The organism is Herbaspirillum sp., from assembly GCF_035644555.1.
In the GTDB taxonomy this organism is placed as follows: Bacteria; Pseudomonadota; Gammaproteobacteria; order Burkholderiales; family Burkholderiaceae_D; genus Herbaspirillum.
Genome location: NZ_DASQOH010000004.1, coordinates 56,698 through 101,940, shown reverse-complemented (window position 1 = coordinate 101,940; position 45,243 = coordinate 56,698). Strand labels below are relative to the sequence as shown.

The window sequence follows — 45,243 nt, the reverse complement described above, 5'->3', positions numbered from 1 at the left end:
GACGTCTTGTCGAGGAGGGCCTGGCCACTGCCGACGCCGGCCAGGGTATCCACGTGGCGGCCTGGAGCGAGTGGGATATCGAAGAGACCTTCCAGCTGCGCATGTTGCTGGAGCCCTACGCAGCCAGCCTGGCTGCCGAGCGCGGCGACGAGGAAATGCTGAAGATCCTGAAGGACAGCAATGAAAGGATGGCCTCCGCCATCCGTGATGGCGGACCCAATTCAGTCGAAAAGATCCAGGCCGCCAACAGCACCTTCCACCGCACCATCCTCGATTACTCCGCTTCGCCGCGCTTGCGTGCGATGCTGGAGACCATCATCGACATGCCCATCATCGTCCGTTCCTTCCACCTCTATGAACGTGCGCAACTGGAGCAGAGTCTGCATCATCACCAGGACCTGGTCCTGGCAATGGAAGCCAAAGATGGCGAACTGGCGCGCCAGGTCATGCGCCTGCACCTGCGAATGTCCTACCACCGCTTCATGAAGCGACGCAGCGAGTATCAGGGGCTAGGCGCGCCCGCATGATTGCCGCGGACAGATCCGCGGCATGACACCCGGAGGGGTGTCCGCATGGATTGAGGAGGGAGTCTGGGCGATACAGGTAGGGGGCGACGAGAAGGCGCCGGCCCGCAGACGGCCGGCCGCCCTGTCGTTCTTACATCGACGTCGCCGACCGCGCCGCCTGCTCATACAAACCCGACAGCACGCGCAGGAACCGGGCCAGCTCTTCCAGTTCGTAGCTCTCGGTGTTGTCGCCGGTGAGGCTGGAGACCAGCAGCTGTTCCCTGATCTCGTAGTACCGTTTGCAGAGATCCTGCCCGGCCTCGTTGGTCGAATACAGCACTTCCTTGCCGCGCCGCTCGGTGCTCACCAGGCCCAGGGCGTGCAGTTTCTTGAGCGAGTAGTTGACCACGTGCGTGTCCTCGATATTGAGGATGAAGGCGATGTCGGCCAGTTTCTTTTCGCGGGCGCGGTGATTGATATGGTGGAGCACCAGGACGTCGGTGGCCGTCATGTCCTTCATCCCGGCCGCAGAGATGCAGCGGATCATCCACCGGTTGAAGGCATTGCTGGCGATGATCATGCCGAATTCGAATTCGCTCAACTCCTTGCTCCTTCCTGAAGCCAGATGCAGTGACGATACGATCGGCACCTTGCCTGGGGTGTTGGGCTGGGCGAAATTGGCTTTCGGGGTTTTCTTTTCGGTTGGCATAAAGGTCTTTGAAAAGCAGACAAGATCACTGACCGCCACAGGAAATATCGTCGAGAGATTTTTCCCGCCGCCGGCGGTCAGTCGAGAAACCCCGATTTTAAACCCCAATTTCCTCGGCAAGGTGAGCCAGATTGGGCTCTGTTGAATCTGCAGTCTACTTTTCCACCAGCAACTTCCTGCCCTCCGGCGTCCATGCCAATGGCACCCCGGCATGCCCGCCCGACAATTCCCAGTCCGCCGCGCCAGACTCGTGCGTAGCCTGGTCCGCCTGCCCCCCCCGCGTCTTGAAGATCGATACCGCCCGTACCAGCGCCAGCGAGCGGTCATGCATCTGCTGCGCAGCTGCGGCCGCCTGTTCCACCAGGGCCGAGTTCTGCTGAGTCATGTCGTCGATCTGCTCGACCGCCTGGTTGATCTGGCGGATGCCCTCGCTCTGCTCGTCGCTGGCGGCCGATATCTCGATCATGATGTCGGCCACATGCTTCACACTGGTGACGATGTCTTGCATGGTCTGGCCGGCCTGATCCACCAGCACACCACCGGCATCGACCTTCTTCACCGAGCTCTGGATCAGCCCGGCGATCTCCTTGGCAGCAGCGGCGCTACGCTGGGCCAGGGCGCGTACCTCGGCGGCGACCACGGCAAACCCGCGTCCCTGCTCACCGGCACGTGCTGCCTCCACGGCAGCGTTCAACGCCAGGATATTGGTCTGGAACGCGATGCCGTCGATCACGCCGATGATGTCCACGATCTGGCGCGAGCTATCCTTGATTTCCCTCATTGTGCTGACCACCTGGGTCACCACATCGCCACCTTGCGTAGCGACCTGGGAGGCGTTGAGCACCAGGTGGTTGGCCTCGCGGGCGTTCTCGGCGTTCTGGTTGACCGCGTTGGTCAGCTCCAGCATGGAACTGGCGGTTTCTTCCAGCGTGCTGGCCTGCAGTTCGGTGCGCGCCGACAGATTGGCATTGCCTTCGGCGATTTCGCGGGCCGCCACGGAAATCGCATCCGAGCCCTCGCGCACCTGAGTCACTGCGCCCACCAGTCCATCGCGCATGTGCTGCAAGGCGGCCAGCAGCTTGGCCGTTTCGTCCGAACCGGTGGCCTCCACCTGGACTGCCAGATCACCAGCGGCCACGCGTTCGGCGATATTGATGGCGGCATTGAGCGGGCGCGTGATGCTGCGCATGACGGAATAGCCCACCAGCGCGGCCAGCAGCGTGGCGATGCTGGCCATGGCGATCATCAGCATGCTGGCCGAGGTGGCCACCTGTTCGGCGTCGCGCCCACCCTCTTCCATGCGGCTGCCCTGGTAGCCGATCAGGTTGTCGAGGGCCTTGAAGTAGGCGCTCTGGTAGGGGGCGATCTCGGGCAGGATCAGGTCGCGCGCCTGCTCGACCTGGCCATCCTTCACGGCAGCCAGGAAATTGTTCAGTACCGGCGTGTACTGGGCGCGTGCCGCATTGACCGCCTTGAGCATGCGCAGCCCGTCTTCGGAAGTGGTATTGGCGGCAAATTGCTTGAGCGTGCTGTCGATGGTCTTGCCGGCCCGATCGATGGCGTCGAGTTCGCCCTTGATCTCGTCCACCGTGCTCATGAAGAGCAGGTTGCGCATGCTGCGCGCGGTTTCATCCAGCGCACTCTTGACCGAGTTGGCCATCACGGTGCGGGGATAGTAATCCTTGGCGATATTGGCGATGCTGCCATTGATCTGGTTCAGGCGCAGTACGCCGATCGCCGTCAGTGCCAGCATCAGGAAAATCACAATGCCGAAACCTGCGCTCAGGCGTTGTCCGATGTTCAGATTCTTCAACTTCATGTGGATGCTCCTTGCAAGTCGAAATGCGGTAACGACGATGGTGTCAGCCTGCATCTCCTCCGCACCTGGCCGACGACTCCCCTCAAGACATGGAGCCGTCGGCAATCAGGCCCGGCGTCACGCACAGTAAGAAACTGCCTGCCTTAGAAACCTAGGCACTACTTACCTTTTCCCCCTCAAGACTGCATGCGCCGGAAAAAGCCGTTAAAACGTATGGCGGATGCCAAAGTTCCAGGCGCTGTTGCCGGAGCCGGCCTCGATGGAGCTACCCACGGTGTACGGTGCGCCATTCTTGTTGGTGATGTGTGCATACATCGCATACAGGTCGGTACGCTTGGACATGGAGTAGCGATATCCCAGCGCAAACTGGTTGGCGTCCTGGTTGCGGGCAGTCTTGTCGTTCTTGTGGATATACGAAGCCAGCACGGTATGTTGCACACCGAACGGTACGGTCACGCCGATGAGCATGTCGGCGCTGTCGGTGGAAGCGAACACGGGTGCGGTACCGTAGGGATTGACGGTACTGCGCAGCGGCGAGCTGTTGACGCCCTTGTTGATGCCATAGGCGCCGTGCAGCTTGAGTACGCCGAAGTCGTACACCGCGCCCAGCAAGGTGCTGCGTCCGCTGCTGGTTTCGGTGGTGGTGGTGTCGTTGTTACGGCCGTGGAAACCCAGACGCACATTCAACGGACCGTTGGCATACTGCACGGCAGCGCCGATCTGGCTGGCGGCCTTGGTGGAGCCGGCCGTTTCGCCGAAGCCATAGGCCAGTTCACCGGTGAATCCGGCCACCTTGGGCGAGATGTACTTGACGGTGTTGTCCATGCGGCTGGAACCATTGCCGGTGTTGGGCATCAGGTTGGCGGCGTCGCCCGCATACCCGGTACCGAAGGGATCGACCATGGCCAGCGTCATGTACTGAGGCGTGTACTGACGCCCGACCAGCACCGAACCCATGCCGCCATTGAGGCCGACATAGCTCTGGCGACCGAACAGCAGACCGCCCTGGCCCAGTGCACCGGTGTCGTTCTGGAAGCCCGACTCCAGCAGGAACACCGCCGACATACCGCCGCCGAGATCTTCCGACCCCTTGAAGCCGATGCGCGAACCGCCGCTGATGCCGCTGGTCAGCTTGTTCACCTTGCCTGCAGCGCCACCGGTTTCGATAACGTAACCGGTATCGATCAGACCATAGATGGTCACCGACGATTGCGCCGATGCGGGCAGAGCGTAGATACCTGCCGCCGCCATGATCGACGCAGCCAAAATCCTTTGTTTCATTGTGATTCCCCGTAAATGATTTCCAAAAAATCGCGTATCGGCATGATCGTGCGCGCCCTTCCATGCCGATACGCGCCAGCCCGCCGCACCCCGGAAACAATTGGCCTTTTGTTTCCAGCGCTTGGACGGGAACTGCAAAACCACTGCTGTCACGACCCTCTTCGGGGTCCTCATTCACGCCGGAGCGAACACGCCCTGCTCCGGCCTTTCAAATTTTTCCGACAGGAATTCCGTCACGAAGCCGAACGCCGGATTGCAGCGGGCCAGCGGTGCCAGCGCCTCGTCCAGCGCTGCCGGCCGCAACCACGGATAGGGCAGGAAGGACTGCAGCGTCGTCACCAGACCGCCCGCCCGGTCGGGCAGGCTATCCATGCGGTCGATGCGGATATGCATTTCCGAGATGCGCCAGCCTTCACCCTCGGGGACGAATGACCAGCGATAGCTGCCGCGTCCGATGCGCAGCTTGGCCTGGACCTTGTCGCGCATGATGACCAGCCACGGCAGGTGATCGATCTGCGCACCCGCGTCCTCCGGCACGTCGGCCAGGTAATAGGTCCGGCATTGAGAGAACTGGCGACCGAAATCGGTCACCAGCGTCTGCGCGATCCCTTCGCTGCCCACCACCAGCGGCGGAAACGCAATGGCGTCATCGCACACGGCAATAGTCAACATGGCGTTGGGCGCGAAGATGTCGTGGATCAGCCCGGGACTGCCTTTGTCTTTTGCATGGACGTACGCTTCCAGCAGGGATTTATGCGTCAACATAAAAGTCCTTGGTTCATGACGGCCGCAGCCGTCGCTCGCGATGCGGAGGGCAGCGGCGTCCCGGAAACGGGACGCCGGATCGGTCCCGGTGGGCTACTCGTTCAGGCGCTCTGTCACGGCTTTCCTCTCGGGCAGGGGGCGGGTCTGCATGTCACAGGCCGCCCAGATAGGCCTTCTTGATGTCTTCGTTGTGCAGCAGTTCGTCGCCGCTGCCCTCCATCACGATGCGCCCGGTCTGGATGACGTAACCGTAGTGAGCGATGTCCAGGGCCTTGTGCAGGTTCTGCTCCACCAGCAGGATGGACACGCCCTTGGCGTTGATCTGCTGGATGGTGTCCAACACCTTGGTCACGAACTTGGGTGCGATGCCCCAGGACGGTTCGTCCAGCAGCAGCAGCCTGGGCTTGGCCATCAGGCCGCGACCGATGGCCAGCATCTGCTGTTCGCCGCCGCTCATGGTGCCGGCCAGCTGATGGCGCCGTTCCTTGAGGATGGGGAAGGTGGCATACATCTCGTCCAGGGAAGCCGCCACTTCATCACTGTCGGTACGGGTGTACGCGCCCAGCTCCAGATTGCGTTCCACCGTCAGGCGCGGGAACAGGCGCCGGCCTTCCGGCACCAGCGACAGGCCCAGCTTGACGCGGTCGAAGGAAGGGATCTTGCCGATGTCCTGGCGCTCGAAGCTGATCTGGCCGGCATCCGGCTTGTTCAGGCCGGCGATGGCGCGCAAGGTGGTGGACTTGCCATTGCCGTTGCCGCCGACCAGGGCCACGATGCTGCCGGCCTTGACCTCCAGATCGACCTTGGACAGGGCCAGCACGCCGTCGTAGCTGGCACGCAGATTGGTTACTTGCAACATCATTCATCTCCCAGGTAGGCGGCGATCACTTGCGGGTCGTTGGAGACCTCTTGCGGAGTACCGTCCGCGATCTTCTTGCCGTAGTCCAGCACCACGATCTGGTTGGCGATGGGCATGATGCCTTCCAGCACGTGCTCGACGATCAGGCAGGAAATGCCCTGGTCGCGGATCTTCAGCACCACCTCCACGGTTTCCTTCACCTCGGTGGGATTCAGACCGGCCATCACCTCGTCCATCAGCAGCAGCTTGGGCTTGACCGCCAGGGCGCGGGCCACTGCCAGGCGACGTTGTTCGCTGATGGTCATGCTGCCGGCCGGCTTGTCGGCGAAGCGTCCGAGGTTGACGAACTCCAGCAGCTGGCGCGCCGTGTCCCGCACCCTGGACACACTATGCTCGTTGAGGAAGGCGCCCACCATGACGTTTTCCAGCGCGGTCATGCTGGTGAAGGTGCGCGCCACCTGGAAGGTACGGCCGATACCGATGCGTGCGCACTGCTCGGGATTCATGCCGGAGATCTTGATGTCTTCCAGCCAGATGTCCCCGGTGGTCGGCGGCGAATAGCCGGCGATGCAGTTGAACATGGTGGTCTTGCCGGCGCCGTTGGGGCCGATCAGGCCGACGATCTCACCGAGCTGGACATTGAAGGAGATATCCTGGTTGGCGGTCAGGCCGCCGAATTTCTTGTAGACGTTCTCGACGCGAAGCAGGCTCATTTGCTGCCCTCCTGATGTTGCTTGTTGGCTTTGCGGCGGGCGAAATAGGTCCGCACGTAACCGACGATGCCGTTCGGGTAATAGACTGCGATGGCGATGATCAGCGCGGCGTAGATGATCAGGTCGGTACCGCGACCGGTGCCGCCGAAGAGGGTGCGCGTGCCTTCCTCGATGGCCGTCAGCAGGCCGGCGCCGACGATGGGGCCGAACAGGGTGCCGATGCCGCCGAGGATGGAGACCAGCGCCATCTTGATCGAGATGCCGGTACCGAGCACCGAGGCGGGATCGATATAGAGTTCCTTCTGGGCATACAGGCTGCCGCCCAGGGCGGTGAAGAAGCTGCTCACGGCAAAGGCGATCTGCTTGTACTTGGACAGGCTCACCCCGAGGCTGCGCGCGGCATCTGGCTCGTCCTTGATGGCCCGGAAGTAGTAGCCGAGATAGCTGCGCTCGATCCAGAAGTTGGCCAGCAGGGTCACCAGCAAGAGGCCCAGGGCGATGTAGTAGTAGGGCTCCTTGCCGCTGAAGATCATCTTTGACCAGCCTTCATCGCCCATGGGAATGGTCAGGCCCACGGCCGCGCCGGCGAAGTCCCAGTTGGTGAAGATGATCTGGATGATCTCGGCCACGGCGATGGTGGCCATCGCGAAGTAGTGGCCCTTGAGGCGGAAGCAGGACCAGCCGATCACCAGACTCATGGCGGCGGCGATCAGTCCGCCGGCCAGCATGGCGATCCAGGGACTGATGCCCCAGATCGAGAACATGATGGCCGAGGTATAGGCGCCGATGCCGTAGAAGGCGACGTGGCCCAGCGAGACCTGGCCGGCATAGCCACCGACGATATTCCAGGACACGCCGATCTGCGCCGCCATCAGGATCAGGATCGCCAGGTTGAGGTGGGTGGGAGAGGTGACGAACGTGGGCAGTGCCACGGCGATCACCAGCAGCAATGCCAGCACCACGCGCATCTTGTTGGCGAGCGCGCCGGATGGCGGCGCGGTGATGATCAGGCCGGAGGTATTCTTGGACATGGATTTTCCTTCTTGACTGTATCGTTGGCGTACTCAGGCTTTGCCCATCAGGCCCTGCGGACGGAACATCAGCATCCCCAGGAACAAGGCCAGCACGATCAGCATCTTGTATTGCGGTCCCAGGAGGAAGCCGCCCATCACTTCGATCAGGCCCACCAGCACGCCGGCAATCAGGGCACCGACCACGCTGCCGAAGCCACCCAGGTTGACCACCACGAAGGCGATCAGGATGAAGTTGGCACCCACTTCCGGGAAGATCGGGAAGAAGGTCGACAGCAGCACGCCGGCCACGCCCGCGCAGGCCGCGCCGATACCCCAGGCCAAGGCAAACATCTTCTGCGAATCGATACCCATCAGCTGGGCCGCTTCCTTGTCGGCGGCAGTCGCTTCCAGGGCCGCGCCCAGACGGGTACGGGTGAGGAAGGTATAGATCACGCCGGTGACGATGATGGCGCCCAGGCCTGCGGTCAGCTGGGGCGTGCCGATCTGGATGCCGGCGATGGATACCTGGCCGCTGACCATCGAGTTTTCGATAGTGCGGAAGTCGGCCTTCCAGAAGAACTGGGCGATACCACGGAACAGGATCATCAGACCGAAGGTCGTAAAGATCTGCGACACCATCGGTGCATTGGTGATCTTGCGGATGACCAGCTTGTAGAGCAGCGCACCCAGCGCAAAGAGGAACAATGCCGTCAGCGGCAGGGTGAAGATAGGGTCGAGCGCGAACAGGGCGAACAACCAGAAACTCGAATACATCCCGAACATCAGGAATTCGCCATGCGAGAAGTTGACGATATCCATAACGCCAAAGATCAGGGTCAGGCCGATGGCAACGAGCGCGTAGATCAGTCCGATCAGCAAACCGGACGCAAGGGTCTGCGCCAAAATATCCCAAGACATAATTTTTCCCTCCAACGAACTATTCACGCACCGTCTTATCAGCCGCCTGCGATGAAGATTTTTCCGCGGGGAGGCTGGCGCAGCCAATGTCGCCGGCCCACCTCCCCGTGGCACCATGAGTGCTATCGCATGCTTACTTGCGTTGATCCCACTTCGGCATCGGCCACACGACGTCGCGGGTAGCCATGTCGAACGGCCACACGGTGTAGTACTTACCGTTGATGATCTGCAGCAGGATGCCCGAGCTCAGGGTGTTCTGGCCGTGCTCGTCGAACTTGATGCCCTTCCACGGCATGATCAGCTTGTCGCCCGGGATGTTGGTCTCGGCCAGTGCCTTGCGGATGGCTTCGGCATCGGTCGAGCCGGCGCGGTTGATGGCATCGGCCAGGGTCATCAGGCCGGTGAAGGTGCGCGAGGAGTTGCCGGTGAAGTTGATCTTGTAGCGGTTGTAGAACAGATCGTTGACCTGCTTGATCAGGGGGTTCTTGGCAGCCAGGTCAAGCGACCAGACATCGCGGGTGATGATGTAGTCGGCATCCTTGCCCAGGGTCTTGATGAACTCGGTGTCGATGAAGCCGGCGTCATTGGCCAGGATCATGTCGGGGTTGAAGCCCAGTTCCTTGTAGGTCTTCATCGACAGGATGGCGTCACCCAGGTAGGACGACTGCAGCACCACCTGCGGTGCGGCCGCCTTGAGCTGCTGCACTTCCGAGGTCAGCTGGGTGCTCTTGGCCGGGTAGACCACGGTCTTGACGAGGTCGAAGCCACGCTCCTTGGACAGCTTGGTTTCCAGCTTGGTGGTCTCGTTGCCCCACAGGGTGTTCTCGTTGAAGGCGCCGAGCTTGTTGACCTTGATGCCCTTCTTGGCTTCCAGCTCCTTGAAGAACTCATAGAAGTTGGTCACGAACAGGTCATCGTGGGCGGTGGTGCGGAAGAACCACTTGAAGCCGCGCTGGGTCAGCGATGCCGAGGACGATTCCGGGTTCAGGTAAGGCACCTTGTAGCGTTCTGCCACCTGGCTGGTGGTGGCGGTGACGTTGCTGAAATAGCTGCCGACCAGGGCCACGACCTTCTCCTGGCTGATCAGGCGTTCGGCTTCGGTAGCACCGACCTGCGGGTTGCCCTGGGAATCGGCGAACACCAGCTTGATCTTGGCGCCCTTCAGGTTGGGCAGGCCGCCACCGGCCGAAAACGGCAGGTTGGGTGCGCCCTTGGCGCCGTTGTTGATGATGTCGGCAGCCAGTTCCAGCGCGTCCTTCATCTCGGCGCCGCTAGAGGCGGCAGCACCGCTCAGAGGATAGATGACACCGATCTTGATTTCTTGCTGCTGCGCGTGTGCCGCAAACGCGACCAGGGAAAACGAGACCGCTACCCCTGCCGTGCGGACCGCTTTGACGCTGTTGGAGATGAGACCTAGCATGATGAGACGCTCCTTGTTGTATTGAATGACACCCAAAATCCCCCACCGCATGAAGCCTTTAGCGGGAGCTACCCCAAATAACCGGCGCACATTGCAAGCTCTTGCCTGAAGAAGCTTGCACGGCGCCCTCCTCGCCGGCGGACCGGCAAGGCTTACTGCCATCTTCGGAACCTGCGCGACATGGCTGCCCTGGCGGAACAGCCCGGCCATCGCGGCTCGGTAATGCGCTTCTTACTGTTGACTATCGACGACGGATTCGGACTGCGGGAATGTCGCTGTGCTGGTTGACAGGACCCCCGTCAACAAAGCGTCACACCCCAAATGGCGACGTGCATTGATGCCACGTCCTTATTGCTTTGCTTCTTTTTCCATTTTTTGTCTCTGCTTGTTTTTTTTGTTGAATCCTATATTTTTCATCGATAATATGTCAATAAATTATTTTCAAATAAAAAACTAAATACCGACAAATTTACAGTCGTGTTATTAGCAAAGCTTGTGCCAGATTTTGCGTTCGAGTGGAGACAAGGTGGGAAACGCAGGCGCATCAAGACTTCCAGGCCTGTTTTTAATTTTCGGTCGGGTGTTGGTCGGCACGGGAAGCCGCATTTAGCCGCACGGTTTAAGTGCACTATCTCAATAATTCATCAATAAACTGCACTAATAAAGTTAATTCAGAAAGGTTAGACGTCCATGGAACAAGGTCAGAATTTGTTGGGGGAGCAGCGTTGGCAGTTTTGGATCGACCGTGGCGGCACCTTCACGGACATCGTCGCGCGCAAGCCGGACGGCACGCTGCTGACGCACAAGCTGCTGTCGGAAAATCCCGAGCAATACAAGGATGCGGCCGTGGCCGGCATCAAGCGTCTGCTGGGACTGAAACCTGGTGAGGCAATTTCGCCACAGGTGGTCGAAGCGGTGAAGATGGGAACCACCGTGGCCACCAATGCCCTGCTGGAACGCAAGGGTGATCCGACTGTGCTGCTGATCACACGCGGTTTCCGCGATGCCTTGCGCATCGCCTACCAGAACCGCCCGCGCCTGTTCGATCGCCACATCGTGCTGCCTGAACTGCTGTTTGAAAAAGTGGTGGAGGTCGACGAACGCCTGGGTGCCCATGGCGAAGTGATCACGCCCCTGGACACAACCTCAGTGCGCCAGCAACTGGCGGCGCTGCACCAGGAGGGTTATCGCGCCGTGGCCATCGTGCTGATGCACGGTTATCGCTTCACCGAACACGAAAAGAAGCTGGCCGACATCGCCACCGAACTGGGGTATACCCAGGTCTCGGTCTCCCACGAAGTGAGCCCCATGATGAAGCTGGTCTCACGCGGCGATACCACCGTGGTCGATGCCTATCTGTCCCCCATCCTGCGTCGCTACGTGGACCAGGTCGCCAGCGAGATGGATGGTGTTCGCCTGCTGTTCATGCAGAGCAATGGTGGCCTGACCGACGCCCACCGCTTCCAGGGCAAGGACTCCATCCTCTCCGGCCCGGCCGGCGGCATCGTCGGCATGGTGCGTACCGCCGAGACGGCCGGCTTCAACAAGATCATCGGCTTCGACATGGGCGGCACCTCCACCGACGTGTCGCACTACGCCGGTGAATTCGAGCGCGAGTTCGAGACCCAGGTTGCCGGCGTGCGCATGCGCGCCCCGATGATGAGCATCCACACCGTGGCTGCCGGCGGCGGCTCCATCCTGCATTTCGACGGCACCCGTTATCGCGTCGGCCCGGACAGCGCCGGTGCCAACCCCGGCCCGACCAGCTATCGCCGTGGCGGCCAGCTGGCGGTGACCGACTGCAACGTCATGCTGGGCAAGATCCAGCCGGCCTACTTCCCCAAGGTCTTCGGTCCCGCCGCCGACGAAGCCCTGGATCGCGACGCCGTCGTCGCCAAGTTCAGCGAACTGGCCGAACAGATCTATCAACAGACCGGCAATCGCCGCACACCGGAAGAAGTGGCCGAAGGCTTCATCGAGATCGCCGTCGGCAACATGGCCAACGCCATCAAGTTCATCTCGGTGCAGCGCGGACACGATGTCACCGACTACACCCTCACCACCTTCGGCGGCGCCGGTGGCCAGCACGCCTGCCTGGTGGCCGATGCGCTGGGCATGACACGCGTCTTCGCCCATCCATTCGCCGGTGTGCTGTCGGCCTACGGCATGGGGCTGGCCGACCAGACCGCCATGCGCGAACAGGCCATGGAACTGCCTCTGTCCGCACAGTCGCTGGCCCAACTCGACGCCGAACTCGGCAAGCTTGCACAAGAGGCGAGCAACGACCTCCTCAGCCAGGGCGTGGCGGAGCAGCAGATCAACGTCATCAAGCGCGCCCACCTGCGCTATGACGGCACCGATTCGGTGATCGTGGTCAACTTCGGCGACCTGGCCGGCATGGTCGAGCAGTTCGAGTCCGCCTACAAGAAGCGCTATTCCTTCCTGATGCCGGAAAAGACCATGATCGTCGAGGCCATCTCGGTGGAAGCCATCGGCATCTCCACCGACCGCGAAGAAAAGCCCGAACACCTGCCCCCGCGCCAGGGACCGTTGGCCGTCACCGAAACGGTGCGTCTGTTCTCCGGCGGCCAGTGGCACGACACCGCCCTGTACCGCCGCGAAGACATGCGGCCGGGCGACATCGTCCACGGCCCGGCCATCGTGGCCGAGAAGAACGCGACCAACATCGTCGAGCCCGGCTGGCTGGCCGAGGTTACGCCGCTGAACCATCTGATGATGCAACGCTACCAGGCGCGCCCGCAACGCAAGGCCATCGGCACCGATGCCGACCCGGTCATGCTGGAAGTGTTCAACAACCTCTTCATGAGCATTGCGGAACAGATGGGCCTGCGTCTGCAGAACACCGCCTTCTCGGTCAACATCAAGGAACGCCTGGACTTCTCCTGCGCCCTCTTCGATGCCCAGGGCAACCTCATCGCCAATGCGCCGCACATCCCGGTACACCTCGGTTCCATGGGCGAGAGCATCCGCACCATCATCCGCGAGAACGCCGGCAAGATGCGGCCGGGCGATGTATTCATGCTCAACGACCCCTACCATGGCGGCACCCACCTGCCTGACATCACCGTGATCACGCCTGCCTTCGACAAGGACGGGCGCGAGATCCTGTTCTATGTCGGCTCGCGCGGCCACCACTCCGACATCGGTGGCATCACCCCCGGCTCCATGCCCGCCAACAGCACCGTGGTGGAAGAAGAAGGCATCCTCATCAACAACTTCCAGCTGGTGCGCGGCGGCCGCTTCCTGGAACAGGAAACCGTGGCCCTGCTCGGCTCCGGCCCCTATCCGGCGCGCAACATCGCCCAGAACCTGGCCGACCTGCAAGCCCAGATCGCGGCCAACCAGAAGGGCGTGGAAGAACTGCTGAAGATGGTGGATCACTTCGGCCTGGACGTGGTGAAGGCCTACATGGATCACGTCCAGAACAATGCGGAAGAAGCGGTGCGACGTGTCATCACCCTGCTGAAGGACGGCAGCTACGACTATCCGCTGGACAATGGCGCCGTGATCAAGGTCGCCATCCGTGTGAACCACGAACAGCGTACCGCCGACATCGATTTCACCGGTACCTCGCCGCAGCTGAACAACAACTTCAACGCGCCCAGCGCCATCTGCATGGCGGCGGTGCTGTATGTCTTCCGCACGCTGGTGGATGACGAGATTCCGCTCAATGCCGGTTGCCTGAAGCCCCTGAACGTCATCATCCCGGAAGGCTCGATGCTCAATCCGCGCTATCCCGCAGCCGTGGTCTCGGGCAACGTGGAAACCTCCAGCTGCATCACCAATGCCCTGTACGGCGCACTTGGCGTGCTGGCGTCGGCACCGGGCACGATGAACAACTTCACCTTCGGCAACGGCCGTTACCAGTATTACGAAACCATTTCCGGCGGTTCAGGTGCCGGCAAGGGTTTCAACGGTACCGACGTGGTACAGACCCACATGACCAATTCACGCCTGACCGATCCGGAAATCCTGGAATGGCGTTATCCGGTCCGTCTGGAGAGCTACGAAATCCGCGAGGGTTCCGGCGGCGCAGGCGCCTGGCACGGCGGCAACGGCGGCATCCGCAAGATCCGCTTCCTGGAGCCGATGACGGCGTCGATTCTCTCCAACAACCGCATCGTTCCGCCCTTCGGCGCCGATGGCGGCGAGCCGGGCAAATGCGGGCGCAACTATGTGATCCGCAACGATGGTCGGCAAGAGGACGTCGGCTTTGTCGCCAGCACCGAGATGCAGGCCGGCGAAGTGTTTGTCATCGAGACGCCGGGTGGCGGCGGTTATGGAAAGCCCGTCTGAGACTGCCTCGGGCGAGGAGAAGTAGAGAGTAGTGGGTTGTAAGTGCAGTAGCAGTACCGAGTAGTACCGAGCAGTACCGTGTAGTGCCGTAGCAAGTAGTACTTCTGGTGGTAGTGTGTCTCTTTGCGGCGTCCTCTTCGGTCAACGAAGACGACGCCGCTTTTTTCTGCTACCGTCAGGTGCCGGCATGACGACCGCTTGCGAGCGAGCGCGCCGCACACCTGCCCAGCCGCTGTCAGCTGTTCTTGTGGCTCTGCTGACCGGCCTTCACGTGCTGTTCGTGCGAGCCGCCGCGCGAGGAGTCACCTTGCTGCTGACCCGAGCCGCTGCTGCTCTGGTTCTGCTGGTCGTTCTTGTGGCTTTGCTGGCCGGCCTGCACATGCTGTTCGTGGGAACCGCCGCGCGTACTGCCGCCCTGTTGCTGCCCCGACTGGTTGCTGCTCTGGTTCTGCTGGTCGTTCTTGTGACTCTGCTGACCGGCCTGCACATGCTGTTCGTGGGAACCGCCGCGGGTTCCGCCTTGATTCTGGTTCGACATGTCTTCGCTCCTGGTTGGATGCTGCGCTCATGCGCAGTTCTTGCATCATCGGCCCATGCGCGGCGCCCAAGTATCAGCGGAGTGCCTGTGCTGGTGTAGGTCCTCGCTGTCGGAGACGTCATCGAAATCGGCCACTGCGGCCAGCCCGGCTAGGCCGTGCCGCGCGGCAGGCGGAGCGTGAAGGTGGTGCCCTGCGCCGCCGACGAGCTGACCTGCGCCGAACCGCCGTGTGCGATGGCCACCTCGCGCACGATGTACAGTCCCAGCCCCATGCTGCCGGTCTGGTGGGATGCGGAGTCCCGGTCGGCCACCAGCCGCACCAGCGGTTCGAAAATGGCCTGCAGCTTTTCTTCGGGGATCACCGGCCCCTGGTTATTGATGGCCAGCACCACTTCGCTGCCAGTGGCGTCGATGCTGACCCCGATGGGCGCCCCGGGCAGCCCGTGCTGCACGGCATTGCCAAGCAGGTTGGACATGGCCTGGGCGACACGCCCCTGGTCCCACCGGCCCTCCAGCGGTCCTGTGCTCTGCAATACGATGTCCCGGTCCGGATGGGCGCTGCCGATCTCATCGATCACGCGTCGCGCGATCTCGCCGAAGTTGGCCGGCCGGATATCCAGCGGCAGGCCGCGGCCCAGATGGCTACGTGTGTAGTCGAGCAGGTCGCTGACGAGCTTGCTCATGCGATGACTACTGTTGTAGATGCGGGCGGCGATCCTGCGGTGCTGGTCGCCGATGTCTTCGGCCAGCAGCAGGATCTGCGCCCCCTGGATGGACGCTCCCAGCGGATTGCGCAGATCGTGGCCCAATATCGCCAGGAACAGGTTGCGCGACTGTTCGAGCAAGAGGGTATAGCGTGCCAGCGACTCGGCCAGGGCCTGGTCGATGGCCTCGTTGAAGCGCGTGATGTCATCCACGTTGGTTTCATTGCCTTCTTTCCACTCCTTGGCCCACAGCCGCAGGACACTGGCACGCAAAGCCCGGTATTCGGAAGCCAGTTGCTGGACGTCGAAGCCCGACAGGAGACGGGCGATGGCATGGGTTTCGGCGGCCGTATCGGTATCGGGCCGTGGTCCGCGCCCTTCGGATTTCCTGATCCCTTCCGCTTCCGTCTGGCCGCGCTCCAGGTCCTCGGCGATGGTACGCAACATCAGGGAGGCATGATTCCTGAGCGCCTTGGAATCCATGCTCAGGGCAGGTGGTTCGATGGTCTTGGCGAACTGCTCCCAGGCCTGCAGGATCAATTCCATACGTGAGCGGATAAAGTCGGACAGGCGCAGAACGGGTGGGGTGGACATTGTTATTTTTCCTCCGGGTCGGACGGAACTGGCGGGCGGGTTCAGTGCATTGAGAGCGCGGACTCTGCGTTATTGTTCCGGTCACCCGGCCGTCGCAAGCGTGGTCACCGATGAGCTGGCCCGCGCTCGTGACGCGGCCACACCCTCTCCAGCGCCGCCTACTGTACAGCTTCGATGGTGGAAAGCAGGAGCTTGAAGGCGCAGGGTTTGGTCAGCAGCGCGGCAAACATCTTGCGCGCCTGCCAGGAATTGGTCATCGGGGTGGCACTCAACAGTACCACGGGGATGGCGGAGAGCCGGCTGTCGGCCTTCAGGTGGGCGGCCAGCTGCAGGCCATCCATCACCGGCATGCGCAGGTCGGTCAGCACGACGTGCACACGCTGGTCGGCTTGGCGCAGAAGGGCATAAGCTTCGGCGCCGTTACCGGCTTCGAGGACTTGATAGCCTTCGGTTCGCAGCACTTCGCAAAAAAGTGCACGAACTTCAGTGTTGTCTTCCACCACCAGAATGGTGCGGGCAATGGCCGTTCGTTGCATGGGTGAGTCCGCTCTCGAGTGCAGCGCCCGAGGGGGGCGTCATCCGTGATTATGGATTCGCCTGCGCGCGGCGAATATCAGGCAACGCCTCAAAAATCGCAAAAAATCGCCTACGGCCCTGTCGGAGGACTCCCACAAGACCGGCAACAGCCGGGTCGGCGCATCGCCTGCCCGGCCCCTACATCAGAAACGCCAGTTGGCGGAAACCGCTGCGGTCAGCTCGGCATCGCCGCCGCGCCAGAACGTGCCGGACAAGGAAGCCTCCAGCGCCAGGTCCTGCCGGACCCGATAGGAAGCACCGGCCTGCAGGTCCAGGCTGTCACGCTGGATCAGTTCGCTGGTGGCGGCAAAGGCACTGCCGGCATAACCAGCGAAGCGCGCCGCCTGCGTGTTCATGCGGTCGAGCATCTCGCGATTCCAGCTGGCCTTCAGACGGGTCCGCACCTGGCGGCCCGAGGCCAGGCTCAGGTCACTGCGCCATTCTCCGCCCAGGCGTGCGCGCAGCGAACGGAAGGAATTGCCGTCCAGCTGCAGACCGGGGCCATCCGAATTGTTTTCGGTGACGGCCGGCCGTGTCAGCAGCGTGTAGTCGAGGCTGGCCAACGGTCCGACACTGCTGCCTTCGGCCATCCGCCAGCGCCATCCGGCGCCCAGCGTGGCGCCACCCGTCGTACCGGTCCAGGTGCCGCGCGGCGCCGCCTGATAGCCGTTGATGCCGATCTTGCGCTCCAGTCGCCCCTCCTCCACTCCCAAGCGGGCCTGGGCGAAGGCATGCGGGCCGGCCAGCGGATCGGCGGCATAGGCCAGATGCGCACCGACATCCAGCGCCGAGGTCTCGCCCGAGGCCGGGGTGAGGCCATCGACCCGGGTCGACTGACCGCTGACCGCACCGTGCAGACCGAGGGTCCAGCCATCCATGGCCAGGCCGCTGCGTTCGACCCCCAGCGCCACGCCATAGGTATTGCCGTTGGCGCCGACGGCGCGCTCGGAACGCGTGCGCCAGTAGGCGCTACCGAAGGGAATGGCAAAAGCGGTCCACTCACTGCCGGCCTGCAGCTGTCCGTCCGGCGTCGTTGCCCCCGGCGCGCGGGCAGCCACCAGGTCGCCGATATGTCGCTCGCGCAGCAGCGCACCCGACAACATCTCGCCATAGGCCACCGGCGAGAGCTGCCGCAATGCCGGAGCAATGGCGCTGCCGTCGGCCGCCGAAAAGTCCAGTGCGGCCACCAGCGAACGCATGTCGCCACGTGCATTGCCGGCCACGCCATCGAGCGAACGCGCAACCTGGCGCGTCAGGTCATCGCTGGCGTAGCGCGAATAGGCCGCATCGCGGCGCTGCACCGAGACCGTATAGCTCAGGCCGCCGTCGGCGGTGACCGCGGCCACCAGCGTCGGTGAGGCCAGCAGTGCGCTGGCCGACGCAAACCCGCCGCTGATGCTGCCGGCCTGCAGCCACTGGTCACTGGTGAGGGTGAAACGATTGGCATACCAGCTGCGCTGTGGAGCGATGGTGAGGCTCCCGTCCAGCGCCGCATTGCCACTGACGACCAGGGAACTGAGGTTGCCGCTACCGTCCACGCTGGTGAGCAGCCTGCCGTCGGCGGCCTGGTCGTAATTGCCGACCACCTTGATGCTGCTACCCAGCGTGGGCGCCAGCGTGCCATGGTTGGTGAACCGGCCGGCGCTATTGAGGGTATAGCGGCTGCTGCCACCCAGGAGCGCAGGCTGGGCGATATTGACCTGGTAGACCTGATGGTCGCCGGTGAGGATGGTGGTGCCGCCCTCGAAGGCCAGCGAAAGATTGTCGATGCCCACGATGTTGCCGTCATAACGCAATGCGAATCCCGAATCGGCCGAGGTGGTCGCATGACCATCGGCGTCCGGCAGGTAGCCGAAGCTCAGGGTGGTCAGGCGCGGCGCAGTGCCGTCCAGTTCGGCATAGTCGGAACGGATATCGCCCTGCAGAGCCGCACCGCGCATGACGTTGATCTGGCCCACATAGGCATTGCTGGAGATATAGATGGCGGCACTGCGGCCGGCCAGGCGCCCGGTCAGATCGAAACGGCTGACCAGCGGGCCATCCAGCTCCGCCAGCAGGGAGCCAGTGGTCTTCGATCCCCGGTAGATGTAGGAGCCACGGTAGTCGCTGTCATTGCCCAGGATATTGTTGCCGAAGTCGAAGCTCGCTGCGATGCCGTCCTCACCCAGGGCCTGCACGTCACCGCGCTGGGTGAAGGTGTGGTCCTTGCCGTAGGTGAACATCACCCCGCGCCCATAGGGGCCATCGGCATAGACCCGGGTACCGGGCAGGATGACGATATGGTTGCCGGCACCGTCGATGCGCATGCCCGCGCCACCTGCGCCGGCCGAGAGCAGGTCGGCGCGCTGGTAGATGGTATTGTTGCTGCCGTAGACATGCAGGCCCAGGCCCAGCGTGGCCAGGTTATATGTATTGGGCAGGTAGGCGCTACCCTCTGCGTTGCGCTGGAAAAAACCGTCGTCGTTGAGGATCACCTGGCCGTCGGCGTAGACGGAACGCCCGAAGAAATTGCGACGGTCGATGTCATAGCCCAGGTCCTGCAGGATCGCCAGTTCGGCTTCCATGAAGGTGGTGTAGTTGCGGTAGCTCTGATGGCTCATCAGGCTGTTCTTGAGTTCCAGGTGCGACATGAATGGCGGATCGGAAACGGTCTCGGTGCCGGTGCTGAGCGGTATGCCGCGCATGCCGGAGCCGGCCAGCACCTGCGCCACATTCGGGCCAATGAAATACCCCGAGTTCTTGCTGACGTCGAACACATCGGCACCGCTCACCTTGCTGCATGTCATGCACCAGATCACCTGGCCGGGCTGGGCCGCCTTGCCGTTGTCGTCGCGCAGGTAGGAGGTCCACTGGTTGATCCTGTCGCTGAAGCGATACACGGAAGGGCCGGAGGGCTGCTCGGTTTCTTTAATGGTAGAGCCAATCCCCAGTGCATGTCCGATCTCGTGAAAGGCGACCGCCGGCAGATCCCAGCCTGTGACATTGCGCGGCAGTTGGGAAGGAATGTAGTCGTTGGTACTCACCGGCAAGTTGCCAATACCCACGAAGCCATGCGCACCCAGCGTCAACTTGCCGGCCTGCAGATTCTGCAGCGCTGCCTGCACCTGGGTCGGCGCGGTGCGCAGGCCGGGCACCAACGGACTTTCGGCATGGGCGTTGTCGTCGCTATCCTCGCTACCGATATTGATCACCGCCGGGGACGTACCGGGGATCACCTTGATATAGTTGGCCCACTGTCGAAGCCCCGCCAGGGTCTGCTGCTTGAACATGTCCGAGAGCGCAAACGGCGAGGATTGGAACGTGTCGCCCTCTTTCTGAAAGTCACCGTCAGCAGGCCCGTAGAAGCGGGCCTCGAAGATCGGCACCTGATTGCTGTCCAGAATCGTGTGTGATTCATAGGTCTGCGCCTGTGTCTGCGCGCAGGCCAACATCGCCGCAGCGGCGACGGCCTTCAATACCATTCCCTTCATGCTTTCCCCTGATGATCGCCGGCCGTTTCGGTCCTCGGCGCGTTTCTTGACATGTTCCGTATTTTTGTTAAGGCGCCACCGTACAGCAGCAGGCGAAGGGGTAAAGCCAGTAAATAAGACGGTTTTCCCTCCTTGATCGCGCGGTTCGCCAACCGCCTTGCCTGCAGCACGATTGCTCGGCCGGATGCGGTGACTGATGAGCATCATTTCTGCGACAGCCGCGCCGTCCTGGCGCGCGGTGGAAATGACGACGTCCAGGGGCTGATCAATGGCATCCAAGAAGGATGAACATCTGGTGTAAAGGCAGCGTTCGCCCCGTCGCTGTCACAGAACGATCGGCAAGGAGGGCTTCAATCAACTGGAAAAGCGCCTCATCGCCAATCTGGCGCAGCAGAATGTCTCGAAACTGGTACAGGAGTTCAATTTCAAGGCACGCGTGATCATCGACATCGTGGTGCGCAACCTGTTCGAGCGGACCGCCGATGTCGGCTTCCTGGCCATGGACGAGGCCATCCGCCAGTTCATCCTGGCCGGCCCCCAGGGCGACCGCCACGCCATCGTCGCGCTGCTCGACGCCTATCGACAGAAATACACCGTCTACGACGAGATCTTCATTCTCGATCCCCAGGGCCGGGTGCTGGCCAATCTCGATCCCGCCCATCCCATCGGGCAATCGCATGATCCACTGGTGGCACGGACCCTGGCGGCCACCGGCGCCGAGATCGACGTCGCCGCCAGTGCCGGCAAGGTCCGTGAATTCGCCACCGTCCTGATCGACGATGCGCTTTTTGCGCTACCGGCCGGCAACGTGATCGAAGCCATCGAAGCCTCACGCATGCTCTCCACCTCTACCTTCAAGCCGGTATTGGCGGGGGCGCTGGACTATCACGAAGGCGGTGCGGCAGCTTCGGTGTTCGTCCCGGTGGTGGATATGCGTCTGCTGCTGCTGGCCGGTGGTACCGCCGCGGCGCCGACGGCGACCCAGGCCCGGGAGATTGTGATCGTGCGTCACGCGGGCAGTCTGGTGGGACTGCTGGTCGATGGCCTGCATGACGTGCTGGAATTTGGCGAAAGCCATATCGATGCGCCCCTGCTCATGTTCGGTGGTGGCGCCAACTACATTGGCAACCTGATCCGCACCGCCAGGCCGGGCGACACCATCCAGGTAGTGGACGTGGAACGCATCGTGATGAACTTCTTCGGACCGCGCAAGCAGGCCTACCTGGTGGCATCCTGACCGGGTAGACTGCGATGGTCGCCAGCGTCTGGCGCCGCCGCCGAGGATGTCCGGTCCGCCGCGTTGCGGACCGCCGTCATCTGCGCCAAGATGGAAACGGCGATCTCGGCGGGCGTATGGCTGTCGATCGGCAGGCCGATGGGGGCATGCAGGCGGGCGATCTGCGCCGCGTCGAGATCGAACAGGGCCAGCCGTTCACGGCGGCGCCGGCTGTTGGCATGCGACCCCAGCGCACCGACATAGAAGGCCGGTGAGGCCAGCGCTTCCAGCAAGGCCATGTCGTCCAGCCGCGGATCATGGGTCAGGGCCACGATGGCGGTATGCGCGTCGGCCTGCATGGCCAATACCACGTCATCGGGCATGCCGCTCAGCAAGCGACTGCCGGCCACCTCCCAGCCGGCCGCGTATTCCTCGCGCGGATCGCACACCAGGACGTCGTAGTCGAGCATCAGCGCCATCCTGGCCAGCACCTGTGACAACTGCCCTGCACCGATCATCAGCAGGCGCCAGCGCGGTCCGTAGCAGACCGTGAAGCGGTCCTGCTCCAGCTGCGGCCGGGGTAGTGCACCACCGGCATCCGGCAGCGCTCGGCAGCACACGGTGCCGTCGCGCAGGTCCAGCTGGCGGCGGATGCGGCCCTGCGCGGCGGTCGCCTCCAGCACCGTGTCCAGCCAGCCGGCGTGCGGCAGGGCCTCGCGCACCAGCACCAGAGTACCGCCGCAGGGCAGCCCGAAGCGCTCGGCCTGTTCGCGCGTGAGTCCATATTCCAGCAGTTCGGGCCGGGCCAGCGCGGCGCCCTCCTGCCGCACCCGCTCGATGAGATCATCCTCGACGCAGCCCCCCGACACCGAACCGACCACCCGCCCATCGTCGCGGATGGCGACCATCGCTCCCGGGCCGCGCGGGGCACTGCCCCAGGTGCGCGCTACCGTGAACAGCTGCGCCGCATGGCCTTGCTGCCGCCAATGACGGGCCGTACGCAAGACCTCCAGATCCAGGCTCTCCATCTGCTCCTCCGGCCGGTGTCAGGCCTTGGCCAGGCGAAATACGTCCATCGACAGCCGGACCGCCCCGGCCTGCTCCACCAGCGAGGCCGAGGAGGCGGCCGCCTGCTCCACCAGTGCCGCGTTCTGCTGGGTGATGCGATCCAGCGAAGAGAGCGCCGCAGCCACCTGATGCACCCCCTCGCGCTGCTCCACGCTGGCGCGCGACATGTCGTCGATGAGACTGCTCACTCCGCCGATGGAAGAAACCACCTCCGTGATCGTCTGGGCCGACGCCTTGACCAGTGTCTCCCCTTGCCGCACGCTGGCCAGCGAGGCCGCAATCAGCTCCGCGATTTCGCGCGCTGCCGTGGTGCTGCGCTGGGCCAGTGTGCGTACCTCGGTGGCCACCACGGCGAAGCCGCGACCGTTCTCGCCGGCACGCGCCGCTTCCACTGCGGCATTGAGTGCCAGGATATTGGTCTGGAAGGCGATGCCCTCAACCACCTTGACGATCTGCGCGATACGCGCGGCATCGGCGGCCATGCCCTGCATGGTCTGCACGATGCGATCGAAGGCCTGCCCGCCGCGCTGCGCCACGTCGGCTGCGGCCACCGCATTGGCCGCAGCCGACACGGCGTGGTCGGCATTGTTCTGGATGGTGGCCGCCAGTTCTTCCATGCTGGAGGCAATTTCCTGCAACGATGAGGCCTGGCTCTCCGTGCGCTGCGACAGGTCCATGTTGCCGGCGGCGATATCCGAGCAGGCGCGGGTGACACCGCCGACGTCGCGACCGACTTCGCCGATCAGGTTGACCAGACTGCTTCTCATGAGCAATAGTGCGCGCACCAGATCGGCGGCATGCGGCTGACGTGTCTGTTCCAGCGGCGCATCCAGGTCGCCGGCGGCCATGCGATAGGCGAAATCGGTGGCCTGCTCCAGTGGCTGCATCAGTTGCCGTCGCTGCCACAGGCTGCTCGACACCAGCAGTGCAAGCGCAGCGGCCAGCATGCCCAGTGCCGCCAGCGGAGATGCGTTTGCCCACAAGAGACCGGCGGCGAGCGCGGTAACCAGCTGCATGGCCTGCCATGCCATGATGCGCTTGAGCAGGCCTGGCCGCCACAGGCGTTGCGCCAGGCCGGGCAGGCCGGTGCGCAGGAACTGTCCGCCGCGCACCGTCCAGCCGCGTGCACGGCCTTGCCTGAATCGTCGCAGCATGGTGGCGGCAAAGCTGACCTGCTCCGCAGGCGCATGGGTGCGCACCGAGGTCGAGCCGACCACGCGGCCTCCCTCGCGTACCAGCGACACATTGGTCATGGCCCAGATGCGCTGGCCGTCACTGCCGCGAATGCAGGTCAGGCCGGCCCAGCGGCGCCCTTGTTCGATGGTGGTATGGCGCATGTCCTTGACCGCCTCGGCCGGCACTTCCGGATCGAGCAGACGCGTATAGGGCATGCCGACCAACTGCTGCATGGGAATGCCCACTTCGTCGGCGAACGCCTGGTTGGCATAGGTGATGATCCCCTCCGAGCTGGTCCGGCTGATCAGATACTGTCCCGGCCGCAGTGCGCGACCGTCCTCTTGCTGCTGGCTCACCATCCCCCCCTCCCGCCATCCGCCCACCCCATCGGAGGCCGTAGTTTCCCGCGATTAATAACGAACATCATTCTGTTATTTCCCATCATTGCATGTCAAGGGTTTTCCTTTTTCCACGCCTGCCCGGGGTCGAGCAAGAGAATCTCCGTCGCATACGTTCCGGTGTCCTGTGCCGCCAGCGTCGCCGCGCTACAACGTCGCGCAGGATTGCGACAGGATAGCGAGCCTTCCATCGCATCGGGCCGCGAGCCTCACCCGACGGGCCTTGGATGAGGCATTCCCGGAAAATTCGCACCAAAAATGCGAATAAGAACGGCCAGCCTGCATTTTTAAGTGCATGGGACGACGGTGCTGCACCATTTGTTTCCGTCGCTCCGCCGACGCCGACCGCGCGACCAGGACAGCGTATCCAAAAACTTCGCATCAGGACCACAATAACGATTGACATTCATTTTATTGAGATTAAATAATGTCATTCATTATTTGACCAAGATCAAAGCAGGCGCCACGCCGCCCACTCATTCAGATCCATTGCAGTCCGATTCATCCGAAGGCTCCACCGCCCGGTGGTTTTCCACGCTGTCTTGATTGTTCAACCTGAAGGGGAAATAAAAGTGAAGAAACGTCTGTTAGCCGCCGTCTCCGCCGGCCTGTGCCTGGGGGGGCTGGGTACCGAAGCGATGGCCCAGAGCAGTGTCACCATCTACGGCATCATCGACACCGGTGTCGAATATCTCAATCACACCAATGCGGCCGGCCAGGGCAAGTTACGCACGCTGCCGCTGACCGGACTGCTGCCCTCGCGCATCGGTTTCAAGGGCGTGGAAGACCTGGGTGGCGGACTGCGCGCCTTCTTCAACCTGGAAAGCGGCTTCGTGCCGACCACCGGCGGCATGGGCCAGGGCAACCGGCTGTTCGGACGCCAGTCCAACGTCGGCCTGATGGACCCGACCTGGGGTACCTTCACGCTGGGTCGCCAGTACAACATGACGGCCATCTCGTTGATCGCGGCCGACATCATGGGACCGGCCAACCACGGCCTGTCCAACATGGACTCCTACCTGCCCAACACCCGCAGCGACAATGCCCTGGGCTACATGAACAAGATCGGCAACACCACCGTGGGCGCCACCTATAGCTTCGGTCGCGACACCTCCAGCGCCGGCGGCCCGGCGGCCACCAACTGTGCCGGTGAAAATGCTGCCGATGCCCAGGCCTGCCGCCAATGGACGGCGCTGATCAAGTACGATACCGCCACCTGGGGCGTGGCCACGGCCTACGACACCCTGCGCGGAGGTGCTGGCGCCGGCAACCTGCTCACCAGCAGCAACTACAAGGACAATCGCGCCTCCTTCAATGGCTGGTTCAAGCTGGGCGATCTCAAGATCGGTGGTGGCCTGATCGCCCGCCACCTGCAGCGCGCGGTCGACATCAACTACAACCTCTGGTATCTGGGCGCGAGCTATCCGCTGTCGCCGCAATGGCAGCTGGAGGGCCAGGTGGCGCATCTGGATACCCGCAACTCTCCCGATGACAGTACCCTGGGAACGGCGCGTGCGATCTATATGCTGTCCAAGCGCACCAGTCTCTACGCGTCGTATGCGTATATCAAGAACCGCGGCAATGCCGCCATCGCCGTCAGCTCCGGCAGCACGGTCGGCGTGGGCCAGAACCAGTCCAGCGTCATGGCCGGTATTCGTCATACCTTCTGAAGTCGCTTCACTCCTGAGGATCCCTTTGTAGGACTTGACGGAACGCACAGACGCGTTCCGTTTTTTTTTCGTCCGGTGCTTCCGGCGGCGGCGAAAAAAAAGGCACCGTCAAGACGGTGCCCTGCACTGGCCTGCGCCCGGTGTCAGAACGGGCGCAGGTGCACCTCTCCCTGCCGCGTCTCGGGATGATGCAAGACGTCCAGCACATGCGCCGGCGTGAACGGCTGGCGCCAGACACCCTGCCCCAGCGTACGCAGCGCATCGTTGACCGCGCACCAGATGGCACCGATGGCCCCCACCGTGCCGGCCTCGCCCACGCCCTTGGCACCGAGGCTGGTTTCGCGCTCCGGGGTGGTGACGTGACCGACATGGATCTGCGGCATCTCCGATGCCATGGGGATCAGATAATCGGCCAGCGAGGCATTGCTCATCTGGCCGTTGTCGGAATAGAGGCACTGCTCGAACAGCGCAGCCCCGATCCCCTGCACGACACCGCCACGGATCTGCTCATCGGTCAACAGGGGATTGACGATGCGCCCGCAGTCTTCCACCACCCAGACATCGAGTACGCGGATCAGTCCGGTCTCCACATCAACCTCCACCTGCGCAGCCTGCACCCCGTTGGCGGCGAAGTAGGGCTTGCCGGTGGGCGCATAGCTGCGTTCCACACTCAGTTCCGGAATCAGCTCCAGCTTGATCGCGGTCGAGTCGTAGTGGGCCTTGAGCGCCAACTCCTCCAGACTCATCAGGGCCGCACCATCACGCCCGGTGATGATGCCGGCGACGATGTCCAGGCCTTCGGCCGGCAGACCGGCCAGCGCCGCCGCAATGCCCAGGATATTGGTGCGCAGCTGCGCACCGGCCAGCAGCGCCGCTTCGCCCGCCAGCGAAATACCACGCGAGGCCCAGGCGCCACCGCCCAGCGGATCACGCGCGGTATCACCAGCGCTCACCGCTACCGCCTCCAGCGGACAACCCATGACCTGCGCCACGATCTGCGTCAGGCCGGTACGCGTGCCCTGGCCCTGGTCGGTGGCGCTGGTGCGGCACAGGATATGGCCGGAGGGCAGCAGGCTGAGGCGTACCCCCTCCTTGCCGGCCACCCGCACCTGGTTGGGCCCGTACAGACCGGCGCCCACGCCGGTCAGCTCGACGAAGGTACACAGTCCGATGCCCCGATAGACGCCACGCTGGCGCAGCGCTTCCTGGTCGGCGCGCAACTGGCGGTAGTCCATGTTCTCCAGCAGCTGGTCCATGCAAGCATCCAGCGACAGCGGTCCCAACGGAATGCCGCCGGTCGCCGGCAGCAATGGTGCCTCCGCCGGGCGGGCCGGAAGATGGTTGCGGCGACGCATGGTCACCGGGTCCATCCCGATAGCCGCCGCAGCATCGTCAATCAGCTGTTCGATGATGGCACAGGCGATCGGCTGGCCGACAGCGCGGTAGGCGCCGGTCGGTACCTTGTTGACGAAGGCGCCGCGCACGCGTCCGCGGAAGGCCTCAATGCGATAGGCCGAACCGCACAGGTCCAGCGCCTGCAGGGCCTCGCCGATGCTGGAACGCGGATAGGCCGATACCGCGCCGAAGCAGAACAGCAGATCGACGTCCAGTCCCAGCAACCGTCCCTCTCCATCCACCGCCAGCTGTGCCTCGACGCTGGCGTCACGGGCATGGACATCGGAGACGAAGGACTCCAGGCGATCGGCCTGGAACTTGACCGGCCGGCCCAGCAGCACCGCGATGGCGGCCACCGCGATCTCGTCAGCATAGGCGTGCAGCTTGATGCCGAAGGCCCCGCCCACGTCCGGGCTGGCGACGCGTACCCGCTCCAGCGGCAGCTTGAGCAGACTGGCGAAGATCTCCTGCATCTGGAACGGCGCCTGATGCGACTGCTGGACCTCCAGCTCGCCGGTGCGCCGGTCATAGCTCGCCAGGATGCCGCGCGGCTCCAGCGGCACGCCAGTCTGGCGTCCGAAGCTGAAGCGCCGGCGCACCACCTGGGCGGCGCTGGCGAAGGCGGCCGCCACGTCCCCGCTGCCGATGTGCCGCTCCAGCGCCAGGTTATGTTCGATGGCCGGATGGCAGGGTGGGCAGCCGGGCTTCAGGGCCGCCTGCGGATCGACCACCGGTTCGCCTTCTTCCCAGTCGATCTCGATCCGTTCCAGCGCATCCTCGGCCTGCGCGCGCGTGTCCGCCACCACCGCCACCACCGCTTCGCCCTGCCAGAACACTTCATCGATGGCCAGCGGATTCTGCGGGGCCGAGACGTGCGTGGGCCACATGGCGAAGCGGGTGGTCCAGTCGGTGCATACCATGGCCAGGTCGGCGCCGGTGATGACCGCGCTCACGCCCGGCATGGCGGCGGCAGCCTCGACCTTGATCGAATGAAAGCGGGCGCGGGCAAACGGACTGCGATAGAACACCACATGCTGCATGCCGGCCAGTACCAGGTCATCCAGATAGCGGCCGCGCCCGGCCACGAAACGTTCGGCATCGGGGCGTGTGACGCTGCTGCCGATCCATCCGCCGGCGCCCGGGGCCACGGCGCTCATGCGCACTCTCCAGCAGCCGTCTCGATGGCGTCGACGATGGCCTGATAACCGGTGCAGCGGCAATAGTTGCCGGAGATGGCATCGCGGATCTCGGCGCGGCTCGGACAGGGCGTGACCTGCAGCAGTTCATTGGCGGTCATCAGCATGCCCGGGGTGCAAAAACCGCACTGCATGGCGTTACGCGCCACGAAGGCGCGTTGCAGGCCGGCGATCTCGCCGCTGTCGGCCAGGCCCTCCAGGGTATCCACGCTCAGGCCATCGACCTGCACCGCCAGCATCAGGCAGCCGCGTACCACCGCGCCGTCGACCCGGACATTGCAGGCACCGCAGACACCTACCTCGCAGCCGACGTGGGCTGCCGTGAGCCCCATGTCCTGGCGCAGGAAGTCCACCAGGTTGCGGCGCACCGGCACCAGACAATCGACGGCCTTGCCGTTGAGGGTAAATTGGATGCGCGCGTGTTCCACGCAGCTGACGGTCAGGTCATCCATGGCGGGCTCCGGAAGGAAGGAAGGAATCGGCTGGCGCGCCGAAGGTGGCGGTGAGCACGCGACGGATCAGGGCACGTGCCTGCAGGCGCTTGACCTCGGGGCTGCCGAAATGATTGTGATCGGGTTCGAGTTCGGCCACGGCGGCCGCGGCGATGGCTTCTCCCAGCGGCTCCGACCAGGGTTGTCCCTCGGCCAGCCCGGCAGCGGCAGCCGACAGGATGGGCATGGGATCGGTGCCGAAGGTGGTCAGGCGCAGATCGCTGATGAGCCCCTGGGCATGACGGGCACGCAGGGCCACACCGACCATGGCGAAGTCGCCATGGCGACGCGCCAGTTCGTCGAAACCGAACACCTCGTCCGGCTGGCAGGCCGGGTAGAGCGCTTCGATCAGGATCTCGTCATCCTGGCGGGCCGTCTCGTAGAGACCGAAGAAATAATCCACCGCCGGTACCTCGCGCACGCCGCCATCGCGGCTTTGCAGCACCAGCAGGGCATCCAGGGTGATGGCGCAGGCCGGCATCTCGGCCGACGGATCGGCCAGTGCCAGACTGCCGCAGGTGGTACCGCGATTACGCACTGCCGGATGGGCCACATGGCGCATGGCCATGTGCAGCAAGGGCAGATGTTGTTCCACCAGCGGTGAGCTGGCGGTCTCGGCATGACGCACCAGGGCGCCGATGCGCACATGGCTGGCATCCTCGGCCAGCACGATGCCCTTAAGTTCCTCGATGCGATTGATGTCGATGAGCAGGCTCGGCGCCGACAGGCGCAGATTGAGGGTGGCGAACATGCTCTGGCCGCCGGCCAGGATGCGCGCATCGCTGCCGTGTTCAGCCAGCAGCGCGCACGCCTCTTCCAGCGAGCTCGGGCGGGCGTATTGGAAACCTGATGCCTTCATGCAATATCCGATAAGTTGTGACAGGCCGGGTGGGCGCAGCCGGGATGCACACGCTCACACACCCATGTAACGATGCACCAGGGACGGGTCCTGCTGCAACTGCTGTGAGCTTCCACTCCAGGCGATACGTCCCTTCTCGACCACATAATGGCGGTCAGCCAGTCCCATGAGCGACTGGATGTTCTTGTCGATGACGATCATCGACAGCCCTTCCTTCTTCAGTTCGTGCAGGGCGCGCCAGATATCGGCACGCGCCACCGGCGCCAGGCCTTCGGTGGCCTCGTCCAGCACCAGCAGGGAAGGATTGGTCATCAGCGCACGCGAGATGGCCAGCATCTGCTGCTCGCCGCCGGACAACTGCGAGCCCATGTTCTGACGCCGCTCCGCCAGTCGTGGAAAGAATTCATAGGCGCGTCGCAAGGTCCAGGGCCGACTGTCGGCCTGCCCTGCGCGTGCCGGGCGGGCGGTGGCGATCAGGTTTTCTTCCACGGTCAGGTCGGCGAAGATCTGGCGCCCTTCGGGCACCAGCCCCAGGCCACGGCGCGCCACTTCGTGACAAGGCAGGGTGTCGATGCGCTGGCCACCAAAGCTGATGCTGCCGGCACTCGGACGCAGCAGACCGAACAGGCATTTGACGGTAGTGGATCGGCCCATGCCATTGCGACCGAGCAAGGTGATCACCTCGCCGCGCTGCAGGTTCAGCGAGATGTCGAACAGGGCCTGCGCCCGACCGTAGGAGGCCTGCAGCCCGCGGATGGATAACTGTTCAGCCATGAGCGGCTCCGGAAAAAGTCCCTGCCTCATCACCCAGGTAGATGGCGCGGACCTCGGGATGATTGCGAATTTCATCGGGCGTGCCACAGAAGGCGGCACGACCCGACACCAGCACCGTGATGCGATCGGCCAGGGCGAAGACCGCATCCATGTCGTGTTCGATGAGCAGCATCGAGTAACGGCCCTTGAGGGATTGCAAGAGTTGTACCACCGATGCCGATTCCTCGATGCTCATGCCGGCCATGGGCTCGTCGAGCAACAGCAGCCGCGGCTGCGCGGCCAATGCCATGGCCAGCTCGAGCTGGCGTCGCTCGCCATAGCCCAGTTCTCCTGCCAGCGTATCGCGACGGGCTTCCAGGCGGGTGGCAAGCAGTGCCTGCTGTGCGTCCTGGCAGGCCTGCTCACGGGCCATCATGGGACGCCAGAAACCGTAGCCGCCAGTCGCGCCGACCGCCGCCAGCACGGCGTTTTCCATCACGGTGAACTCTTCGAAGATGGAGGTGATCTGGTAGGAGCGCAACAAGCCCCGGCAGGCGCGCTGATGCAGCGGCAGCGTGGTCACCTCCTCATCGCCGAACCAGACCTGGCCGCTGTCGGGCCGCAGCTCTCCGGACAGCTGGTTGATCAGGGTGGTCTTGCCGGCGCCATTGGGGCCGATGATGGCGTGCAGTTCGCCGGGACGGATGTCCAGGCTGACGTCATCGGTCACCAGCAGGCCGCCGAAGCGCTTGGTCAATCCCCGGGTACGCAGGCCGTTCATTGCTTGGCTCCATTGGCGACGATGGCGGGCGCATCGATATGGCCGGACGCGCCGCGTTGGCAGCACCGCACATCCAGCCAGTGCAAGGCACCCATGAGTCCGTCACGACCGGTGAGCGCAATGAGGATGATCATCGGCCCGAAGATGAGCATCCAGTGCTCGGTATAGGACTTCATCACCTCCTCCAGGCAGATAAACGCCAGTGCGCCCAGCAGCGGACCGAACACGCTGCCCATGCCGCCCAGCACGACCATGACGATCAGCTCGCCGGACACCTGCCAGCTCATCAGCCCTGGCGAGGCATAGGCATTCAGATTGGCCAGCAGGAAACCGGCCAGGCCGCAGAGGATGGCGGAGAGCACATAGGCGATCAGTTGCAGACGGCGCGCCGGAAAGCCCAGTGCGCTGATGCGCGCGAGGTTCTGGCGCGAGCCGCGCAGGGCCATGCCGAAGGGCGCGTGCCGCAACCGGTGCATCCACAGCAGGGTCACCGCCAGCACGATCCAGGCAGCATAGAACAAGGGCAGCACCGAGCCGAGGTCGATCCCCGCACCCAGCCGGCTGGTGGCGATGATGGACATGCCATCGTCACCCCCATACTGCTTGAGGCTGACGAAGACGAAATAGCCCATCTGGGAAAACGCCAGGGTGATCATGATGAAGCCGATGCCACGGGTGCGCAGGCTGATGGCACCGGTGAGCGCCCCGATACAGCCGCACGAAACCAGCACCAGCAGCAGCTGCGGCCACGCCGATTCCAGCCCGGCCAGCGAGGACAGGGAGACGCAATACGCCCCCAGGCCAATGAAGAGTGCATGTCCGAAGCCGATCAGGCCGGCATAGCCCAGCACCAGGTTGAGCGCACTGGCGGCCAGCGCATAGATCAGCACACGCGCCAGAAAGCCCACGTAGAACTGCGCACCCAGTGCAGCGGCCACCGGTGGCACGGCCAGCAGCGCCAGCAACAGCAGCAGGGGAATGCCCAGGCTGGGACGGAACAGGGAGGAAGTCGTCTTCATCGTCTTGCCACGAAAAGGCCTTGCGGACGCAGCGCTAGGACGGCCGCCATCAGCAGGTAGATCAATAGGGAAGCCAGCGCCGGACCAGCCGCATCGGCCAGCTGGCGGCTGACCATCTCACGCAACAGCATGGGCAGGAAGGCCCGTCCCATGGTATCGACGACACCGACGATCAGGGCCGAATAGAACGCGCCCTTGACCGAACCGATGCCGCCGATGACGATCACCACGAAGGTGGCGATCAGAACCGGCTCACCCATGCCGGCCTGGACCGAGAGGATGGGGCCGGCCACGGCACCCGCCAGTCCGGCCAGGGCGGCACCGACGGCAAACAGCAGGGCATTGAGGAAGCGGATGTTGATCCCCAGCGCGCCCACCATGGCCGCATTGTTGGCGCCGGCACGGATGAGCATGCCCAGGCGGGTGCGGTGGATCATCCAGTAGCATCCGACGGCCACGGCCAGACCGACCACGATGACCGCGAAGCGATACAGCGGATAGGGCAGGCCGAACAGGTTGATCACGCCGTCCAGCATCGGCGGCACCGAGACGAACAGCGGCTGCTTGCCCCACAACATCGAGGCCAGTTCGTTGAAGAACATGATCATGCCAAACGTGGCCAGTACGTGATTGAGGTGGTTCTTGTCGTACAGCCGCGCCACCGCCACCCGCTCCAGCAGCACACCGATGGCCAGGCAACCCAGCAGCGCGGCCAGCAGCCCCAGCAGGAAGCTGCCGGTGGCGTTGGCCACCGAGGCCGCGATGTAGGCGCCCATCATGTACAGCGAACCGTGCGCCAGGTTGACGAAGCTCATGATGCCGAACACCAGGGTCAGGCCGGCCGCCAGCAGGAACAGCAGCACCCCGTACTGGAGACCGTTGAGCAGTTGCGCAAACAGTAGCATGTTGGCCTCGCTTACTTCAGGGGACAGGCCGCCACATAGGCGTCCTTGTGATCCACCAGAGGAGTAGCCACCAGCTTGCCCTTGATCTGGTCGCCTTCCTTGACGATCTCGAAGGCATAGTAGTTCTGGATCGGCATGTTGTTGGTGTTGAAGCGGAAGGGGCCGCGCACCGACTTGAACTCCGCACCGGCGGCCTTGACCGCGGCGGCGAAGGCGGCCTTGTTGGAGGTATCGCCCTTGAGCTTGCGCACCGCTGTATCGAGCAGGAAGGCCGCGTCATAGGCATTGGCGGCATAGGTACTCGGAACGCGCTTGTAGCGGGATTCGAAGGCTTTGACGAACTTCTGGTTTTCCGGATTCTCCAGCGCCGGGTTCCAGGTATTGCCGCTGATCACGCCCACCGCGGCCTCGCGCAGGGCCGGCAGATTGGTGCCATCGACGGTGAAGGTGGAATACACCGGCACCTTGCCGATCACCCCGGCCTGCTTGAGCTGCTTGGTGAAGTTCACGCCCATGCTGCCGGGGTAGAACATGAAGACCGCATCCATCTTGCTCAGCTGCAGCTGGGTGATCTCGGCGGAATAGTCGGTCTGGTTGATCTGGGTATAGACCTCGGCGGCCACGCCGCCCTTGTACCAGCGCTTGAAGCCGGCCAGCATGTCCTTGCCGGCCTGGTAGTTGGGCGCCATCAGATAGACGTTCTTGTAGCCCTTGTCCTGCACCAGCTTGCCGATGGCTTCGCCGGAGCCATCGTTGGGGTAGGCGATGGAAAACACATTGGCACCACACTCCGCACCGGCCATCGGCGAGGGGCCGCCGGCCACGGCGATGGAAACCACACCGGATTCCTTGAGTCGTCGCAGATTGGCCATGATGATGTTGGAGTAGCCCAGGCCGACGATGGCATCGACCTTGTCCAGCTCGATGAACTTGCGCATGACCTGCGAGCCCACATCCGGCTTCATCTGGTCATCACCCTGCAGCACCTGCACCTTCTGCCCGCCGAGCTGGTTGCCGAGCTGCTCCAGGGCCAGGCCGAAGCCATCGATGTACTCCTGTCCATCGGCGGCCATTGGTCCGGAAAAGGGACCGGACAGGCCGATCTTGATATCGGCCAGGGCCTGCTGCGACACCGTCAGCGTCAGCGCCCCCAGGGCGATCAATAGCGACTTCACTACCGCAGATTTTTTCATTTTCATTCCTGTTCGTGGCTAGGGTTGAACTGCGAATGCTGCTTGCTGCGTGCGGAAAAACTGAAAATGGGCAGCCCGGCGCCTAGGACTGGCGCGCCACGCGCGACCACATGCTGCGCAGGGCACCGCGCCGGGGTTCGTCAGGCTGTGCCGGGTCGCCCTCTGCGGCAGCGGGATCGGCCGGCTCGAACAGCTTGACGAAGCGCGCAAAGAAATCATCGGCCATCTTGCGTGCCGAACTGTCGATGAGGCGGGCGCCGAGCTGGGCCAGCTTGCCGCCGACCTGCGCCTTCACCTCGTATTGCAACAGCGTGCCCTCGCCCTCCTGCGGCGCCACCAGCCGCACCGAGGCACTCCCCTTGGCGAAGCCGGCCATACCGCCCTGTCCTTCGAAGGTGATGGCATAGGAGTCCGGTGCCTGGATGTCGGTGAGGCTCATGCGGCCCTTGAACTTGGCGGCCACGGGACCGATCTTGATGGCCATCCCGACCTCGTAGTCGTGCTCGCCGACCTGCTCCAGACGGTCACAGCCGGCGATGCAGTCACGCAGGCTGGCGGGGTCGTTGAGCGCTTCCCAGACTTGCTGCCGGGAGGCCGGTACCAGACGTTCGCTGATCATTTCCATGCTTGAATCGCTCCTCTTTCAATTGCCTGTGATTGGAATAGTCCGCACTGCCCGCCGGTATGCCGCGTTGTCCGCGGCCGTCAATGCGCCAGCAGCAGGGACTGTATCGTTGCCGCATCCGGCTGCGGCGACTGCGCCAGGATCAGCATGAGCAGAATGCGTAGCTTGGGCGGCGCCAGGTCTCCCCCGGCCAGCACGCCATCGCGCTGCAGGAAGGCCTGTGGTGGTACCACGCCGCGCGCGGCCCGGGCCGCCTGTACCACCACCACCCCGCGTGCCACGGCGCGCTGCAAGGCTGCCCGTTCGGCGTTGGCGGGACGTCCGGGCGCCAGGCCGATGCTGATGATGCCGCGCGCCCCCGCAGCCAGCAGGCCATCGATGGCGGCGCCGTCGGCGCCAGCGTAGGACACCACCATGTCCACCCGTGGCAACGGCGTGGCACCGGAAATGTCGAGCGCCGGCAGCATGCGCGACGACGCTGGTGAAGTCACGCGGCGACGCAGCACCACACTGCCATCGGCATCGACCCGGCCGAGTGGGCCGAAGGGGCTGGCCTCGAAGGCATGCAGTTCGAAGCTGGCAGCCTTGGTGACATCGCGTGCCGCAAAAACCATGCCATCCATCACCACCAGTACGCCCATGCCCTGCGCCTGCGGTGCCGCCGCTACCGCGAGGGCGGCGCGCAGGTTGGCCATGGCATCGCTGCCCGAGGTATTCAGTGGACGCTGGGCACCGGTCAGCACCACCGGCTGACTGATGTCGGTGACCAGTTGCAGGAACCAGGCGGTCTCTTCCATCGTCGCTGTGCCATGAGTGACCACGATGCCGCTCAGATCGGGGTCCTCGCGCACCGTGCGCCGGATCAGTTCGGCCAGTTCCATCCAGTCCTGCGGTGTAATACCGGTGCTGCCGATCATGCGGAAGGAGCGCGGCAGGATCGCGATGTTCAGGTCGATCCGGTCCAGCTGCTCGACCAGGTCATCGATGGGATGCACCACCCCGCTCTCGCCGTACTCGACCCAGTCGAAGGCATGCCGCGCATGCATGGCGAAGGTGCCGCCGGTGCCGATGACGGCGACCCGTGCCGGCCGGGATACAACGGCCGTGGCGCTCATGCGGCCACCAGACGCAGGCGCAGCACCCCGTCCTCCAGGCTCACCTCGTGACTGCGCACATCGCGCGTCAGCGGTGCGCTCAGGGCCTTGCCGGAACGGATGTCGAACAGACCGGCATGCAGGGGACATTCGACTTCGAAACCGTCGAGTTCACCTTCCGACAGGCGCGCATTGCCATGACTGCAGATATCGTCGATGGCATAGACGGCGCCATCGACCAGGAACAGGCCGACCTGCGCCCCGTCCAGCCTGAGCGAGCGACAGGCGCGGCTACCGAACACCTCGGCCAGCGGCCCCAGTGTCATCCAGCCCTGGGCGTCGGGCTGCGGTGCGTCGACCTGGCGGTCGGCCGCTACGATGGGCAGGATTTGGTTCACAGGCCGGCCCTCGATTCCAGCATCTTGGCTTCGTGGACCTTCATCGCCCCCACCAGATCGCGGATGCGCGTGACACCGCGACGCATGCAGTAGGCCTGGAGATCGTCGATGATGCGCGGCATGACGCCGGTACTGATGAAATTGGCGGTCCCCACCTGCACCGCAGTGCAACCCGCCAGCAGATATTCGATGGCATCCTCGGCAGTGGCGATGCCGCCGCATCCGATCACCGGAATGCTGACCGCCTGGGCCGCCTGGTAGGCCATGCGCAACAGGATGGGCTTGGTGGCGCTGCCGGTGATGCCGCCCATCAGGTTGGCGACCTTGGGCTGGTGACTTTCGATGTCGATCGCCATGGCCAGGATGGCGTTGGAGCTGACCAGTGCGTCCGCGCCACCCTGTTCGGCGGCGCGCGCAATGACGGCGATGCTGCCCACGTTGGGCGAAAGCTTGGCCCACACCTGCAGGTCGGTATTGCGCTTCATCGCCTTGATCACCGCCTCGGTGGCCTGCGGATCCATGCCGAAGGCCTGGCCATCCTTCTTCAGATTGGGGCAGGAGATGTTGGCCTCGATGGCAGTCACACCCGCGACGCTCAGGCGTGCCGCCAGTTCACCGAACTCTTCCACGGTGTTGGCCGAGATGCTGGCCACCAGCGGCGGCGTATAGTTGCGGTAGAACGGCACCAGTTCTTCCAGGTAATGCTCGGGCCCCTTGCTGGGGATACCGATGGAGAACAGGGTGGAATTGCGCAGCTCGGCCACCCGCGGCGGGGTATTGCCTTCGCGCAGGTCGCTGGTGATGGTCTTGGTGACGATGGCACCCAGGCGGTTCAGGTCGATCACCTTGGCCATGCCCTCGGCAAAGGTGCCGGAACCCGGCATGACCGGATTCTGTAAGGTCAGCTTACCGATCGATACGCTCATGTCTACCATGTCACCGTCTCCTGGGCGTCGAACACCGGGCCATCCCAGCACACGCGTCTGTAACTCATCGTCTCCGAACCGGCACTCTTGCGGAACGGCCGCACACAGGCAAAACACATGCCCAGCGCGCATCCCATCAACTGCTCCAGCGCCACCTGGGCCGGCACGTCCAGCTCCTGCCCCAGGCGCTGCAGCGCCAGCAGGAAGCGATTCGAACCACAGGTGGTCAACAGGTCGAAGGGCAATTGCGCATGCCGTTCGCGGACCAGCTTTTCGATGTGGGCGATGTCGCTGCTGCCGTCCTGGTCATGGACCACGATCACATCCGCACCCACCGAGCGCAAGTATTGCTCCGACATCACCAGGGCCGGGGAGCGCGCCGAGAGGATCGCGGTTACCCGCGCACCGCGCTGTACGGCGTGCTGCGCCAGCGGTGCCATGGTGGCCAGGCCGACCCCGCGCGCCAGCACCAGGACATGACGCGCCTGGGATGGCAGGGTAAAGCCCTGCCCGACCGGACCGAAGGCGTCCAGGGTCGCGCCCGGCTCCAGCGAGGCCAGGCCGCGCGTGCCGGCGCCCTGCACCTTGTAGAGGAACTCGATGGTGCCGGCCTCGGGCGAAACCCGGTACAGGCTCATCGGCCGCCGCAGGTAAGGCACGTCGTTGCCGGAGGGCGGGCAATTGAGGTGGAAGAACTGGCCCGGCAATACCGCCAGCGCAATCGGCGTTGCCTTCAGGATCAGGTGCTTGTATTCGGCGTTGACCCACTCGTTGCTCAGCACCTGGCACAGGTTCTCGGCAATGGTGAAGTCCGCGCAGTGGCCGCCGCAGGACGGGGCCGTGGTTGCCGGCACCGGTTGCGATGGGATAGGGACGCTATTGGTCATGATCTCTAGGGATGGGTGGAAGAGGATGCACGCTGGGCGGCATCGGTAATCTGCTCGAAGGAGGTCACCAGCGGGAAGCTTCCGGCATCCACCGGCAGCATCTGGGTCTGCTCGAAACGCATGCGCGAACACAGCCACTGACCCTGCCGGTCGCGCGCATATTCCTCGTAGGTCAGCGCACCCAGCAGCACCGCCTTCTTGGTCTGTTCGCGCAAGGCGATCTGCCACAGCCGCCAGCGCGCCGAGGCGACGTCCCCTTCGATGCTGATCTCCGGACTGCCGTAGTAGTGCAGCGCGTAGCACCACGGCGAGCGCGTGAACCATTGCGCCAGTGCGCTGCGGCCGACCAGGCTGGCGCCGAATTCGGCACCACCTTCCCAGACCGCATCTTCGGTAAAGCAGGCAGCCTGGGCCTGGGCGATCTTTTCCATGCGCAGGGCCGGTTGCCGCTGGTAATGCGCGGTGTATTTCTGGTCGGCCAGGCTGGCATAGCGCGCCTTGAGCTGACGGATCGCCTCGGCCGCTTCCAGCGCGGCCACGCGTTGTTCCAGGGTGGTCATGTGCGCACCAGTTCCTTGAGCGAGACCGAGGGATCGCGCAGCAGCGCGACATCGATGGTGGCGCCGCGTCGCACCAGTTCTTCCAGCTGCCGGCGTTCGCGCCCGCAGTCGACCAGCATGCCGCCGGCCACCTTGCCCTGGTGCAGCCACAGCAGGACTCCGGCCTGGTCGCCCGGCGGGATGCGCGAGATCACCGGATCACCGGCGGTATAGACACCTACGACCTGGATGTTGCGTCCCAGCTGGTCGGTCCACATCCACGGCACTTCCACATAGGGTTCTGGACGACCGACGATGGCCGCCGACACGGCGCGCGCCTGGTTTTCGGCATTGCGCCAGGTCTCCTGGCGCAGGGCACGTCCGTACAGGGGGCTGAAACTATTGGCCACGTCACCCACGGCATAGCACCAGGGCGCGGCGGGATTGCGGCACCAGGCGTCGGTGAGCACACCATTGTCCAGCAGCACCGGACTACCTTCGAGGAAGGCGGTATTGGGAGCGATGCCCACCGCCACCAGCACCAGGTCGGCATCCAGCGCCAGCTCGCGGCCGTCGTGCTGCGCGCTGATGCGCAAGCCGCCGGGCGTCCTGGTGATGGCCGATACGCTGACCCCGGTGCGCACCTGGATGCCGCGTTGTTCGTGCAGTGCCTGCAGCCATTGCGATCCTTCCGGCGGCAGGCAGCGCGCCATCACGCGGGGACCGCCTTCGACCACCGTCACCTGCATGCCCAGCGCGGCCGCCGAAGAGGCCGCTTCCATACCGATCACGCCACCGCCGATCACCACCAGACTGCGCTGTTCGGCCATGGCCGGGCGCAGCGCCAGGCAATCGTCGATGGTGCGCAGGATCCTCACTTCAGGCAGGTCGGCGCCGGGGATGGGCAGACTGCGCGCCCGGCCGCCGGAGGCCACGACCAGAATGTCGAAGGGAATGACCTCGCCATTTTCCAGATAGGCCTGGCGGGTACCGTCGATACGCGCCACCACCCCTTGCCGGTGCACGACCATGTCCGGATCCACCCAGAAACTGCGCGGCCCCAGCATCAATTCGTCCACCGTCTTGGTGCCCAGCAACAATTCCTTGGACAGCGCCGGGCGTTCATAGGGAGTATGCGGTTCCTCCCCCAAGAGCGTGACGCGACCGCCGAAGCCGTCCGAACGCAGGGCCTGCGCTACCCGTCCGCCGGCATGACCGGCGCCCACGATCAGCACATGCCGGTCCTGCGCAGGGGCCTGCGTGGCGATGGCTTGGCCATTCATGGCGCGCTCTCCTCGGCAGGCGGCGGATTGTCCAGCCGCGTGATGACGCGGTATAGCGCACCGCGCTCGCTGTGGCAGGTCCAGCGCCGCGGCTCGCGCGGCGGAATGATGATGCCCTCGCCGGGCGACAGTTCGTAGCGTTCGCCGGCAGCCTCGACCAGAAACACGCCTTCCAGCACGGTGGCCACTTCCTCGCCCTGCGGCTCGGCCGTGGCCTCGCTGTGCTGATCGCGCTGGAAGACACCGATGCCGATGCACAGATGCTCGCCCTGCACTTCATGCATGGTGGGCACCGCCTGGGGATTCTGCCAGTCGATATCCAGCGGCAGACAATGCGCCGTGGACGAAGTGGTCGGATTGGACATCTCAGTTGCTCCTGTTCTTGAGCGGGTAGTACGGAGTCGAGTCCTCGGGACCGTATTCCTTGCGCGCCGGGGTCACCACATTGAGCCGCAGTGACACGCCCTCGGTACCGAAGCGGTTGCTGCCATAGTGCAGCACCCCGGCCGGGATGATCAGGGCGTCGCCGCTTTCCATCCTCGATTCCAGATCGGTCTGCTCGCTGTCGCTGCTCTCGAATACCGAGCAGGCACCCACCAGCTGCAGGGAGGCTTCCTCACCGTGGCTGTGCGATTTGGCCGGAAGATCACGGCCCTGGGCAGCCACGAACTTGACCACCGCCACGCTGATGGTGGCGCCAAACATGTGCTTGCCATACAAGCCATCGGCCACGATTTCCTTGAGGTTATCGTCGATGGCGAACACTCTGCATTTGGCCATGAAAACTCCTGTTGGGATAAAGGGCCGGCTCAGATCGGCGGGCGCATGACGAATTTCTCGTCGGCCACGAAGCGCGAAAACTCGTAGCCATCGATCACGCCCGGTTGCTGGTAGGCCTCGACGGCCGGTGCCACTTCGGCCAGCGACAGCAGCATGTGCATCAGCGCCGCCTCAGGGGCGGGCATGGCATCCAGTTCGAAACCGTTGAGATAGGCGACGATGGCATCGACGTCGACCAGCATGGCGTCCTTGAAGGCCACGATCTCGGCGAACTCGCTGGTGTTGCGCATGCGGGTGCGCTCGGTCTCGGTGGCCAGGCTCCAGTGGCTGAAAGGCATCAGGTGCGCAAACCGCTCCGGGAGGGTGACGGCAGCTTGCGGTCTTGCTTGTTGCGGCGAATTCATGGCGAAGGGCTCCTCAGACCTTGGTTTCTTCATTGACGATGCGGTCGACCACGTGGGCGCCGTGACGCACCAGCAGTTCATAGTCCTGCAGGATCATTTCCTTCTTCACGCCGGTCTGCACCGCCGTCTGGGTGCGCTCCAGCGTGCTCAGGTCTTCCAGCAGGACGTCGCGCAGGGCCACCTTCATGTATTCCAGGTAGAAACGGCCGCCGGCGGTCTTCATTTCCGGGTAGTACACACGCGCCTCCAGCAAGGTCTTGCCCTGGGAGATCGGCCGGAAGTTGTAGGCCTGGAAGTAGTTCGGCCGCAGCGACAGGTAGAAGTCCGGGAACACCACGTTGATATCGAAGAGCCAGTTGGCATGGCCGGTCCAGTTCATGCCCTTGGGCAGGTCTTCCTTGCGGAAGTGATAGCTGGCCGCCCCCATGCCGGCGCGCAGCGCGGCGGCGGCGATCGGCTTGCGGGCAGCGGAGTCGGCGATGGCCTGCCGGGCCTGTTCGCCGCCGGCGGTCACGGCGTTGGGATTGCCATACACCGACTTGGGATTGCCGGCGATGGACAGGCGCCGGTGGAATTGTCCGCATTGGGCATCCAGCGGCGGCATGGCACCGTCCTCGGCGGTATCGATGGCGTCGGCAATCGAATGACCATGCACATAGGCCACGTGATAGGCCTCCTGGAACGCGTCCAGCGCCAGCTTCCAGTTGCAGTTCACCACGGTGGTCCACTGGAAGCCGGTAGTGATCTTGTCGAAGGGATAGCCCTCGATATCGGCGAACATGGGCTGCAGGAACTCGGCCAGCGACATCTCGGGCTGGGGGTCCAGGTTGATGAAGATGAAGCCTTGCCACACTTCGCACGCCACCCGCGACAGGCCGTGCTCGCACTTGTCCAGATCGAAGAAGGAACCCTCTTCCGGGACCCCGGTCAGGTTGCCCTGCAGATCGTAGGCCCAGCCGTGGAACTTGCAGAAGAACTTGCGGGCCTGGCCGCGCTTTTCATAGACGATCTGGTTCATGCGGTGCGAGCAGACGTTATGCATCGCATTGATACCGCCCTTTTTGTCGCGCACCATGATGATGGAGGCTTCGCAGGCGTCCAGGTCCTTGACGAAGTAATCGCCGGCCTCCGGGATTTCTTCCACCCGTCCCACGTGCAGCCAGGTCTTCTTGAAGATCTTCGCCTGCTCCTTGTCGTAGTAGGCGGTGGAAATGTATGGCTCGACGGAAACGGGACCCTTGCCCAGCTCCGGATAGCGATCGTGCAGATGCAGCTTGATGACCTTGTTCATGAGCTCCCTCACTCGTGGATGGCAGGCCCGCTCGGAGCGGGCCAAGGAACAGATGCGTCCTAATAACGAATGTCATTCTGTATTCGCCAAAAATGAATGTCAAGCGTTTTTGATCGATTTCAAGGACAGGTAAAAAAGGGCTCCCAAGCCAGCCTCGGCGTGCTGCACCACAACATGACAAAGGCCCGCCACACCCCCCGGCGTTACGGGCGATTCGCACCAATACCGTGCTCAAAAGCGAATATGGTTTATACGATTCACCGTTTGGGGGAAACGGCAAGACGGCGCTGGGGGACGGCAGGAAAGAGCTTGCGTGCTAGAATCCACGCCATTCATTACCAGCACGCAAGAGGAATCGTGGCGCAAATCAAGAAGAGCGGAATGCGCGAGGCCATCCTGGAATCGGCCTTCGACCTGTTTTCCCGCAAGGGCTACACGCCGACCACCATGGCCGAGATCGCGCGGGCATCGAACATGACCGTGGCCAATCTCTACGTGTATTTCGATTCCAAGCTGGCCATCCTCTACGAGATCTACCAGCCCTGGCTGGAGCAGCAGCTGCAGTCGCTGGCCGAATCGGTGCGCAAGTTCCGTACGCCGCGCTCACGGCTGCGACGCGTATTCACCGGCATCTGGGGCGACATCCCGGCCAGTGACCACTCCTTTGCCAATGCCTTGATCGAGGCCCTGGCCGTGTCGCCCCAGGGCATGACCAAGCCCAATACCCTGCTGATGGATGTGGAAACCTTCCTCACCGGCCTCATCGGAGAATCGCTGCCGCCGGAGCGCGCTCATCTGGTGCGCAATGACCTGCTGGCGCACGTGATCTGGATGGCCTTCGATGGCTTCACCATCAACCAGCACCTGGGCGACGTGCGCGACGTCGGTGCCATCGCCGACATCATGACCAATCTGCTGCTGGGCGAAGCCGGTGCCACCGGCGAGGCAACGCCGGTCACCAAGCGGACACAAAAAAAGGCGGGCTGACCCGGTCAGCCCGCCCGCGCGGAGTGGTGGCCGGCATGCCCGGCCGCCAGCCCCCCGACGCTCCCCCCTTAAGCCACCAGCACCACCTTGCGACATTCCTCGCGCTTCTCGTTGAAGATGCGGTAGCCTTGTGCCGCCTCTTCCAGCGGCAGGCGGTGCGTGATCAAGGCTTCCGGGCGCAGCCAGCCGTCCTCGATGCTCGCCAGCAGTTCGGGCATGTAGTGCTGGACATGGGTCTGCCCGGTCTTGACGGTAACGCCTTTCTCGAAGATGTCGCCGAACATGAAGCCATGGATGAACCCGGCATAGACCCCCGGTACGCTGAGGGTGCCGCCACGCCTGACCGAGGCGATGCAGTGACGCAGCGCCTGGCCGCTGCTGCCTTCGAGCTTGAGGGTGGTCAGCGCGGTTTCCAGGGCGCTGCCCTTGGCTTCGAAGCCCACTGCGTCGATCACTGCATCCACGCCGCGACCGGCGGTATTGGCAATGATGTACTCGCCCGGATCGACCTGATCGAAGTTCACGGGCAAGGCGCCATACTGTTCCACGGCGAAGCGCAGCCGGTAGTCGTGGTGATCGACCATGAAGATCTTTTCCGCGCCCATCATGCGCGCGCAGGCGGCTGCCATCTGCCCGACCGGACCGGCGCCGTAGATAGCCACACTGCTGCCTTCGCGCACGCCGGCATTCTTCACCGCCTGGTAACCAGTGGGCAGGATATCGCTCAGGAACAGCACCTGTTCATCGGCCAGCGCCGAGTCGATGCGGATGGGGCCGACGTCGGCCTTGGGGACGCGCACGTATTCTGCCTGTCCGCCCGGCATGCCGCCGTACAGATGGCTGTAGCCGAACATGGCGGCCCCCGGGCGGATGCCCTTGCCATTCATGATGGCCCCCCGGTCCGGGTTGGTGGTTTCGCAGGCGGCATAGAGATGCTGGTCGCAGAAGAAGCACTGGCCGCAGGCGATGACGAAGGGCACCACCACACGATCGCCCTTCTTGAGGCGTTTCACGCCGGGGCCGGCCTCCACCACCACGCCCATGAATTCATGGCCGAGGATGTCGCCCGACTTCATGGCCGGGATTTTGCCCCGGTAGAGGTGCAGGTCCGAGCCGCAAATGGCGGTGGCGGTGACCTTGAGGATGATGTCGTCGGCCTCCTGCAGGATCGGGTCGGCGACGGTTTCGACCCGCACATCGTGGGCCGCATGGTAGAGCAAGGCGCGCATGGGTTCTCCTCCGGTGGTGGCTCAGCGCGGTGCGCGGGCATCGTCCTGCACGATATCGAACTCGGGCTTGGCGATTTCCTTGTTGGCATGGTCGGTGCTGGTTTCGCGATTTTCGATGTGATCGCCACGTGCCGGCTGTGCTGTCGCCTGTCGGCTGGACTGCGCGGGACTGGGATTGGCACGGGTAGGCAAGCTGGATTCGATGGACATTGGGGTCTCCTTGCTCCGGGAAATGAACAGCTGCAGCGACTGCTTCAGCTACAGAACGAAACCCCAGACTAGTGGCGCCACCGTCCGCCGGCCATCAGTGCGCCCCGCCAAGGCGTGTGGGCAGCGGCTGTCGGACACGTCAGCCAGGCTTGATGAGCGCGGTAGCCCAGGCTGCCCCCTCCGCGATTCCCGCAAGGATGTCGGCGCCGTGCGCGCCGGCTCGCGGCAACGGCCGACATACGCCAGGCCTCCGCCCTGCTAGCCTGAT

The 45,243-nt window shown here is 63.8% G+C and carries 41 protein-coding genes; 5 read left to right on the top strand and 36 right to left on the bottom strand.

Annotated elements, in window-relative coordinates:
- A partial coding sequence (locus tag VE092_RS01175) for a GntR family transcriptional regulator (RefSeq protein WP_324872994.1) occupies window positions 1–527 on the top strand: 527 nt, incomplete at its 5' end.
- A gap of 130 nt (window positions 528–657) precedes the next feature.
- Here VE092_RS01175 and VE092_RS01170 read toward each other — a convergent pair.
- From VE092_RS01170 to VE092_RS01130, 9 genes are all read right to left on the bottom strand, one after another.
- Entirely contained in the window at window positions 658–1,215 is a 558-nt protein-coding gene (locus tag VE092_RS01170) for a winged helix DNA-binding protein (protein ID WP_039874196.1), read from the bottom strand.
- A gap of 154 nt (window positions 1,216–1,369) precedes the next feature.
- Entirely contained in the window at window positions 1,370–3,034 is a 1,665-nt protein-coding gene (locus tag VE092_RS01165) for a methyl-accepting chemotaxis protein (protein ID WP_324872992.1), read from the bottom strand.
- A 204-nt stretch (window positions 3,035–3,238) separates the two neighbouring features.
- On the bottom strand, window positions 3,239–4,315 hold the full coding sequence (locus VE092_RS01160) for a porin (RefSeq protein WP_324872990.1): 1,077 nt from the start codon (window positions 4,313–4,315) through the stop codon (window positions 3,239–3,241).
- 174 nt (window positions 4,316–4,489) lie between these two features.
- Entirely contained in the window at window positions 4,490–5,080 is a 591-nt protein-coding gene (locus VE092_RS01155; RefSeq protein ID WP_324872988.1) for a nuclear transport factor 2 family protein, read from the bottom strand.
- Window positions 5,081–5,231: 151 nt separating this feature from the next.
- On the bottom strand, window positions 5,232–5,939 hold the full coding sequence (locus VE092_RS01150) for an ABC transporter ATP-binding protein (RefSeq protein WP_324872996.1): 708 nt from the start codon (window positions 5,937–5,939) through the stop codon (window positions 5,232–5,234).
- Window positions 5,939–6,652: an ABC transporter ATP-binding protein gene (locus VE092_RS01145; protein WP_324872986.1), complete on the bottom strand. Its 714-nt coding sequence runs from the start codon at window positions 6,650–6,652 to the stop codon at window positions 5,939–5,941. Before VE092_RS01145 ends, VE092_RS01150 begins: the two co-directional genes overlap by 1 nt.
- A complete protein-coding gene (locus tag VE092_RS01140; protein WP_324872985.1) occupies window positions 6,649–7,683 on the bottom strand; it encodes a branched-chain amino acid ABC transporter permease in 1,035 nt (344 codons plus the stop codon). The genes VE092_RS01145 and VE092_RS01140 overlap by 4 nt, the downstream gene beginning before the upstream one ends.
- A gap of 33 nt (window positions 7,684–7,716) precedes the next feature.
- Window positions 7,717–8,583 carry a branched-chain amino acid ABC transporter permease gene (locus tag VE092_RS01135; RefSeq protein ID WP_006461845.1) on the bottom strand — a complete coding sequence of 289 codons (867 nt, stop codon included), beginning with the start codon at window positions 8,581–8,583 and terminating at the stop codon, window positions 7,717–7,719.
- Between the two features lie 133 nt (window positions 8,584–8,716).
- Complete coding sequence (locus VE092_RS01130) at window positions 8,717–10,003, bottom strand: ABC transporter substrate-binding protein (protein ID WP_324872982.1); 1,287 nt, start codon at window positions 10,001–10,003, stop codon at window positions 8,717–8,719.
- Between the two features lie 690 nt (window positions 10,004–10,693).
- Here VE092_RS01130 and VE092_RS01125 point away from each other — a divergent pair.
- The gene (locus VE092_RS01125; protein WP_324872980.1) at window positions 10,694–14,320 is read left to right on the top strand and encodes a hydantoinase B/oxoprolinase family protein; all 3,627 of its coding nucleotides are present in this window, start codon (window positions 10,694–10,696) and stop codon (window positions 14,318–14,320) included.
- A gap of 235 nt (window positions 14,321–14,555) precedes the next feature.
- Here VE092_RS01125 and VE092_RS01120 read toward each other — a convergent pair whose 3' ends face one another.
- The 4 genes from VE092_RS01120 to VE092_RS01105 form a co-directional block, all read right to left on the bottom strand.
- The gene (locus VE092_RS01120) at window positions 14,556–14,858 is read right to left on the bottom strand and encodes a hypothetical protein (RefSeq protein ID WP_324872978.1); all 303 of its coding nucleotides are present in this window, start codon (window positions 14,856–14,858) and stop codon (window positions 14,556–14,558) included.
- 149 nt (window positions 14,859–15,007) lie between these two features.
- Window positions 15,008–16,156 (bottom strand): HAMP domain-containing sensor histidine kinase, encoded by a 1,149-nt coding sequence (locus VE092_RS01115; RefSeq protein WP_324872976.1) that lies wholly within the window; start codon window positions 16,154–16,156, stop codon window positions 15,008–15,010.
- A gap of 158 nt (window positions 16,157–16,314) precedes the next feature.
- Window positions 16,315–16,692: a response regulator gene (locus tag VE092_RS01110; protein ID WP_324872974.1), complete on the bottom strand. Its 378-nt coding sequence runs from the start codon at window positions 16,690–16,692 to the stop codon at window positions 16,315–16,317.
- Between the two features lie 183 nt (window positions 16,693–16,875).
- The gene (locus VE092_RS01105; protein WP_324872972.1) at window positions 16,876–20,202 is read right to left on the bottom strand and encodes an autotransporter outer membrane beta-barrel domain-containing protein; all 3,327 of its coding nucleotides are present in this window, start codon (window positions 20,200–20,202) and stop codon (window positions 16,876–16,878) included.
- A 436-nt stretch (window positions 20,203–20,638) separates the two neighbouring features.
- Here VE092_RS01105 and VE092_RS01100 point away from each other — a divergent pair, with 436 nt between their 5' ends.
- Window positions 20,639–21,439, top strand: coding sequence for a chemotaxis protein CheW (locus VE092_RS01100; protein WP_324872970.1), 801 nt, complete (start codon window positions 20,639–20,641; stop codon window positions 21,437–21,439).
- Here VE092_RS01100 and VE092_RS01095 read toward each other — a convergent pair.
- Both VE092_RS01095 and VE092_RS01090 read right to left on the bottom strand, forming a co-directional pair.
- The gene (locus tag VE092_RS01095; RefSeq protein WP_324872968.1) at window positions 21,421–22,446 is read right to left on the bottom strand and encodes an XdhC family protein; all 1,026 of its coding nucleotides are present in this window, start codon (window positions 22,444–22,446) and stop codon (window positions 21,421–21,423) included. The two genes, VE092_RS01100 and VE092_RS01095, sit on opposite strands and share 19 nt — an antisense overlap.
- An 18-nt stretch (window positions 22,447–22,464) precedes the next feature.
- A complete protein-coding gene (locus VE092_RS01090) occupies window positions 22,465–24,018 on the bottom strand; it encodes a methyl-accepting chemotaxis protein (RefSeq protein ID WP_324872966.1) in 1,554 nt (517 codons plus the stop codon).
- A 614-nt stretch (window positions 24,019–24,632) separates the two neighbouring features.
- On the opposite strand from VE092_RS01090, the gene VE092_RS01085 reads away from it, so the two are divergent.
- Window positions 24,633–25,730, top strand: coding sequence for a porin (locus VE092_RS01085; RefSeq protein ID WP_324872964.1), 1,098 nt, complete (start codon window positions 24,633–24,635; stop codon window positions 25,728–25,730).
- Window positions 25,731–25,873: 143 nt separating this feature from the next.
- On the opposite strand, the gene VE092_RS01080 is transcribed toward VE092_RS01085, so the two are convergent.
- From VE092_RS01080 to VE092_RS00990, 19 genes are all read right to left on the bottom strand, one after another.
- A complete protein-coding gene (locus VE092_RS01080; RefSeq protein WP_324872963.1) occupies window positions 25,874–28,282 on the bottom strand; it encodes a xanthine dehydrogenase family protein molybdopterin-binding subunit in 2,409 nt (802 codons plus the stop codon).
- The gene (locus tag VE092_RS01075) at window positions 28,279–28,773 is read right to left on the bottom strand and encodes a (2Fe-2S)-binding protein (RefSeq protein ID WP_324872961.1); all 495 of its coding nucleotides are present in this window, start codon (window positions 28,771–28,773) and stop codon (window positions 28,279–28,281) included. The genes VE092_RS01080 and VE092_RS01075 overlap by 4 nt, the downstream gene beginning before the upstream one ends.
- Entirely contained in the window at window positions 28,766–29,671 is a 906-nt protein-coding gene (locus VE092_RS01070) for a xanthine dehydrogenase family protein subunit M (protein WP_324872959.1), read from the bottom strand. Before VE092_RS01070 ends, VE092_RS01075 begins: the two co-directional genes overlap by 8 nt.
- Before the next feature lie 54 nt (window positions 29,672–29,725).
- Window positions 29,726–30,445, bottom strand: coding sequence for an ABC transporter ATP-binding protein (locus VE092_RS01065; protein WP_324872957.1), 720 nt, complete (start codon window positions 30,443–30,445; stop codon window positions 29,726–29,728).
- Window positions 30,438–31,205, bottom strand: coding sequence for an ABC transporter ATP-binding protein (locus VE092_RS01060; protein WP_324872955.1), 768 nt, complete (start codon window positions 31,203–31,205; stop codon window positions 30,438–30,440). Before VE092_RS01060 ends, VE092_RS01065 begins: the two co-directional genes overlap by 8 nt.
- Entirely contained in the window at window positions 31,202–32,224 is a 1,023-nt protein-coding gene (locus VE092_RS01055) for a branched-chain amino acid ABC transporter permease (protein ID WP_324872953.1), read from the bottom strand. The genes VE092_RS01060 and VE092_RS01055 overlap by 4 nt, the downstream gene beginning before the upstream one ends.
- Window positions 32,221–33,129, bottom strand: a complete 909-nt coding sequence (locus VE092_RS01050; protein WP_077236967.1) for a branched-chain amino acid ABC transporter permease — start codon at window positions 33,127–33,129, stop codon at window positions 32,221–32,223. Before VE092_RS01050 ends, VE092_RS01055 begins: the two co-directional genes overlap by 4 nt.
- A gap of 11 nt (window positions 33,130–33,140) precedes the next feature.
- Complete coding sequence (locus tag VE092_RS01045; RefSeq protein WP_324872949.1) at window positions 33,141–34,322, bottom strand: ABC transporter substrate-binding protein; 1,182 nt, start codon at window positions 34,320–34,322, stop codon at window positions 33,141–33,143.
- 82 nt (window positions 34,323–34,404) lie between these two features.
- Window positions 34,405–34,947 (bottom strand): carbon monoxide dehydrogenase subunit G, encoded by a 543-nt coding sequence (locus VE092_RS01040; protein WP_324872947.1) that lies wholly within the window; start codon window positions 34,945–34,947, stop codon window positions 34,405–34,407.
- A gap of 80 nt (window positions 34,948–35,027) precedes the next feature.
- Window positions 35,028–36,062 carry an asparaginase gene (locus VE092_RS01035; RefSeq protein ID WP_324872945.1) on the bottom strand — a complete coding sequence of 345 codons (1,035 nt, stop codon included), beginning with the start codon at window positions 36,060–36,062 and terminating at the stop codon, window positions 35,028–35,030.
- Complete coding sequence (locus tag VE092_RS01030; protein ID WP_324872943.1) at window positions 36,059–36,439, bottom strand: non-heme iron oxygenase ferredoxin subunit; 381 nt, start codon at window positions 36,437–36,439, stop codon at window positions 36,059–36,061. Before VE092_RS01030 ends, VE092_RS01035 begins: the two co-directional genes overlap by 4 nt.
- Window positions 36,436–37,374, bottom strand: coding sequence for a dihydroorotate dehydrogenase (locus VE092_RS01025; RefSeq protein ID WP_324872941.1), 939 nt, complete (start codon window positions 37,372–37,374; stop codon window positions 36,436–36,438). The genes VE092_RS01030 and VE092_RS01025 overlap by 4 nt, the downstream gene beginning before the upstream one ends.
- Window positions 37,368–38,252, bottom strand: coding sequence for a dihydroorotate dehydrogenase electron transfer subunit (locus VE092_RS01020; protein ID WP_324872939.1), 885 nt, complete (start codon window positions 38,250–38,252; stop codon window positions 37,368–37,370). Before VE092_RS01020 ends, VE092_RS01025 begins: the two co-directional genes overlap by 7 nt.
- A 5-nt stretch (window positions 38,253–38,257) precedes the next feature.
- Window positions 38,258–38,812 (bottom strand): nuclear transport factor 2 family protein, encoded by a 555-nt coding sequence (locus VE092_RS01015; RefSeq protein WP_324872937.1) that lies wholly within the window; start codon window positions 38,810–38,812, stop codon window positions 38,258–38,260.
- Window positions 38,809–40,074 carry an NAD(P)/FAD-dependent oxidoreductase gene (locus tag VE092_RS01010; protein WP_324872935.1) on the bottom strand — a complete coding sequence of 422 codons (1,266 nt, stop codon included), beginning with the start codon at window positions 40,072–40,074 and terminating at the stop codon, window positions 38,809–38,811. Before VE092_RS01010 ends, VE092_RS01015 begins: the two co-directional genes overlap by 4 nt.
- Window positions 40,071–40,439, bottom strand: a complete 369-nt coding sequence (locus VE092_RS01005; protein ID WP_324872933.1) for a cupin domain-containing protein — start codon at window positions 40,437–40,439, stop codon at window positions 40,071–40,073. The genes VE092_RS01010 and VE092_RS01005 overlap by 4 nt, the downstream gene beginning before the upstream one ends.
- Before the next feature lies 1 nt (window position 40,440).
- Window positions 40,441–40,854 carry a cupin gene (locus VE092_RS01000; RefSeq protein ID WP_324872931.1) on the bottom strand — a complete coding sequence of 138 codons (414 nt, stop codon included), beginning with the start codon at window positions 40,852–40,854 and terminating at the stop codon, window positions 40,441–40,443.
- A gap of 29 nt (window positions 40,855–40,883) precedes the next feature.
- On the bottom strand, window positions 40,884–41,258 hold the full coding sequence (locus VE092_RS00995; RefSeq protein WP_324872929.1) for a hypothetical protein: 375 nt from the start codon (window positions 41,256–41,258) through the stop codon (window positions 40,884–40,886).
- Window positions 41,259–41,271: 13 nt separating this feature from the next.
- Window positions 41,272–42,549 (bottom strand): aromatic ring-hydroxylating dioxygenase subunit alpha, encoded by a 1,278-nt coding sequence (locus tag VE092_RS00990; RefSeq protein WP_324872927.1) that lies wholly within the window; start codon window positions 42,547–42,549, stop codon window positions 41,272–41,274.
- A gap of 357 nt (window positions 42,550–42,906) precedes the next feature.
- Between VE092_RS00990 and VE092_RS00985 the strand changes: the two genes are divergently transcribed.
- The gene (locus tag VE092_RS00985; RefSeq protein ID WP_324872926.1) at window positions 42,907–43,536 is read left to right on the top strand and encodes a TetR/AcrR family transcriptional regulator; all 630 of its coding nucleotides are present in this window, start codon (window positions 42,907–42,909) and stop codon (window positions 43,534–43,536) included.
- Between the two features lie 68 nt (window positions 43,537–43,604).
- Here VE092_RS00985 and VE092_RS00980 read toward each other — a convergent pair whose 3' ends face one another.
- Both VE092_RS00980 and VE092_RS00975 read right to left on the bottom strand, forming a co-directional pair.
- Entirely contained in the window at window positions 43,605–44,765 is a 1,161-nt protein-coding gene (locus VE092_RS00980) for a zinc-dependent alcohol dehydrogenase (RefSeq protein ID WP_324872924.1), read from the bottom strand.
- A gap of 21 nt (window positions 44,766–44,786) precedes the next feature.
- Entirely contained in the window at window positions 44,787–44,975 is a 189-nt protein-coding gene (locus tag VE092_RS00975) for a hypothetical protein (RefSeq protein WP_324872922.1), read from the bottom strand.
- Window positions 44,976–45,243 lie beyond the last annotated feature (268 nt).

What these genes read in the sequence shown, in the direction of transcription:
- VE092_RS01035 (WP_324872945.1), bottom strand. Translation starts at nt 36,062, where the DNA reads ATGAGCGCCACGGCCGTTGTATCCCGGCCGGCACGGGTCGCCGTCATC.
- VE092_RS01045 (WP_324872949.1), bottom strand. Translation starts at nt 34,322, where the DNA reads ATGAAAAAATCTGCGGTAGTGAAGTCGCTATTGATCGCCCTGGGGGCG.
- VE092_RS01125 (WP_324872980.1), top strand. Translation starts at nt 10,694, where the DNA reads ATGGAACAAGGTCAGAATTTGTTGGGGGAGCAGCGTTGGCAGTTTTGG.
- VE092_RS01155 (WP_324872988.1), bottom strand. Translation starts at nt 5,080, where the DNA reads ATGTTGACGCATAAATCCCTGCTGGAAGCGTACGTCCATGCAAAAGAC.
- VE092_RS01150 (WP_324872996.1), bottom strand. Translation starts at nt 5,939, where the DNA reads ATGTTGCAAGTAACCAATCTGCGTGCCAGCTACGACGGCGTGCTGGCC.
- VE092_RS01110 (WP_324872974.1), bottom strand. Translation starts at nt 16,692, where the DNA reads ATGCAACGAACGGCCATTGCCCGCACCATTCTGGTGGTGGAAGACAAC.
- VE092_RS01000 (WP_324872931.1), bottom strand. Translation starts at nt 40,854, where the DNA reads ATGGCCAAATGCAGAGTGTTCGCCATCGACGATAACCTCAAGGAAATC.
- VE092_RS01160 (WP_324872990.1), bottom strand. Translation starts at nt 4,315, where the DNA reads ATGAAACAAAGGATTTTGGCTGCGTCGATCATGGCGGCGGCAGGTATC.
- VE092_RS01170 (WP_039874196.1), bottom strand. Translation starts at nt 1,215, where the DNA reads ATGCCAACCGAAAAGAAAACCCCGAAAGCCAATTTCGCCCAGCCCAAC.
- VE092_RS01115 (WP_324872976.1), bottom strand. Translation starts at nt 16,156, where the DNA reads ATGTCCACCCCACCCGTTCTGCGCCTGTCCGACTTTATCCGCTCACGT.
- VE092_RS00990 (WP_324872927.1), bottom strand. Translation starts at nt 42,549, where the DNA reads ATGAACAAGGTCATCAAGCTGCATCTGCACGATCGCTATCCGGAGCTG.
- VE092_RS01145 (WP_324872986.1), bottom strand. Translation starts at nt 6,652, where the DNA reads ATGAGCCTGCTTCGCGTCGAGAACGTCTACAAGAAATTCGGCGGCCTG.
- VE092_RS00980 (WP_324872924.1), bottom strand. Translation starts at nt 44,765, where the DNA reads ATGCGCGCCTTGCTCTACCATGCGGCCCACGATGTGCGGGTCGAAACC.
- VE092_RS01165 (WP_324872992.1), bottom strand. Translation starts at nt 3,034, where the DNA reads ATGAAGTTGAAGAATCTGAACATCGGACAACGCCTGAGCGCAGGTTTC.
- VE092_RS01040 (WP_324872947.1), bottom strand. Translation starts at nt 34,947, where the DNA reads ATGGAAATGATCAGCGAACGTCTGGTACCGGCCTCCCGGCAGCAAGTC.
- VE092_RS01105 (WP_324872972.1), bottom strand. Translation starts at nt 20,202, where the DNA reads ATGAAGGGAATGGTATTGAAGGCCGTCGCCGCTGCGGCGATGTTGGCC.
- VE092_RS01025 (WP_324872941.1), bottom strand. Translation starts at nt 37,374, where the DNA reads ATGGTAGACATGAGCGTATCGATCGGTAAGCTGACCTTACAGAATCCG.
- VE092_RS01060 (WP_324872955.1), bottom strand. Translation starts at nt 31,205, where the DNA reads ATGAACGGCCTGCGTACCCGGGGATTGACCAAGCGCTTCGGCGGCCTG.
- VE092_RS00995 (WP_324872929.1), bottom strand. Translation starts at nt 41,258, where the DNA reads ATGAATTCGCCGCAACAAGCAAGACCGCAAGCTGCCGTCACCCTCCCG.
- VE092_RS01005 (WP_324872933.1), bottom strand. Translation starts at nt 40,439, where the DNA reads ATGTCCAATCCGACCACTTCGTCCACGGCGCATTGTCTGCCGCTGGAT.
- VE092_RS01020 (WP_324872939.1), bottom strand. Translation starts at nt 38,252, where the DNA reads ATGACCAATAGCGTCCCTATCCCATCGCAACCGGTGCCGGCAACCACG.
- VE092_RS01130 (WP_324872982.1), bottom strand. Translation starts at nt 10,003, where the DNA reads ATGCTAGGTCTCATCTCCAACAGCGTCAAAGCGGTCCGCACGGCAGGG.
- VE092_RS01010 (WP_324872935.1), bottom strand. Translation starts at nt 40,074, where the DNA reads ATGAATGGCCAAGCCATCGCCACGCAGGCCCCTGCGCAGGACCGGCAT.
- VE092_RS01120 (WP_324872978.1), bottom strand. Translation starts at nt 14,858, where the DNA reads ATGTCGAACCAGAATCAAGGCGGAACCCGCGGCGGTTCCCACGAACAG.
- VE092_RS01050 (WP_077236967.1), bottom strand. Translation starts at nt 33,129, where the DNA reads ATGCTACTGTTTGCGCAACTGCTCAACGGTCTCCAGTACGGGGTGCTG.
- VE092_RS01135 (WP_006461845.1), bottom strand. Translation starts at nt 8,583, where the DNA reads ATGTCTTGGGATATTTTGGCGCAGACCCTTGCGTCCGGTTTGCTGATC.
- VE092_RS01095 (WP_324872968.1), bottom strand. Translation starts at nt 22,446, where the DNA reads ATGGAGAGCCTGGATCTGGAGGTCTTGCGTACGGCCCGTCATTGGCGG.
- VE092_RS01015 (WP_324872937.1), bottom strand. Translation starts at nt 38,812, where the DNA reads ATGACCACCCTGGAACAACGCGTGGCCGCGCTGGAAGCGGCCGAGGCG.
- VE092_RS01140 (WP_324872985.1), bottom strand. Translation starts at nt 7,683, where the DNA reads ATGTCCAAGAATACCTCCGGCCTGATCATCACCGCGCCGCCATCCGGC.
- VE092_RS01055 (WP_324872953.1), bottom strand. Translation starts at nt 32,224, where the DNA reads ATGAAGACGACTTCCTCCCTGTTCCGTCCCAGCCTGGGCATTCCCCTG.
- VE092_RS00975 (WP_324872922.1), bottom strand. Translation starts at nt 44,975, where the DNA reads ATGTCCATCGAATCCAGCTTGCCTACCCGTGCCAATCCCAGTCCCGCG.
- VE092_RS01075 (WP_324872961.1), bottom strand. Translation starts at nt 28,773, where the DNA reads ATGGATGACCTGACCGTCAGCTGCGTGGAACACGCGCGCATCCAATTT.
- VE092_RS01080 (WP_324872963.1), bottom strand. Translation starts at nt 28,282, where the DNA reads ATGAGCGCCGTGGCCCCGGGCGCCGGCGGATGGATCGGCAGCAGCGTC.
- VE092_RS01065 (WP_324872957.1), bottom strand. Translation starts at nt 30,445, where the DNA reads ATGGCTGAACAGTTATCCATCCGCGGGCTGCAGGCCTCCTACGGTCGG.
- VE092_RS01070 (WP_324872959.1), bottom strand. Translation starts at nt 29,671, where the DNA reads ATGAAGGCATCAGGTTTCCAATACGCCCGCCCGAGCTCGCTGGAAGAG.